Consider the following 57,671-nt stretch of genomic DNA (forward strand, 5'->3'; position numbering starts at 1 on the left):
TTATTGTGGTAGTACTCGGCCAGGTCGCCGGCCGCAGCGGCGGCTTCCATCGCCGCGTGCAGCTCTTCCAGGCGTTGCACGCCAGCCGCATCGATGCGCTTGACCGCATCGTGGGCGCAGCGGCCTTCGAGCATGGCCATCACCGGGAACAGCTGGTTGAGATCTTCCAGCGTCAACCGCGTGACCCGGCTGCCGCGGCCGGCGTCCAGTTGCACCAGGCCCTCGGCGGCGAGCAGCTTGAGGCTCTCGCGCAGCGGAGTGCGGCTGATGCCGAGTTCTTCGGCCAGCGCCGGCTCGTCGATCCACTCGCCCGGCGGCAGCGCGTAGTCGTAGATCTTCTGGCGCAGGCGCTCGGCCACTTCCTCGTACAGCGGTACGCGCTTTTTGGCGGTGCGCGAATCAGGGGCGAGGGTCATGGCGGGCAGGTCGTTGGCGTCAGGGCGGGGGCGCCCATTCTACGGGGGCGCCCCACTCCGCCGCTGTGCGCGCGCCGGCTCACAGCCAGCCCGGCACCACGAACAGCAGCCACGCGGTCAGTGGGCCCAACACCACCACCAGCCCGCTGTAGACCAGGAAGCGGCGGAACAGCGCGTCGCGCTCCTCTTTCGCCGCCGAAGCCACCACCAGCGCGCCGTTGGTGGAGAACGGGCTGACATCGACGATGGTGGAGGACACGGCGAGCGCGCAGATCACCCCGGCCGCACCCAACTGGCCCTGCATCAGGAACGGCACCGCCAGCGGGATAGTGGCGCCCAGCACCGCCGCGGACGAGGCGAACGCGGACACGATGCCGCCGACATAACAGACCAGCAGCGCACCCAGCAACGGCATGCCGATATGCGAGACGCCGGTACCGATGTAGTCCACCGCGCCGGCCTTTTCCAGCACCGCCACGTAGGTGACCACGCCGCTGATCAACAACACCGTGGACCAGCTGATGCCATCCACTGCGCCTTTCTGCGCGCTGGGCGAGATCAATGCCAGGACCACAGCGACGGTGATCGACACCAGCCCGACATTGAGGTTGTAGATCAGCGCCGCGACGCCCAGACCCAGCAAGCCCACCAACGTGATCAAGCGATCGCGGGTGATGGCGACAGCCTCCAGCGCCAGCGGATTGGTCGACAAGGTACCGCCGCCAGCGGCAACCAAGGAGCCATGCCCTTCGATCGCAAATGGACGTTTGGAGGCCTGGTCATCGGCCACTGGCACGTATTGCGCATCGGCCAGCGAGATCTCTTGCCGACGCATCAGCTTGAGCCCGCCGAACGCACAGAAGCAGATGATCGCCATCATCAGGTTGAAACCCAGGCTGGTGAGGAACACCGCCATCTCGGTGACGTCCAGCCCGGCCTTTTCGACCACCTTGTTGGTGATGCCGCCATACACGCTGATCGGCGAAAACCCGCCGCCCTGCGCGCCATGGATCACCAGCAGGCCCATCATCAACGGGTTGATGCGGTACTGCTTGGCAAAGCGCAGCGCCACCGGCCCGATGATGGCCACTGCCGCCGGCCCGAGCGCACCGAATGCAGTCAGCAACCCGGTAATGACGAACATCACCCAGGGAATCGCCACGATGCGCCCGCGCACCGCGCGCACCGCCCAGTGCACCAATAGATCGATGGTGCCGTTCTTCTGCGCGATGGCGAACAGATAGGTGATGCCGACCAACGTCAGGAACAGGTCGCCCGGAAAGCCGGCCAGTACCTCCTTGCCGTCCAGTCCCACCCACACGCCGCCGATGATGAACGCCAGCGCGAAGGCCACCGCACCCATGTTGATGGGCAATGCGGTGGCGACGATGAACATGATCACCAAGCCAAGAATCGTTGCAATTTGCGGGGTCATGCGCCCTCCCAGACACCTGATACGCGTACAGCACGGATGGCCACCCGCCACCCAAGGGTCACGCCCTGTCAGACACCAGGAGCGGCCAACAACACCGATGCGCAGCTGCCAGGCGGTTGCCTGTTCGCTATGCATTGCTGGCCTGTCTTGGCGTTACCTCATGCCGCGCGCTCGCACGCGGCGTTGACCCACTCGACAACACCTTGGGTGCTGTTGAATTCGTCCACCGACCGCGCCTCGCAGTCCGGCAATCCCTCCCGCGCCATGCGCGCCAATGCGCTGCCTGGCCCCAGTTCGAGAAACACGCGTGCGCCGCGCTCTGCGGCCTGCACCAGCACCTCGTACCAGCGCACGGTCTGCGCAATCTGTGCGGCCAGCGTGTCGATCACCAATGCCTGCGTGGTGACCACACGTGCATCGATACCGGCCAGCACGCGCAGCTTTGGCGCAGTGATTCCTGCGGTTTTCAATGCGATGGCGAATGCGTCGGCGGCCGCGCGCAACCACGGCGTATGCGCCGGCACGCTCACCGGCAGCAGCGTGACGCGCGCGCCTTGCGCCTGCGCAGCGTCGCCAAGCGCCTGCAGCGCAGCGTGCGGGCCACCGAGCACGGCGTGGTCGTCGCCGTTGATGATGGCCAGTGCCGCGCCATGGGTCTGGGATAGCGTTTCGAGTGCGCGCAGTGGCAGGCCGACCACCGCCATCAACCCGGCATTGTCCGGGCTGGCCGCATCCATCAGGCGGGCGCGGGTGGCGGCCAGCTGCAGGCAGGTATCGATGTCCATGCTACCGGCCACCGCATGCGCGGCGAGCTCGCCAACGCTGTAGCCGAGTACCAGCAATGGTGTGGGCAGTTGCGTACGCAGCACCTGCCATTGCGCCAGCGTGCCGGCGCACACCAGCGGTTGTGCAATGGCATTGGCATAACGGTTCGGGTCTGCGGCAAGCGTTTGCGCAGATGCGCCAAGCAGCCTGGTCGCGGCAGCGAGTACGCTGGCCGCAGCGGGTGCATCGGCGACACGCGCAAACATTTCCGCGTGTTGGCCGCCTTGACCCGGGCATAGCACGGCGAGCGTCATGCGCTTTCCTGCAGATGCAAAAACCAGGCGCAGGCCAGCAGATCGGCGCTGCCGCCCGGGCTCAGACGACGGGCAACGAATTGCTTACCGATGGCGTTCAAACAATCGCGCCACTGCGGTTGCGCGATGCCGCCGTCGGTGAGGAAGGCACGTGCTTGCGCTTTTGCGTAGGCCAGTCCTTCCTGACCACCACGATGCAGCAGATTCAGATCGTCCACTGCGCTGACCAACTGCATCAGCGTCTGCGCCAATGCCGCTTCCCGCGTGGCGCCGCTGTGCAACGCAGCGCGCAGGCACGGCAGCGCGACTTCACGTAACAGCGGGTAGCCGGCTGCGGCCTGCTCGCGCACACCGCTGACCTGATACTGCGCACGCATACGCTGACCATTGCTGTGCGGATTCAGCGGCGCAGCCTGCAATGGATCGCGCCACGCCTGCACCGCGTTGCAGACCGCTTCACCAGTGGGGCGGCGTCCGTGCGCGACACGCAAGCGCGCCGCCTGTGCAGTCAACAAGCCGAGGCTGAAAATCGCGCCGCGATGGGTGTTGATGCCGCCGGTGGCGCGCAGCATCGCCGCTTCGGCATCGATGCCGAGTTGGCGAAGGCGTGCGAACGGCGCGTTGTCGATGCCGGCTTGCGCGATGGCGACAAAGTAGGCGCGCAACGCGAACAGGCTGCGCAGAAAGGTGGCCGCGTCCATATCGGTGTGGCTACCGGTATCGAACGGGGTGACCAGGCCAGGCTTTGGTGCGCAGGCCAGTTCTGCGTGCAAGGCAAGCACTGCAAGGCGGCCAAGGCGGTGCGCCAGTGGACTTGCCATGCCGCTGGTGAGACGCGATGTCTCTTGTAGCAATGCACTCTTTCGAACACCGCCATGCGCGCGTGCGTCATGCGGCGCGGAGTGCGCCACGGCCGATTCGGCAACACGTTTCGCCCGCACACTCATGCCGCGCTCCACACCGGAAACAGCGCAGCACGCGGCAACAGCCGGCAGCCATGATTGGATTTCACCAGCACCTGCTGCGCGCTGCCGGCATATTCGCGCCAGTTCACGGCGGTGCCGTCGTCGGCCAGCAATAATTCGCCATCGGCACGCAGGCCATGGCGTTGTTCCCAGCGTTGCAGCAAGGCCACCACCGCATGCGCCTGTTCTGGCGAGTCGATGGACCACAACAGGTCCAGATCCGATTGCGCATGCACATACGCAAGCCCGGTGAGTGCCTGCCATGCAACGCTGCCGAACACGCGTGGCTGCACTGCATTGACCTGGGTCTGCGCCAGCAAGGCCTGCAATGCCGGTTGCATGTCGCTGGGCGCGTGTGCGATCACTGCGTCCAACAGCAGCGGTGCGGTGCTGCGTGCGATATCGGCCACATTGGCTGTCAGCGCCAGACGCTGCTTGCCTTCGCTCGGCGGCAACGGCACGCCGAGCCGCAGTGCGCCGGGTGCTTCGCTGCCGTCGCCACGCGCCACCACCGCCGGCAGGCCGGCGGCGAACCACTGCTGCAGGCGCGGATGCGCACCCGGCGTCAACGCCTGCCAGCGCGCCTCGGGATGCAACCACACCAGTGCGTGCCGGCCGGGCATGCTCAGGCCTCGCCTGCTGCCACGGCAGCGGCGACATCGCTTGCCAACGTGCGGCCGCCACGCTGCGCGCCGAGTGCACGACGTTGGTCGCCGTCGCTGGGCGTGGCCAATGCATCGAGCAACGCCTGCGCCAGATCGCCCTCCCACAACGACTCCACCGCGCCCATGCGCACGTAGTTTTCCACACCCGGCGCGAATACCGGCGAGCTCCTGCTCAGCGCCTGCAAGGTGTCCACCGATTGCTTGGTCACACGTGCCATGGCACGCAGATCCATCACGCGGATCTGTGCATCGGGCAAGGCGTGGATATGGTCGGCCATCAAGCCGAACGAGAGGAAGCCGCCGCTGACCGATTCGCCATACACCAGCGTGACCAGGCGCGCGCCGCGGCTTCGTGCAAGATCCAGCGCGCGTGCCAGATGCGCGAAATAGCCGTTGATGCCGAGCAATTCATCGCGGCGTGCGAGCCGTTGCCCGGCGGTGTCGGCCAGCATCACGATCGGCCGTTGCGGATGCGCGCGCGTGCTCGCCAACACCGTCGCCGCCAACGCCAGTGCGTGGTCCACGCCGACTTCCAGCTTGTTGGCGGTGCCGATCACGGTGACCTCGCCCGCAGCGGTCATCGCGCTGCCGGTGAGCACATCGTCGTTGCGTGCGATGGCGTGACCGAGCGGAAACAGCTGATCCAGCAGTTGGCTCAGTTCCATGGAATGCTCCGGTCGGCAGTGGCAGCGAGGAAGGCCTCGGTGTCCAGCAACGGCAAACGCTGCGCATCGACGATGCCTTGGCGCTGCCAGATCTCCAGACCGTCGCGGCAATCGCCGTAAGCGTCGATGCGCTTGGACAACTGCTGCTGCGCAAGTTCCAGCGCCTGCAATGCGGCCTCGCCTTCCGGCTCGGCAAGTGTGTCCAGCGCATGGGCAGCCGCATCGGCGAATGCGGCGATACGGTCGGCCACCAAGGTCTGCGCTTCGCCGAGCAGATAGCGATGCTTGCCGCCGGTGACGCGCCACACCAGCGCGCGATCGCGCGCGTCGAATTCTTCCACGCCGCGCACGGTCTCGATCACGTCCGGGCCGGACAACGACAGGCGGCCTTCTTCGGACATGATCACCGCGCTGCAGCAGCGCGCCACGATGCCCATGCCGCCGAAGGCGCCGTTGCCGCTGCCGATCAAGGCCAGCACCGGCACGCCGGCGGCGCGTGCGCTCAGCGTGGCGCGCATGATTTCGGAAATCGCGATCAGGCCCGCATTGGCTTCGTGCAGGCGCACGCCGCCGGTGTCGAGCAACAGCAACACCGCGTACGGCTGGGTTTTTGCGGCGCGTTCGAGCAGGCCGGTGAGCTTGGCGCCGTGCACTTCGCCCACGCCGCCACCCATGAAGGCGCCTTGCTGCGCGGCGATCAGCACGTTGCGCCCACGCAGCGTACCTTGGCCGACGACGATACCGTCATCGAAGGCGCCGGGGGTGTCGAGCTGGGCCAGATGCGGGCTGATCAGGCGGCGACGTGGGCCGACGAATTCGCGGAAGCTGCCGGCGTCCAGCACGCCGTCGATACGCTCGCGCGCGTCGGCTTCGTAATAACTGCGCTCGGCCATGGGGATGGTGCTCATACGTATCTCCCGACGACATGCGTAGGAGCGCACTTGTGCGCGACCGGGGCGTTACCGAGAAAGCTTGTCGCACTCAGGCGCGCTCCTACGAGATGAGTGGTGGTGCTCATGTGCGGCTCCCGATGGCTTGCGTAGGAGCGCACCTGGGCGCGACTGAAGCGTTACCGGGAATGCCTGTCGCGCCCGGGTGCGCTCCTACGCGATGGCTGTGGTGTGCTGGATCGTGGCGGCTCATGCGTCGGCTCCCTGCAGGACATCCATCGCCTGCTCCAGGCGCAGGCTCACCACCGCCGGCGTGGCGCCGACATCGTTGATGCTGATGCGCACATCGCGCAGCGGATGGCGCGCGGAAAAATCGTCCAGCACCGCCTGCCAGATCGCGCCGAATCCGCGCGCGGCGGTGAGGATCTCGATCTCCATCGCGCCATCGAGCGGCACGCGCTCGACCAGCACTTCCAGGTTGCCGGAGGCGACCACGCCGACCAGCGCATGCTCCAGCCCGGCGCGTGCGCCGTGCTGGCCATCGAAGCGATACCGCAGGGTTTCCATGCTGTGCCCCTACCAATTGCGAAAACGTTTCGGCGGGTCGTACAACCCACCGGACCAGCGCACCAGATCCTTGACCGTGCGCGCGGCGAGCAGGTCGCGCGTGGCATCGCGTGGGCGAATCCCCAGGTCGTCCGGCCGCTTGATGACGCCGCGATCGCGCAGGTTTTCGACCGCGCGCTTGTCGCGGCCCAGACCGACGGCGGTGTAACCGGACACGCCGCGAATCGCCTGCTCGCGCTCTTCCGGCGTGCGGCACCACAGCAGGTTGGCGATGCCTTCTTCGGTCAGCACGTGGCTGACGTCGTCGCCGTAGATCATCACCGGCGGCAGCGGCATGTTGGCGCGCTCGGCCAGTTCCCAGGCATCGAGCCTGTCGACGAAGGCCGGCGCCATGTGTTCGCGGAAGGTTTCCACCATCTGTACCACCAGCTTGCGTCCGCGCGGCATCTCGCCCGGTCGTGCCGCCTCGCGCCCGGCCTTGAGCCAGGCATCGCTGGCATGCCGGCGGCCGCGCGCATCCGAGCCCATATTGGGCGCGCCGCCGAACCCGGCGATGCGGTCGCGCGTGGCGGTGGAGCTATTGCCCTGCAGATCGATCTGCAGGGTGGAGCCGATGAACATGTCGCAGGCGTACAACCCGGCGGTCTGCGACAGCGCGCGGTTGGAGCGCATGCTGCCGTCGGCACCGGTAAAGAAGATATCCGGGCGCGCGGCGATGTACTGCTCCATGCCCAGTTCCGAGCCGAACGAATGCACCGATTCGACGAAGCCCGATTCGATTGCCGGAATCAGCGCCGGATGCGGATTGAGCGCCCAATGCCGGCAGATCTTGCCCTTCAGCCCCAGCGATTCGGCGTAGGTGGGCAACAGCAATTCGATCGCGGCGGTATCGAAGCCGATGCCATGGTTGAGCCGGTTGACACCGTATTCGGCGTAGATGCCCTTGATCGCCATCATCGCCATCAACACCTGGATCTCGGAGATCTGTGCCGGATCGCGGGTGAACAGCGGTTCGATATGGTTAGGCTTGGGCGCCTGCGTGACGAAGTCCACCCAATCGGCGGGAATATCCACGCGCGGCAGCGTGTCGACGATCTCGTTGACCTGCGCAATCACGATGCCGCTCTTGAATGCAGTGGCTTCCACGATCACCGGGGTGTCTTCGGTATTCGGGCCGGTGTAGAGATTGCCGTGGCGGTCGGCGGCCTGCGCGGTGACCAGCGCGATGCGCGGGGTCAGGTCGATGAAGTAGCGGCCAAACAGTTCCAGATAGGTGTGGATGGCGCCGATCTCGATGCGGCCTTCGCCGACCAGCCCGGCCAGGCGCGCGGCCTGCGGCCCTGAGAACGAGAAATCCAGCCGCTTGGCGATGCCGCGCTCGAACACGTCCAGATGCGCGGGCAGCGACAACACCGATTGCACCATGTGCAGGTCGTGCACGCGCGCCGGGTCCACTTCGGTAAGACAGCGCGCCAGAAAATCCGCCTGCTTCTGGTTGTTGCCTTCCAGGCAGACGCGGTCGCCCGGCTCGATCACCGCTTCCAGCAGCGCCACCACATCGCTGGCCGCCACCACACGCCCTTGCGGCGCAAGCGGGGCGGCGCGCTGCAAGCGCTGGCGCCGGCTCTCGGCCTGGGTGTTCCACTGTCGACTCATGCGGCTGCCTCATCGGGCCAGGCCCGTAATGTCGAAGTAATTACATCGTAATTATGGAGACCAGCTGTGTCTAGCCGCGCTGCAGCATGGGCGGCAGGGATAGCCAGGCCGGTCAGCCGGGCGACAGGCAGGTGCTTGCGGGCCAGCACGCTTCGATATATCTTTTCGCCATGCTTCGATATATCGAATGACGATGCGCTCCCGCCACGACGACCTGCCGAGCGAACTCGATCCATCCGCAGCGCCCAGTGCGACGCGTCGCGGCGGCGCCGGGCGCGCACGGCCGCTGGAACATGGCGACCTGCGCTTGCTGCTGCTGGCGCTGATCGAGCAACAGCCGCGCCATGGCTACGAATTGATGCGGCAGATCACTGCGTTGTTCAAAGGCCTGTACACGCCCAGTGCGGGCGCCATCTATCCGGCGCTGGCGCAGCTCGAAGCCGATGGCTGGGTGCAGAACGCGCTGGACGAAGGACGCAAGCGCTACCAGGTCACCGCCGCCGGTCGCACGTATGCGGCACGGCACCGCGACGCACTGGATGCGGCGCTGGCCCGCACCCACCGCCGCGCGCGCGCGCTGATCAAGGCACAGACCCCGGCGCCGATTCGCGAGGCCATCCACCGCATCAAGCACGGCCTGTTTGCGCGGCACGGGCAATGGACGGATGCAGAAACCACACGCATTGCCGCGCTACTCAACGCCGCCGCTGACGGCATGGAGCGCGACGACGGCTGAGCGCGCTCATCGCTGTGGTCCGAAGCCAACCGATGCCGGCTTGATTGCGCCTTGCGGCAGTGACGCGTCATCGCGGTGTTTGCGTTGCGCGGCGTCAGTGGCATGCATGAATTGCTGTCCCTGCGCTGTTCTGCGATTTGATCAGCGTGTCGCTGCAAGACATCGACCTTGCTTGTTTGGCAGATGCACGCGGCTTCGCCCGCACCCGCATCCGCCCTGCGGGGGCACCTTCTCCCGATGGGAGAAGGGTGAGCAACATCCGCTGTTCTTTGCCAGCTCGCTGGCTAGATCGTCGCATCACCGTTTGCAGTCACTCCCCCGCCGCGCATCTGCGCGCCACATCCAGGAATCGCACTATATGGCCACCCATACTCACACCCAAATCCGCCGCGACCCGCGCCTGCGCTCCGTGCAGGTGCTGCGCTGCGAATCGATCACCCCGCAGATGCGCCGCATCGTGTTTGGCGGCAACGAACTGGCCGGCTTTCAAAGCGACGCACCGGACGATCACGTCAAGCTGTTCTTTCCCAATACCGATGGCGCCTTCGTGCTGCCGACGATGACGCCGGAAGGCCCGCGCTATGACGAAGGCGCCCTGCCCTCGCCCGGTCGTGATTACACGCCGCGCGCATTCGACCCGCAAAGCGGCGAGCTGAGCATCGATTTCGTGCTGCACGGCGACGGCGTGGCCACCAGCTGGGCAGCGCGCGCACAGCCCGGCGACACGCTGAAGATCGGCGGCCCGCGCGGCTCGTTTCTGGTGGCCGACGACTACGATCACTACGTGCTGATCGGCGACGAAACCGCACTTCCGGCGATCGGCCGCTGGCTGGAAGCCATGCCTGCCGACATGCACGCCGAGGTCTTTATCGAAATCGCCGATGCCGCAGAACGCCAGGAGTTGCTCAGCGCCGCCGACGTGGACGTGTACTGGCTGGAACGCAACGGCTTCGATGCGGCCAGCAGCACCTTGCTGGAAGACAGCCTGCGCGATTACGAGCCGCACGACGGCGACACGTTCTACTGGATCGGCACCGAATCCATGCGCGCGCGTGCGATGCGCAAGTTTCTCGAAGAACACCATGGCGTGGACAAGGACTCGGTGCGCGCCAAGGGATATTGGAAAGCGAATCCGGCTGCGGAATGAGCCCCGGCCTGCCGAGTTCAGCGATCGAACTAGACGCAGGCCTTCAATGGCTTTGGAAACACGTCATCTCGCCAGGCACGACCAACGGCGGATACGCGCCGTCAGACAGACGTAATCGGTATCGAAATGGGAAATTCCCACTCAAAAAGTACGGCTCAAGTCGCGGCATCCATTGTCCTCTCACGCCCCTTCCAGAACGATCAAGTCAGGCCCCGAAACCACCATCGATCGTATGCATCGCGCCGGTGACGAAACTGGCTTCCGGCCCTGCCAGCCAGGCCACCATGCCGGCCACCTCGTCAGCACGGCCGTGACGTTTGATGGTCATGAAGCTGTGCATCAGGTCCTTCATCGGCCCGCTCTCCGGATTGGCGTCGGTATCGATGGGGCCCGGCTGCACGATGTTGATGGTGATGCCACGCGGGCCGAAGTCGCGCGCCAGCCCGCGTGCCATCCCCTGCAATGCGGATTTGCTCAGCGCATAGGAGGCCATGCCGGGCAGCGGCATGCGATCGCCGTTGACCGAACCGATCACGATGATCCGCCCGCCCTGCGGCATCTGCCGTGCCGCCTCGACCGCGGCGTGATACGGCGCGTGCACATTGATGCGGAACAGGCGATCGATCGCGTCCGGGTCCTGCTCCAGCGCATCGCCAAAGATGGCGATACCGGAATTCACCACCAGCACGTCCAGTGGACCGCTCTCGCGGACCCGGGCGATCACTGCATCGCGATCGGCACTGTCGGTCAAAAACGCCGTGCTGCCGGTTTCGCTGGCCAGGCGCTGCGCCGCGTCGGGCGAGCCGGCGTAGGTAAACGCGACCTGCGCGCCATCTGCCGCAAAGCGCCGCACGATGGCCGCACCAATTCCTCGGCTACCGCCGAGCACCAACACCGACACGTTCTTGAACACTGACATGGCTCATCCCTTCTCAATAATGTAGTGGATGATACATAATCAATCCTGGTCGCTGTCAAGGATTTTGTAACGATGACTACAAATACGTCCCGCGCCCGTGGTCGGCCGCGCGGGTTCGACCCGGAGGCGGCAGTCGTCGATGCACAACAGCTCTTCCACGCGCGGGGCTACGACGCGGTCAGCGTTGCCGACCTGACCAAGGCGCTGGGGATCAACCCGCCCAGCTTCTATGCGGCCTTTGGCAGCAAGGCCGGCCTGTACGCACGCGTGCTGGATCGATACGCCGACACCGGCGCGATCCCGCTGCAGCAGATCCTGGGTGCCGAGCGGCCATTGGCTGAGTCGCTTGCGCAGGTGCTGGAGCAGGCCGCTCGCAACTACGCAGCCGACGCCGCTGCGCCGGGCTGTCTGGTGATCGAGGGCACACGCTGCAACGACCCGGACGCGCGCGAAGCGGCCAGCGGGTTTCATGTGGCTGCACAAGCGGTGATCCGCCACCGCATCGCCGCGCAATACCCGCAGGAAGCGGACCGACTGACGGATTTCGTCGCCACAACCATGGCCGGGCTCTCGGCCAGCGCCCGCCACGGGCACAGCCTGGAGCGTCTGTTATCCACTGCACAGCTGGCGGGCAAGGCGCTGACGCAAGCGCTTGCCGAGTGAATCGTTGACCGGCGCATAGACCTCTCGCCGCTTGCGTCACGCGCGTACGTTTTGGAGTTGACCGTTACCTGCACGCAACTACACGCGCCCAAACAAAAGCCCGCCAATCGGCGGGCTTCTGCGTTCAATGCATCAGTGCGATCGCGCGCACCGATGCATCACCTGCGCAGCGAATTACTTCGCGGCAGCAGCGTCACCGGCCTTGGCCTGCAGCGCTTCGGTGGTGATGCGGATCTTCACTTCGTCGCTGACGTTCGGGGCGTACTGGCCCACGCCGAAGTCGGTGCGCTTGATGGTGGTGGTGGCGTCGAAACCGGCCGCCGGCACCTTCTTCATCGGGTGCTCGCCGGCACCGTTGAGGGTGACGTCCAGCACGACCGGCTTGGTCTGATCCTTGATGGTCAGATCGCCGGTGACGGTCAGCTTGTTGGGGCCGGCCGCTTCGACCTTGGTGCTCTTGAAGGTGGCGGTCGGGAACTTGGCCGCGTCGAAGAAGTCACCGCTCTTGAGGTGTTCGTCGAACTTGGCGGTGAAGCTGTTCAAGCCGGACAGCGGCAGGGTGACCTGCACGGTGGACTTGGTCACGTCGGCCGCGTCGTACACCAGGGTGCCGTCGACATTGCCGAAATGCGCGGTGGGGTTGGAGAAGCCGAAGTGGCTCCACTGCGCCAGCACGTCGGTGTGGCTCGGGTCCAGGGTGTAGGTGCCCGAGGCCACCGTCACGGCCGGCGCGGTCGAGGCGGCCGTCTCGGCGGCAGCGGGTGCCGGGGTAGCAGCGGCATCGGCCGGTGCGGTGGCGGCCGGGGTTTCGGCGGCCGGCGCGGCGGCGTTGTCGGCCGGCTTGGAGCAGGCGGCGATGGCCAGGGTCAGGGCGAGCGGCAACAGCAGTTTGTGGGTGGTCTTCATTGAAACTCCATGTGATGAGAGACGCGTTGGATCAACGCGGATGGGACAGAACGCAGACGGACGAGGACTGCAGGAAAGCGGGGCTTACGCTTATTCGATGCGTGCGGCTTCGTCAAAACTCAGGCGCGGCAGCCGCGGGTACAACGCGGCCGGGTCACCGTAGCCGAGATTGATTAGGAAATTGGATTTGATCGGCGTGCCGGCAAAGAACGCCGCATCCACCTTGGCATTGTCGAAGCCGGACATCGGGCCGGCATCCAGGCCCAGCGCACGTGCGGCCAGGATCAGATAGGCACCCTGCAGCGAGCTGTTACGGAACGCACCGGAGACGCGCATATCGCGCGAACCTTCGAACCAGCTCTTGGCATCGGCATGCGGGAACAGGTAGGGCAGCTTTTCGTGGAATTGCTCGTCATAACCGACGATCACCGTGACCGGCGCGCCCAGCGTCTTGGCGGCATTGGCGTCGGACAGCGCCGGCTTGAGCTTCTGCTTGCCTTCCGGGCTGGTCACGAACACGAAGCGCGCCGGCGAGCCGTTGGCGGCAGTCGGGCCCCACTTCACCAGGTCGTAAAGCTGGCGCAGCTGGTCTTCGCTGACGGGCGTGTCGAGAAAGGCGTTTTGCGTGCGGGCTGTACGGAACAGCTGATCCAGCACGGCAGCGTCGAGCAGGTCGGACATGGAGACTCCGGAAGGCAAAGGAATGGGCGACAGTAGAGTGCGGCACCGGCCCAGGTGTGAAGACCCGCAGTGTAGAGTGACGCGATTGCTGCAACACACGCTCAATCTGAAACAAATCTATGTCGGATTCGAAACGATGGCGCTGACCTGGGCGGTCAGCGATGGCCGCGCCGGCAACGCACGCCAGGCCGAGGCGCTGGCGCGTGCGCTGCAGCCAGAGCCGGTCACCGCGCTGCATCTGCAGGCCCGCGCGCCCTGGCGCTGGGTTGCGCCGCGCCTGCTACCAGGCGCCCGGGCCGCATTCGGACCCGGATTCGCCCGGCAATTGCAGCAGCCACCGGCGCTGGCCATCGGCTGCGGACGCCAGGCCGCGCTGGCCACCCGGCTGTTGCACGCGCGCGGTAGCCGGGTGGTGCAAGTCCTGGACCCGCGCCTGGACCGGCGCCATTGGGATCTGCTGATCGTGCCCGAGCACGATGCGCTGCGTGGCGCGAACGTGATCACCCTGCTCGGCAGCCTGCACCCGGTGGACGATGCCTGGCTGGCCGCCGGCCGCGCCGCGTTCCCCACGCTCGGCACCCTGCCCGGCCCGCGCGTGGCGCTGCTGATCGGCGGCCCCACCGCACACGTGCCGTGGACGACCGCGGCCTTGGCGGCGCTGTGCGCGCAGTTACACGAGCAGCTGCACGCGGTCGGCGGCAGCCTGCTGGCGACCACGTCGCGACGCACTCCGCCGGAGGCAATGGCGACGCTGCGCACGCTGTGCGCAGATCTGCCAGGCCTGCTGTGGTGCGACACGCGCGATGGGCCAAATCCATACGCCGGCCTGCTGGGCTGGGCCGATGCGATCGTGGCCAGCGCCGACTCGGTCAACCTGCTGTCCGAAGCGTGCGCCACGCGCGTACCGGTGGCCGCAGCATTTGCCGATCAGGCACAAGGGCGGGTTGAGACATATGTTCGGGCACTGCAAGCGCACGGCCGTCTATGCGAGGCAAGCGCTGTGTTCGCAGCGCAGCCGCACCTTGAACCATTGCGCGAAACCCAGCGCATTGCCACCCTAATACGTGAGCGCCTGCACGTATGATGGCGCGGCCGTGAGTGACACGGGGCAGACACAAGGACGATGCACCCGCATGCAAATGGAAGACAAACAACGCACCTGGCCTGCAACAACGCTGTTGCTCCTGTGCCTGAGTGCCGCACTGCCCGCCGTTGCCGCGCCGGTGTGCACGCCGCATTACCCGACACCGGCCACGCTGGCGGCGATGTTCGACATGGCCAGGTCCACCCAGCAAGCGCTGGATGCAGTGGAAGGCGCGCAAGTGTTGCTGCTGGCACGTGGCGGCCAGGATCTGAGCCGCTACGGGTTGAAACACAGCCACCTGGCCTTCGCGCTGCGCGAGGACGACGGCACCTGGCGGGTAAAGCACCTGCTCAATCACTGCAAGTCGGACAGCTCCGAGCTGTATCGCGAAGGCCTGAGCAACTTCATCGGCGAAAGCGCACTCAACGCGGATCTGCGCGTCGGCGTGCTGGCGCCTGCATTGCAGCAGCAGCTACACACGCTGTTGCAGGATCCGGCCCCGCTGGCGCACACGCTGCACGAAGCGCGCTACAGCATGATTGCCTATCCGTTTTCCACCGAGTATCAGAACTCCAATCAATGGGTGCTCGAAGTGCTGGCAGCGGCGCTGGCGGCGACCGATGCACCTTCTGCAACACCGGCACCGGTGCAGGATCGGCGCAGCGCGCAAGTCTGGCTCAAGCGCAACGGCTACCAGCCCACGCGTCTGCATCTCGATCTGAGCAAGCGCATCGGCGCACGCTTCTTCGTCGCCAATGCCGCCGTCACCGACCATCCTGCCAGCGAGCGCATCTCCGGCAATTATTCGGTGATCACGGTCGAGTCGGTGTTCGATTTCCTGCAGCAACGCCAGGTGCTGCAGCAGGATCATTCCATTCCACACAGCGTCAGCACGCACGGAGCGTCTCCATGAACATCCCTCTTCGATCTGCCGGCCTTGGCCTGCTGTTGGCCATCGTCTTTGGCCAACCAATGCAGGCCCACGCAGGCTTGACCACGATCACGCGCGGCGATGCCTCGATGATGTCGGCGATCCTGGTGGTGTCTGCACCGGTGTTCGTGTCGATCGCTGTCGGCCACAGTGTGGGCAGGGGCTCGGAAGCGCTCGGCGATGCATCGAACAAAGCCTCCGCCGGGCCATTGCCGCCGATGCGGGTGAAATCGGTCGAGAAAACCACCGATGGCGGCTGCGAAGTGCAGTTGCAGGATCCAGCGCAAGCGGAGAACACCGCCCTGCTGCGCTGGCCGGCACGCCAGGACGACCCGACTGCCGGCTTCCACGTTGGCGACACGGTGACCTTTCAACCGAGCCCGGCCGGCGCAGGCTGGACCGTGCAGTCGCCACAGGGCCAGGCGTTGGCATTCGTGCCCACTGCCGAAGCCGCTGCGCAAAACAGCAGCAAGACCTGGTGATGCTGGAACGCTGCCTACAAAAGCTCTCGGCTGCGATGGGGCGTCGCTGACGCCTCACGTCTCCGGACACGGTGTTACGCGCGGTGCGCGCGCGTATATCGGCCACTGTCTGCCGAACAGCCGCGCCATGGTACTGGTGCAGGCACTGGTGGCCCCGCGCAGCGCACTGGCCCGCATGCGCCAACGCGCGGATAATTCGCGCTGATCGCTCACTGCCGCACCGCCATGTCCACCACCTCACCCACGCTGTTCGCTCCGCTCACCGCACGTGCCTTGACGTGGGCGGTGCTGGCCATGGGCGCGGTGGTGCTGCTGTCCAATATTCTGGTGCAGTACCCGATCAACGATTGGCTGACCTGGGGCGCGTTTTCGTATCCGCTGGCATTTCTGGTGAGCAACCTGATCAATCGCCGCTTCGGCCCACGCGCAGCGCGCAAGGTGGCCTGGTGCGGCTTTGCGCTCGCAGTAGTGTTGTCGATCTGGCTGGCGACGCCGCGGATCGCAATCGCGTCATGTAGCGCGTTTATCGCTGCGCAGTTGCTGGATATCAGCGTGTTCGATCGTCTGCGCAATGGCAATTGGTGGCGCGCGCCGATCGTGGCCACCACCTGCAGCGCCACGCTGGATACGGCGATTTTCTGGAGCATCGCCTTTGCCGGCGTCGGCCTGCCGTGGATCAGCTGGGCGGCCGGCGATCTGGCGGTGAAGTTGGGCATGGGCGTGTTTCTGCTCGGCCCGTTCCGCGCACTGCTGTGGCGGAGTGCTCCGCGACCGAGTGCCTGAGCGTCTCGCCTTGCGCACGGGCTTTGCAGGCCAACACGCGCGCAGCCGATGCAGGCAATTGCAACGCAGCAGCGCATCCGCCATCCCGAAATGCATGCTGCGTCGCATCGCAACGTGTGACGCTGATTGATCGACGCTACAGCGATGCCACATCCTTGCCGGCCGGAAACTCCAAGCCCTGCGTGCGTGCGTTGTTGAAGATACTGCGCCGCGCCTCCTGCATGACAGGCGTCGGCGCGATCAAACGTGGCCGACGGTCCAACGTGCAACTCAGGCCCGCCTCCACCAACGTGGCGTGGGCGTGATGCAGCGGCGCTGCACTCTCGGCCGGTAGCCACTGCACCTGCACCAGCGCGTCGATCAATGCGGGCGTGGCGCAGGCCAGCAACACCGCGGGATGCTCTGCGGCCTGGCCGAGCACGCCGGCCTGCAACACGAATTCCAGATCGACCAACCCGCCTGCGCCTTGCTTGAGATCCAGTCGCCCGGCATCGCTGCGATCCAGTTCACTGCGCATGCGCGCACGCATCTTGCGTACATCCTCGTGCAGCAGTGCGGGGTCGCGCACGCGTGTCAGCGTCTGGCGACGCACCTGCGCGAACGCTTCGCAAAGCGCGGCATCGCCGGCCACCGCACGTGCGCGCACCAGCGCCTGATGCTCCCAGGTCCAGGCACGATCGCGCTGGTACTCGCGATAGCTGGCGAGCGAGGACACCAACGCGCCCTTGCCGCCGTCCGGGCGCAGCCGCACATCGATGTCGTAGAGACGGCCGGCGCCGGTTTCGGCGCCCAGCAGTGTCATCACCTTCTGCGCAAGCCGCGCAAACCAGCGCCCGGCTTCCAGCGCTCGCTTGCCATCGGAGGCTTCCACCTCGCGTGGGTGGTCGTAGAGAAACACCAGATCCAGATCCGAGCCGAAGCCCAGCTCCAGGCCGCCCAGACTGCCATAGCCGATGATGGCGAACGCACCGCCCGGCACCTGCCCATGCGCGGCGACCAATTCACGGCGCGCCAGTTGCAACACCGTCTGCACCACGGCCTCGGCAAGCCAGGCCAGTTGCTGGGTACTGTCCACGGGGTGTTGGCGACCATCGAGCGTGGCCAGTGCAATGCGGAAGCTCAACGCAAGCCGGCGTTCGTTGAGTTCGCGCAAGGCCGCTTCGGTATCGTCGATCTGCAAGGTGTCGACGCATGCGGCATGCAATGCGGCGCGGTCGGGCAACGGACCGCTGATGCGGGTATCGAGCAGTTCGTCCAGCAACAACGGATGCGCCGCCAGGCGCTCGGCCAGCAAGGCGCTGCGCGAGAGCACATCGACCAGGCGTGCGAGCGCGCTGGGTTGTTCGTCCAGCAGCGCCAGATAGCTGGTGCGGCGCAAGGTGGCCTGCAACAGGCCGAGCATGCGGCGCACGGCGGCATCGGGCTGGCTGGCGCGGGTGGCCGCATGCAGCAGCGCCGGCATCACGCGGTCGAGCCGCGCGCCGGCAGTATCGGAGAGCGCACGCACGCCGGAGGACTGCGCAAAATCGGCCAGCACCTGATGCGCGCCGGCTGGATCGTGCAAGCCGATGCCGGCCAACGGCGCGGCATCGCCTTCCGGTAACGCGCGCCAATAATCGGCAAGCGCATCGGGCGCGGTGGCATGGACGCGTGGTGCCAGTAGCTCGGCAAATTCGGCGGCAACGCGCGCGCGTTGCGGGGCCAGTGCCTGTAGCAATGCCGACCAATCCGCATAGCCCAGGCCCAACGCAATGCGTTCGCGATCCAGCGCGGCCTGCGGCAAGGCGTGCGTCTGTGCATCGCGCAGCATCTGCAGACGATTTTCGAGCCGGCGCAGGAAGCGGTACGCCTCGATCAAGGCATCGCCATTGTCGGCATCCATCTGACCTGCGGCGACCAGTGCCCGCAATGCAGGCAGCAGGCGGCGCTCACGCAGGGTCGGTTCGCGCCCGCCGCGAATCAGCTGCAGCGATTGCGCCAGGAACTCGATCTCGCGGATACCGCCCGGCCCGCGCTTGATGTCGTCCAGTCGATCGTGCCGCGCCACTTCGGCGGTGATGGCCGCCTTCATGTCACGCAAGCCATCCAGTGCAGTGAAGTCCAGATAGCGCCGGTAGACGAACGGCCGCAGCGTTTTCAGCCAGGCTTCGCCGGCGGCGATATTGCCGGCCACCGCACGCGCCTTGAGCCAGGCATAACGTTCCCAATCGCGGCCTTCGCGCTGAAAATAGTGGTCCATGCCGGTGAACGACAACGCCACCCGCCCGGCCGTGCCAAACGGGCGCAGACGCAGATCCACGCGATGGCTGAAACCATCGGCAGTGGTTTCGTCGAGCAGCTTGGCCAGCTGCTGGCCCAGACGTGCAAAATATTCCTCGGCGGCCAGCGGGCGCGCGCCATCGGATTGGCCGCCCTGCGGATATGCATAGACCAGGTCCACATCCGAGGAAAAATTCAGCTCGCTACCACCGAGCTTGCCGAGCCCGAACACCACCAGCCGCTGCACGCTGCCGTCTTCGGCAAGCACCTGGCCGTGGCGGTCGCGGAATTGCTGCTCCAATGCCTGCAGCCCGCATTGCAGGCAGGTTTCGGCCAGGCGGGTTGCGCCGGCCAGGGTGTCGTCCACGCTGTCCAGCTCAAGCACATCGCGCCACACCAGCCGTGTGGATTCCGCGCTGCGGTAGCGCCGCAACTGCGCCGGCCAGGCCTGGGGCTGTGCGGGATCGAGCAGCGGCAGTGGCAACGGTGGCGGATCGGGCTGCGCCAGGTGCTGCAGCAACGCCGGCTGGCGCGCCAGCGTATCGAGTGCAAACTCGCTGGCAAGCGCGACTTTTTCGAGCCGCTGGTCGACGTCATCGCCCGGCCAGGACTGGTCGGCAGGCAGAGCATGACGGACGCGCGCTACGGCCCGCTCGATCAGAGCGGTGAGCGCAGGAGACACGGAGACGATGGGCGGCGACATGCATGGATTCTGGCATCCCTGCGCAATGGCGGCACGTGTCTGCGATTGATCCGGCTGTGTTTAGAGCGGCCAACACAACTACAACACATGTGCTCTGTGGCTTCCGTGCAGGGCCCTTGCCCGCCCACCATCGCGGGACACGCCGCAAGTACGTCCCTGTAGGCTCTTACGCGGCATCCATGCCGCGTAAGGTCCCGCGACGGTGAGCGAGCAAGGACCAGTCGAGATGGTCGGTGTGCATGGTTGCAAGCAGTGCGTGATGAGCTTATTCGGATAAGGGCGCGTCCGATCAGCATCTCAAAGCAGGCGGAGCAGTGGGCAGGCTTTCAGCAAAGCAACCGACTCACTCTCTGGTGCGGTGTCCTCGCCGCTTGCGGGACCATGTGGCGGCATGGATGCCGCCACTGAGCCTCCACGGACGGATTCACGGCGTGTCCCGCGAGCGGCGAGGACATCGCGCCCTCGACCAACGCGGCTTTGAAACATCCAGACGACGCTGAAGCTCAAGCTCTCGGTCGTCTTGAGAGGAGTTTGAACGATGTGGATGCGTCAAGTGCAGAGCGGTTGATCTGCGGCTTGGCTGCAGGGCCCTTGCCCGCCCACCATCGCGGGACACGCCGCAAGTACGTCCCTGTAGGCTCTTACGCGGCATCCATGCCGCGTAAGGTCCCGCGACGGTGGGCTGGCAAGGACCAGTCGAGATGGTCGGTGTGCAACGCCGCACCACCTACTGCGCGCGCCAGCCAATCACTACACACGCCACGCAGCCCAGCAGCAACGCCAGCCATGCGCTCCAGCGCGGCGCGTACGCCAGGCCCAGCGCCGCCCACAGCGCGCCCACGCTGAGAAACCCCAACCACAACGTCGTTCCCACCGTGCCGCCCCAACCGAGTACGCACAGCACAAGCGCAGCAAACAACAGACAGGTAGCGATCGAGCGCAGCAACCATCGCTGCGTGATTGGTGCGGTGCTGAGACCGGTCAGCTGCTCGTAGTGGCGATGCATCGCCACGGCCAACGCCAGCATCCCGGCATGGCACAGCGCCGTGCCCAGCAGCGCAGTCATCAGCCCACCCATGGCGTGCTCCGCAGTAGCCAGTTTGCGCCAGCCAGCACTCCCAGGCACATGCCCAGCCACAACCACATGCGCAACGCATTGCGCGCGCGAAACATCCATAACACCACGACGGTGTAGATGACGAAGCTGAGTAACGTCGTGCTCAGTACCGCCACCGCAGGAAAGACGCCGGCGAACCGGGTCAGCAGCTGCGCCAGCACGCTGCAGCCGAGGGAGGTGAGTGCATAGCCACCGACACTGGCGGCCAGCACGCGACCGGCGACCGACCAGCGATCACGCGTCACCGATGCAGTGCTGGAAGCACGATTCACAACGCGTCCATCGCGGCAGTGGCGCCCCGTTTGGCACGCACCGGCGCTGGCCGCATGGCACTGCGATGCGCGCGATACGCCGCGTACGCAAATGCCACAGCAAAGAAGAGCGAGACCAGCTCGACCCCGGCGCGCTGCAGATCGCCGGCAGCCAGATACACGCCAACGTCTTGCCCGGTCGTCAGCGCATTGAGCAGCGGCAACCCAACACACAGCAGCGCGGTGACCGCCAATTGCTCCACCCATGCCCGTGCAGGCGGGCGCAGCAGCGCATGCAGCAGCGTGGCCATCCACACCCACAGGAATGCATGGATTTCGATCTGCACGCGCTCGGCATTCGCAGCAGGTACCAAGCGGTTGGCATAGAAATACGCAATGCTCGCCAATGCGGTTCCCGCAAGCGCGGCGACATTGAGTGCTCCCACCACGCGATAGATGCCGGCAGTGGCCGCACCGAACTCCTGCTCGCTGCGCCGACGCCGCTTGATCGAAAACAGCAGCGTGCCGGTTCCCATCATCAAGGTGCCGGCCAGGCCGCAGAGGAAATACAGCCACTTGCTGGTCCAGCCGCCGAAACCGGCCACGTGCAAGGTCTTGATGACCTCTTGCACATCCTGCGCGCGCACGTCGGTACGTGAGGCGTCTGCATGCTGCTCCAGCACCGCGCCGCTGTTCGCATCGAACACCACGCTATTGGCTGGATTGAGCAGACGCCGCGAGCTGCCGGTGTCGGCCACGGGCGCAATCACGCGCAGCTTGCTGCCGGGTTGATCGGGGCGCTCGATCACCAGCGTTTGCGCAGGCGCGCCGTTGAGTACCGCAGCGCGCTGCACCAACTCCGGCAGATAGGCACGCACGCTGTTCGGCGCAGTGTCGTCTGCACCTGCAACAGCCAACGCCGGCGACAGATCATCGGCATACCGCGTGTACGCGTTCTCATCGCTGCCATATACCGCCTGCAAGGGCGCGGGCATGTAGCTGGTGTAGAAATACGCCAGCCCGGTGTAGACGATCATCAGCAGAAACGGCAGCGTCAGCACCGCGGTGGCGTTGTGCGCGTCCAGCCACGAGCGCTGGCCCTTGCCCGGACGGAAGGTGAAAAAATCCAGGAAGATCCGCTTGTGCACGATCACCCCGGACACCAGCGCGATCAGCCCGCACATCGATACCCAGCCCACCAGCCAATAGCCGGGAATGCCGCCGTGCAAGGTGTAGTGGAAGCTCATGAAATGCCGTCCGCCTTCGGTCTGCCGGCCCCACGGCGACGGCAAGACTTCGCCGCTACCGGGATCCAGTGAAGCCTGGCCCTGGCCATCCGGCGTACGCCAGAACAGCGTCAGCGCCTCACCTGGATGCGCAGGCAAGGTGATCCGCCACAGGCGTGCCTGCGGCGCTAGCTGACGCAGCTGTGCCAATGCACGCGGCACCAGCGCTTGTTCCGGCAACGCCGCATGCGTGCTCGCACTTGGCAAGGCAGGTGCGGCCTGCATCCAGCGGGTGATCGGGTCGCGAAACACGCTGAGCGTGCCGGTCAAGAAGATCGCGCACAACAACCAGCCGCAGGTGAGGCCGCACCAGGTGTGCAGCCACGCCATGCTTTGGCGAAACCCCTCCTTCATGCGGCCATCGCCATGCACCATCTCGCTGCCGATGCCTGCATTACAGCGCGCCGCGCAGGGTCACCATCACATTGCGTGGTTCGCCGTAATAGCGGCCGTTAACGAAGCTGGACAGCGTGTTGTAGTACTGCTTGTCGAACACGTTGTTGAGGTTGACCGCCAGCGACCACTGCCGGTTGACCTGATAGCGCGCCAATGCATTCCACACCGCACGTCCTTCGATCGGCGCGATTGCGGTGCCGATCTGCCGATACGCCGCGCTCTGTGCACTGACACCGCCCCCAACAGTTACATCCTGCAGCACGCCCGGTAACCGATACGTCGTCCACACACGCAGCAAATGCTTGGGCGTATAGCTGTTGAAGGCCTGTCCCTGGCTGGTGACATCCTGCAGATACGTCGTACGGTTGAAGGTGTAACCGGCAAACACGTTCCAGTCGCGTAGCACTTCACCGCTCACTTCGGCGTCGAAGCCGCGGCTGCGCACCTTGCCGCTGTCGATGTAGCAGAAGTCGTTGTTGCGGCAGGTGGGGCTGGTGGTCAAGTCGGCCTGCGCACGGTTCTTCTGCTCGATCTGGAACAGCGCAAAGGCGGTGTTGATGCGCCCATCCAGCCACTCGCCCTTGATGCCCAGCTCGTAGTTGGCACCGGTCATCGGCTTGAGCATGTCGCCGGCTTCGGTCTGCGCGTTCTGCGGCTGAAAGATGTCCGCATAACTGGCATAGGCCGACCAGTTCGGGCTCAACGCATACACCAGGCCGGCATATGGCGTGACCTGCCCGGTCTCGCGGGTGTGCTCGATCGATTGCGACGGCGACAGCCCGGTGGTGGTGGTATTCCACTGGGTGTCGTGCCAGCTCACACGGGTGCCGACGATGGCTCTGAGCGGGTCGCTAAGCTGCCAGCGCAACGCGCCGTACAGGCCGAATTCGCGCGAGGTGCCGTGCCGGGCCTCACGTGCATTGGCGAAGATTTCTTCGTCGCTGATCGCCCGCACATTGCGCTGCAGATCGAACACGTTGAAGGTCTGGAAGTTGTTCTTGGTGCCGTAGACGGTGTCGACCGTGTTCTCGGCGAAATTGCTGCCCAGTACCAGCTCATGCCGGCGGCCCAGCGCGTTGAAATGCCCGATCACATTGGCATCGAAGCCGAACGCATCCGTATCGGAGATGGTGCGTGCCGCCAACAAGGCGCCGATGCCGTTGACCGGATTGATCGCGCGGCTGGAGCTGGCGTATTTCAGATCGTGCAGCTCGCGCACCTGCACCGCACTGAGCTTGAACACCCAATCGTCATTGAAGCGATGATCCAGATCCAGATACAGCCCGCGATTGGACGAGGACTGCCGGTTCCACTGCGCGCCCAGATTGGTCTCGCGCGGCAGGCCGATATCGCGGCCATCGGTGAAGCTGGGCAAGCCGCCGAAGAACGGCCGGCCTTCGACCTGTTCGTAGCTCACGCCCAGGCTGAGCTGGGTCTGCGGCGAGAACGCGTAATCTAGCGTGCCGTAGTAGGTGGGCGTGCGGCGCGTGACGCCATCCACGAACGAGCCCTGGTCCTGATAGTCGATCACTCCGCGCGCGCGCAACGCGCCATCGGCAGTGAGGTTGGCGCTGCCATCGATCAGCGCGCCGTAGCGATCCCACGTGCCACCCTGCACCATCACGCTCACGCCCGGCACATCCAGCGGGCGCTTGCGCACCAGGTTCACCGCACCACCGGGATTGCCCGCGCCCTGCAGCAGGCCGGCCGCACCGCGCAGCACTTCGGCGCGATCATAGATGCCCATGTTGGCGCTGTAATTGCTGGCCCGGCCGTACATGCCGCGATTGAGCGGCACGCCGTCGTACTGCACCGTGGTGATGTCGAACCCGCGCGAATAGATGTACTTGCCGCCCTGCGGGCTCTGCACGATGGTGATGCCGGTGGTGCTGGCCAGCGCGTCGTAGACCGAGGTGATGTTCTGCTCGTCCATCAACTGGCGGGTGACCACGCTGATCGACTGCGGGATGTCCTTGAGCGATTGCTCGCCGCGGCCGATGCTCACCGCACGCGCGGTATAGCTGCCGGTGCCGCTGGTGGCCGCACTGCGGTTGGCCTGCGCGGTCACCTTGACGGTCGGCAGCAGCCACGCATCCACCTCGCTCCTGGTCGCGCTCACCCGTGGCGCGGCGCGCAATACATAGCCGCCGGTCTCCAACGGCACTGCCTGCAAGCCGCTCCCGGCCAACAACGCCGCCAGCGCCGCCGGAGCGGTGTAGCTGCCATCCAGCCCGGCGGTGGTCTTGCCGTCGGTCTGCGCGGCGGTGAAGCTCAGCAACAGGTTGTCCGAACCGGCCAGGTTGCGCAGCGCCGGTGCCAGCGGGCCGGCGGGGATGCGATAGCTCTGCCGCGCGTCCTGCGTGGCAGTTGCGTTCTGGGCCTTTGCATCCTGCATGCCCGCGCACAACGCCAGACTGCACAGCGCGAGCGCGATAGCCGTGCTGATGGGCCGCTGTATTGCCTGCACCGAGGCGATGCGCTGAAACGAAGAAGAAAAACGTTGGCCGCGGCGGGCAGTGATCGACATGCTGTTTCCACAAGATGTTGGTGTCGCACTGACACCGTCATTGTGGAGGTGCCGCAACTGCGGCGATCGGGCAGACCGGCAGCAAACTTTTTTCGTCGACGTGCCGCTTGGCAGCGCCTCAGCCCTGCCCGGCCGCCTGCACCGTCACCCAATACCGGCTGCGCCGGCTCACCCGTACCGGCAGCACGCTGGGCAACATCGCCAGGATGCGCTCGGTGTCGTCCAGCGGAAAGACGCCGGAGACGCGCAGCGCGCCCACCTGCGGGTCGCAGCGCAGCAGCCCGGGACGATACCGGCCCAGTTCGGCGATGAAGGCATCCAGCCGCAATTCGTCGGCGATCAACTGGCCGCGTACCCAGGCCGCCGCCTGCGCATCGACTGGAGCGATGGTGCCGAGCGCCTCGGCGGTAAAACGACACTGCTCTCCCGCATGTACGCGCCCGATGGTCTGCCCGACCGCAAGCGGGCGCACCTCCACCGCGCTTTCCAGCACGCTCACCTGCGTATCGCCCTCGTCCTGACGCACGCAAAAGCGCGTGCCCAGCGCACGGATATCGCCCTGCGCAGTGCGCACCACGAACGGCCGCGCATCGTGGCCGGCGCCCAGCGCATGCGCGGTCGTCACCAGGATTTCGCCGGCCAGCAACTGCAGCAGCCGTTGGTGCGCATCGAAACGCACGTCGATAGCGCTGCGCGTGTTGAGCGTGATGCGGCTGCCGTCTTGCAGCTGCAATTGGCGACGCTCACCGGTGGCGGTGGCGTAATCGGCGGTGACGCGCTGCCAGGATTCGGTGCGCGAGACCAGCACGCCGGTGGCACCGGCCACCCCGCCCCACAGCAACAGATTCAATGCCTTGCGCCGCCCCGGCGATGCCTGGCCGTTGTTGCCGGCATACGGCGACAGACTCCGATACGCCGCCTGCGGCGTCAGCGTCTTCAACCGCCCGGTCACCGATTCGATATGCGCCCACGCGCGCGCATGATCCGGATGCGCATCGCGCCACTGCTGCCATTGCTGCAGCTGCGCCTGGCTGGCGCTGCCGGACATCAGCAGCGTCAGCCACTCGGCTGCCTTATCGGCGACCTGCGCACTGATTGGCTGCCCGCCGGCCAGCAGTGGCCGCTGGGCTCCAAGGGACTGCGTGCTGCGGGACGCGGCATCACCCATCTGCGCGAGTCACGCCGAGAGCGCGAACAGGCAATGCCGGTTGGCACGCGTGAGGTATTGCTTGACCGAGCTGCTGGACACCCCCAGCCGCTGCGCGATCTGCGCGTAGCTCAGCTCCTGCAGATGGGCCAGCAAAAAGGCCTCTCTCACCTTGGGCGGCAGGCCGTCCAGCGCCTGGTCCAGCTGCTGCACCGCTTCCAGCGCCAGCAGTTGCAGCTCCGGCGACGGCGCCACTTCTTCCGGCAGCGCCGCCAGCATTTCCAGGTAACTGGTTTCCAGCAGCTTGCGGCGCTGCCGGTGCGCCATCAACCGGCGCGCGATGGTGGCCAGGAACGGCCTTGGCTCGCGGATCTCGGCGGCCGCACCGGCATTGATCACGCTGATGAAGGTGTCCTGCGCCAGGTCGGCGGCCACGAATGCATCGCCCAGCTTGCGCCGCAGCCAGCCCTGCAGCCAGCCATGGTGGTCGGTGTACAGGCGCTCCACCTGTTGATGAAGCGCGCCTTGCGTGACCGACACGGTGACCTCCTGAACGGCTGAGCCCGGACCGCGAGGCGTCCGGCGATAAATGAGAATTGATCTCATTCTATCGGATGCCAGCGGCGCGTGCAGCCGCGCGCTCTGGGGCCGGCCTGTCTCGCTGGCTTCCGGTTGCGGGTCGATGCTGCCCCATTACGAAGCCCATTGGGAGGCATAGCTGGCCTGCCAGCCGGCTGACTTCAGGCGTTTTTCCCGCCGAGCGCAGTTGGCGGCGACTTGACTCGCCAAACCTCAGGCAATAAAAAAGCCCGCTTGCAGCGAACTGCCAGCGGGCTTTGCTCCCTCCCCCACGTCGGGATGCAGGATCATAGTGCGCGCCCCGAACGCCACTTGCACGCTGCACTGCAAAACAATACTTGGCAGTACAGAACTGGCGCTTTTCCTTCACACCGTCTTGCCGCGCGAAGACCTCAGCGCAGCAGATCGGGCTGGGCCTGATACCACTGCGGTGCGTGCAGCAGATGCCATTCCGGCGTGTCGCCGCGCAAGCCAATCGCTGCGCTCAACATCCCCCAGCGTGCAAGCAGGCTGCCGCTGCGTTGGGTGCCCTGCAAACGCAGCCGTGCATCCACCTGAAAGCGTTCGTTGCGTGCCTGCAGCCGATCGACGATGACAGTCTCGTCCTGCCAATGCACGCGACCGGTCACTTGCGCCTGCCCCGCATCCACCAGCCGCAGCATCCAGTTCGGAATCGAGCGATCACGCGCGTACAGCGACAGCAGGAATGCCAGATCGCGCACCTGGATGCGCACGCGCCCATCCACACCAATCGGCTTGCGCCATTGCATGTGCGTGTCTTCCAGCACGATGCGCGCCCACCAGCCATCGCGACGTTGTCCATCCGGGCCGGTGAATCCGATATTGCGCAATTGGATGGTGCTGGCATCGAGGCGGAAATTTTCTGCACGCAGATCGCCGCGCTGCAGACGCAGATCCGCATCCACATCGCCACGCAGTGCGAGGCCGGCAAACTGCAGCCGCGCCGCACGCGCACCGATACGCAGCCCGCCCTTGCCGATACGCCCACCGGGTTCGATCTGCAGATCGCCACTGAGCACACCGTTGCCGCCATCGAAACGCAGTTGTTGCTGTGGCAGATAGCGGTTGTAGGCACGCAGATCCGGCACACGCGCATTGGCGAACACAAGATGCGCGCGTGTGGCATCGCGCAACGTCGCCAGATTGCGTGCATCGGCACGCGTTTGCAGATCCAGACGCAGATCGCGGCCCTGCACGAACGGGCGCGTGGGCGCATCGCTGTGCGCAATCGAGAACTGCTGCATCTGCAATACAAGGGCAGGCAGCAACTGTCCGTTTGCATCGGCGTCCACACGCAGATCGGCACTGGCTTGCCCATCGATCGCATGCCCCATCACGCCGACATGCGCACGCACATGCGGCACCTGCAGACGACTGCCGGCGCCGAGCTGGCCGCGCTCGATCCGCAGATCGGCATCCACCAGTCCGTCGCCCTCCAGCGTCAGCCAGTCCACATCCGGAAACAGCGCCGGAATCCAGCTCAGCGATGCCAGTTGCCAATGCACCCGCGCATGCCCGGAGGTACGCGGCAACAGGCTGCGCATGGATTGCAGCGGCAATTGCCGGCCTTGCACGCGCAGATCCGCATCCAGCGTCAGCCCGGCATCGGCCGGCTCGGGCATGCGCACTTGCAAGCGCATGTCCTGATCGACCTGCAGTTGCGCTGTCAGTTCGCCAAGCAAGGCAGCCGGCGCGCGCGTGCTGTCGTGCAACGGCGCGCGCCATTGCAGCTGGCTGCCGGGCTGCAGCGCGCCATGCGTCCAGCGCAAGTCGCCATCTGCGCGGCCTTTGCCGGCGCGCGTGGCGACCGTGTGGCGGCCCTGCGCATTGCGTGTGACATCCAGTGCGGCAGTGTCGCCATGCACCGCCACCAGCGCGTCGGTGAGTTGCAGCAGCGCAAGCCCACGCGCTTGCTCGGGCGCATGGCGTGCGATGCTGGCTTCGATGCGCAGCTGGCCGTTGCGCAGCACTTCGCCGTTATCCCAGCGCATCCGCGCATTGTCGAAGGTCGCGCGCGAGGGAAAGAGTTCCATCGGACCGCCGCGCAATTGCTTGAACACGCCTAGCTGCAGTTGGCCATCGCCTTCGATGTGCAGCTGGCGCAGCGTCAAGGCCTGCACTTGATCGGCGACGATGCGGTCGAACTGCAGGGTCCAGGCCGGAGTAGTCGGCAGGGTGCCGGCGGGGGGGACGGCGACATGGGCGACCTTGGCGGATTGCGGCGTGCTGGTGCGCGCGCCAGTCATCTGCGTGGGCGGCTGCGTGCCGGCTGAGACCTTTGCGTTGGTCGTTGATGTGGATGTCTTGTCTTGCGCTGGCGTTGGCGTTGGCGTGCCGACTGCGCCAGTCACCGGGGCAGCGGCAACCTGCGTGCTCGGCGCTGTCGCCAGCGCTTGCGTCGCTGCAGCACCGGTCGTCGGCGTAGCGGCCTGCATCCCACCGCGCACGCCGGATGCATGCAACTCCGGCACCAGCAACTGCCGATGCAACAACGGCAACAACCGCACCTGCCCGCTCATGCGCTGCGCGCTGACGTTCCAGCTGTTACGCGTGGAGCGGCCTTGCAGGTCCACATTCCACAGCACCAGACGCCCCGGCCACCAGGTCACTGCAGGGCCCCAGTGCATGCTGAATTTGTCCGGCTTGCGGTTGAGCGCTGCCGGCCCAAGCGGTGTGTTGAGCAACAGATTGCCGAGCAGCAGATAGCTTGCATACAGCGCAACCAGCGCCAGCACAGGCCAACGCACCGCGCGGGACAACCCACGCCAGCGGGCGCGAACAGGCATCGTCATGACGGCAGGGTCCTGAAGGCCGCGCACGCGGCGTGGCGCAGTGTGCCAACAAGGCCGTGAGTGCGGCGCGCAGCGGCCGATTGCGGCTGGGCACCGGCAGGTTGCCCGTGCGCATTCGATGTGCTACACGCATGGCAGTACGCGCACTGCCTCTGCGACGACGGCGAAGCTGGCCGCATGACGCAAGGCCTGAGACAAGGCACCGCTTACTTCGCCTGCGACACCGCCGGCAACAGCCCCGGCTGCGCGTCGTACCACTCGCGTGCGCCGGCCAGATGCCACTGGCGTTGCTTGCCATCGAGTTCGATCCCGGCGCCCAGCACGCCCCAGCGCAGATACAGATCGCCGCGCCGCTGCTCCTCGTTCAAGGCCAAGCGCGCACGCAGCGACAGGCGTGCGTTCTCCGCATGCAGGTCGTCGATCAGCACCTGTTGCTTGCGCCAACGCACCCGGCCGGTGGCATCGAGCTCGCCCGAATCCAGCAAGCCCAATACCCAGCGCGGGTAATCGGCGCGCTGCGCAAACACCGATAGCAGCGGCGCAACATCGCGCATGCGAATCGCCGCATCGGCATCCACCTGGAACGGCGCACTGGCCTGGATGGTGCCGGCGCCGACCTGCATTTCCCCCCACCAGTTGGCATCCGTGCTGTCGTCGCCTACGCGCATATTGCGCAAGCGCACGCGCGTGCCGCTGAGGTCGAAGAACTTGTTCTTGAAATCGGCGCGCTGCAGCTGCGCCCGCAACTCGGCATCGCCGCGCATCTGCACGCCGGCCAATGCAAGGTGTGCCCCCTGACCGCGCAGATTCGCGTGACCGCTGCCGACCTCGCCGGAGGCGTTGAGCGCCACATCGCCGGTCAGGCTGCCGCTGCCGCCAAGCAGGCGCACGTTGTTGCCCGGCAGATAGCGGTTATAGACGGTGAGATCGGGCACGCGCGCATCGCTGAAACGCAGCTGCGCCTTGAGCGTGTCGCGCAGGCGCGCCAGTTCGGCGTCGCCATGCATGGCCAGCTGCAGAGCGCGGCCGTCCAGCAGGATCTGCTTGGGCGCATCGCGCGGCGCGGCCTTGAACGTGGGAATGCTCACCTCCAGATGCGCCTGCGGCGTGGCGGCATCGTCGATGCGCCCGTGTGCGGTGGCGACACCGGCCAGGCGTGTATCGAACACCTGCGCCACGGCTTCCACACGCGGAATCTCCAGGCTGCTGCCACTGGCGAGCCGGCCTTGCGCCAGACGCAGATCGGCCTCGACCAGGCCACCGCCTTCCAGCTGGAACCACGGCTTGCGCACGAACAACTCGGCAATCCAGTTCAGGGATTCGAACTTCCAACGCCCACGTACCTGCCCGGACAATCGCGGCAACACCTGCGCCGGATTCTGGAAAGGAATGCCGCGGCCGGCGAGGCGCAGGTCGGCCTGCAGCTCGCTGCCGGTGGTTTCATCGCGCGGCAGCCGCGCCTGCACGCGGATATCGCGCGCCACATCCAGTTGCAACGCCAGCATGCCGCGGTCGGTCGCGCCAACGCCCGCCAGCAACGGCAGCCGCCAGACCGCATGGCTGCCCGGCTGCAATGCGCCGCGATCCAGCGTGATGTCGGCCTCCACCCGCGCCGCCGAGGGCCCGCTGCGGATGTCCACGTGCGGCGCGCCGGTGTCGATCTTCAACGCCACCGTGCTGGCCTTCAGCTGCAGGCGCGCGTGGGTGATGCCGAGCTTGCGCAGGCCCGGTGCCTCATCGCGGTAATGGCGTGGAAACTGGAATTGCGCCTCCAACTGCGCGCCATTGAACACCTGCACCCCGTCATAGCTGACCACCGCATCGGTAAAGCTCGCCTCGGAGGCAAACAGCTCCGACGGCCCGCCTTTGAGCTGCTTGAGAAAGCCGACAGTGGCCTGGCCTTGCCCGGCAATCAGCAACTTGCCCAGACGCGCGCTGCGGATGCTGCTGCTGGTGATCGCATCGAAGCGCAGCGTCCAGCCCTGATCGCCACGTGGCGGTGGTGGAATGGGTGTGTCGGAGGTTTCGACTTCCGCGCTGAGGCAAGTGGCATGCAGCCACGGCAAGCGCACCTCGCGCCGGAACAGCGGCAGCAAAGCGACGCGCGCATTGGCGCGATCGGCATGCAACACGTACACGGTGCGGTTGGCCTGCCCGCGCATGCGCACGTTCCAGGCCATCACCTGGCCCGGAAACAGCGTGAGTGCCGGGCCGGTCTGCATGGTGAATTTATGCGGCTGCCGGTTGGTGACGGCATCGAACAGCGGCGTATTGAGAAAAATGTTGCCGGCCAGCAGATACAGCGCATACAGCGCCACCAGCACGACCACTGCGATGCGCCATGGCCGGGGCCAGCGCTGGAAGCGATCGCGAAGTGTGGGCATGGGCGCAGGCAGTGATGAGTCTGCCGTCACTATCGCGGTTGCGCCGGCGGCGAGGCGTGAACATGCGCATGGCCGGTGTCGCGCTCGCTCATTCCACCAAGGTCGCGCCCCGATCGAGGCATGCAGCGGCGATAATTGCGCTTCCCTCGTTTAACGCTGTGCTGCCCATGTCCGACGAACGCATCCTGCACGCGCCGCTGCGCGAACGCCTGGTTTCTGCCGGGGCCGCTGCCGCCTTGATCCAGCCAGGCGAGACCGTGGCGATGAGCGGCTTCACCGGCTCCGGCTACCCCAAGGCGGTGCCGATGGCGCTGGCACAGCGCATCGAAGCGGCGCATCTGCAGGGCCAACCGTTCCAGATCAAGTTGATGACCGGCGCCTCCACCGCACCGGAACTCGATGGCGCGCTGGCCAAGGCCGAGGGCATCGCCATGCGCATGCCGTTCCAGTCCGACCCGGATGCACGCCAACGCATCAATGCCGGCACGCTGGACTATATCGACATCCATCTCAGCCACGTGGCCCAGCACGTGTGGTTCGGTTTCTACGGGCAGATCGATACTGCGGTGGTGGAAGTCTCGGCGATCCGCGCCGATGGCAGCCTGGTGCCGTCGACCTCGATCGGCAACAACAAGACCTGGCTGGACCTGGCCAAGAAAGTGATCATCGAGGTCAACGATTGGCAGCCGGCCGGCCTGGACGGCATGCATGACGTCTATTACGGCACCGCGCTGCCGCCGCATCGCAAACCGATCCCGCTGCTGCATGGCGACGACCGCATCGGCGAGCCCAGCCTGCGCTGCGATCCGGACAAGATCGTGGCGGTGGTGCGCACGCATGGCCCGGACCGCAACAGCCCGTTCGCCGCTGCCGATGCAAGCAGCGAACGCATCGCCGAACACCTGATCGAGTTCCTGCGCCATGAAGTGAGCAAGGGCCGCCTGCCGGCCAGTCTGCTGCCGTTGCAATCGGGCGTGGGCAATATCCCCAATGCGGTGCTGGCGGGGCTTGCACGCAGTGGCTTCCGCGATCTGGAGGCGTTCACTGAAGTGATTCAGGACGGCATGCTCGCGCTGCTACGCGACGGCGTGCTGCGCTATGCCTCGTGCACCGGCTTTGCGCTCAGCCCGGAAGGCAACGAGGAGTTCAAGCGCAATATCGATTTCTATCGGCAACGCATCGTCATGCGCACGCAGGAGATCTCCAACCATCCGGAACTGGTGCGCCGGCTTGGCTGCATCGGCATGAACGGCATGATCGAAGCCGACCTGTACGGCAACGTCAATTCCACCCATGTGATGGGCAGCCGCATCATGAACGGCATCGGTGGCTCCGGCGATTTTGCGCGCAATGGATTCCTGTCCATTTTTTTGAGCCCCAGCATCGCCAAGGCCGGCAGCATCTCGTCAATTGTGCCGATGGTCAGCCATGTCGATCACACCGAACACGACGTCTCTGTGATCGTCACCGAACAAGGTCTGGCCGATCTGCGCGGGCTCACGCCCAAACAACGCGCGCGCCAGGTGCTCGATCACTGCGTGCACCCGCGTTATCGCGATGCACTGGAAGATTATGTAGCGCGTGCCAATCGCGACAGCTACGGCAAGCACACCCCGCATCTGCTGACCGAAGCGCTGTCGTGGCATCAACGCTGGTTGGAGACAGGCGACATGCTGGGGTGATCGCGCGCGTTGCAGCTGCCCGATCATGCCGCGCTCTGTGCACCTGATCGTCGTGCCGGGCAGCGTGCGCAGCATTTGGCGGATGCACGTCGGGGCGCAGCGGGACACCGATCGCGCCGCCCGCAGGCACGCGTGTTCGGGCGCAATAGCGATTGAGCGATAGCGCCATGCTCAACACCTCCGATGGCAGCGCCTTATTGCGCGACTGCACACTTGCATCGGCCGCTATGCGCTTATGCAATGACGAGCGTGCCTAGTGTGTCCATGCAGGTAATGCGCGCTCGAACACTCAGTGCAGCGCGTCATGCGAAATGGTCGCCGTTAACGCAACTCGAACTTCATTGCTGCCGCCGACATGCGGCGACATCGCATCGTCACGGACATAGCGGATAACGTTCCTGCCCGCTCGCATTCGGCGGCAGGACGGCTCTCTCCCCCTCCTGCCGCTGGGCGCGACGGGTCATCACTGGGTGGTGTCCAATCCGTCGGGCCGGCTCCCTGCACCGGCCCGACGTTCTTGTTCTAGAGTTGCCATCAACACTACGTCAGGCTGCTTGAGGCGCTCATTGCAAGGCTGTTCGCTACGTGTTGTGGGCCGCTTGTGGCGACGGGTACGCGCTTTTTTGGATGTGCTGCGTTCTGAATACACCAGATGTCGAATGTGCTGCGCTTTAGATTTGATGCGCTTTGAATATGCCGGGCGTTGAGGATGCTGGACTTTGATGAGTTGCACTCGAGTGGGCTGGGCTTTGAATCTGTTGCCCTTGCGAGTGCGCCGCGTCGTTTGTAAGCATGCAATCTAAAATGGCTGTCTTCCGCCGTACCCTCACCCCAACCCCTCTCCCGGCAGGGGAGGGGCTCTCACCAATCACGCAGCTTCGGCAACCCGCCTCGCACGACGTGCACGCACGGCCGTCGCCAGACGCTCCAGCACCTGCACCGAAGCGTCCCAATCCAGGCAGCCGTCGGTGATGCTCTGGCCGTAGGTCAGTGCGCAGCCCGGCACCAGTTCCTGGCGGCCGCCGACCAGGTGGCTCTCCACCATGACGCCGACGATGCGCGTCTCGCCGCCTTCCAGCTGCCTGGCGATGTCGTCGATGACCTTGGGCTGGTTCTCGGGATTCTTGCCGCTGTTGGCATGGCTGGCGTCGATCATCAGACGCGCCGGCAAGCCGGATTTAGTGAGCACCTGGCTGGCCGCTTCCACATTGGCCGCGTCGAAGTTGGGCTGCTTGCCGCCGCGCAGGATCACATGGCAATCCGGATTGCCGGCCGTCGCTGCCACCGCGGTGTGGCCATCCTTGGTCACGGCCAGGAAATGGTGCGGATGCGAAGCCGCTCCCACCGCGTCCACCGCAATCTTGACGTCGCCACCGGTACCGTTCTTGAAGCCCACCGGGCACGACAAGCCCGAGGCCATTTCGCGATGCACCTGGCTTTCGGTGGTGCGCGCGCCGATCGCGCCCCAGGCCACCAGGTCGGCGATGTACTGCGGCGAGATGATGTCGAGAAATTCCACGCCCGCCGGCAGGCCGAGGTTGTTGATGTCGCGCAGCAGGCCGCGCGCCACCCGCAGACCCTTGTTGATCTGGAAGCTGCCATCCAGGTCCGGATCGTTGATCAGACCCTTCCAGCCGATGGTGGTACGCGGCTTTTCGAAGTACACCCGCATCACGATCTCCAGCGCGTCGCCGAACTGCTCGCGCAGCGGGCGCAGGCGGTGCGCGTAGTCCATCGCCGCAACCGGGTCATGGATCGAGCAGGGCCCGATCACCACCGCCAGGCGGTCGTCGCGGCCATGCAGAATCTCGTGCAGGGCGGCGCGCGAATTGGTCACGGTCTCGGAAGCGCGGTCGTCGCAAGGCAGCAGCGACAGCAGCTGGGAGGGCGGGGCGAGGGCTTCGATCTTGCGGATACGCAGGTCATCGGTCACAGGCGGCATAACAGTGTCTCGGTGGGCGGTGTTGCATCAGGGATGCCAGGCGAGGCGGCAACAAAAAAGCCGCCAGTGTACGCTGGCGGCTTTTCGGGAATGCTGCTGAAGATTTCTTCAGGGTGAGCGCAATCCGTCCTCCGCCAGCGGCATCGGAAAACCGTAGTACCAAAAGTAAAACTGGCTGCGGGGTGCGTTCATTGGGTGCATTGATAACACGCGCGTTTCGACGCTGCCACTGTTTCATCGGCAACGGAACGTTGCAGCGGCGGTCGCGATGCGCCTGCAAGCCGTATGTGTCTCGACGACCACCGCGTCGCACTGACGTTGAGCGCATCGCGCGCCACGCCCAGTGCCGCATGCGCCGTGCGGCAGTGCTGCCACGTCCCACGGTTGTCACGTACGCACGCTGGATGCAACTCAGACACACGGCTTGGTAACCGTCTTGCTGAGCCCGACCGCGATGGATGCTGCGACGTGCCGGCACGATATCGGTGCGGATTGATGTCCGGTCCATTGCGTGTGTACCCATCCTCGGTGGTGACCATGAAGAGCCGGGCACACCGGGGTATTGTTTCACCTACCGACATCAATGATGCTTATTGCATAACCAAAATTTCTTTTATATCAATTGATTAGGTAGTCACTAGTGGCTTACTATCGTTTCACATATCGTTTCAGAATCTGCGCCCCATGCCCTCTCCCGACGCAGTCGAACGGCTGATCAGCGCGCTACGCATCAACGGCCCCATGCGTGGGGCCGATCTGGCGGCGCGCCTGGGCGTGAGCCGCCCTACCCTGTCCCGCCTGGTCGCAAGTGCCGGTCCTGCAGTGCTGCGTTATGGCAAGGCGCGCACTACCGGCTACGCGGCCACCGGTGAGTTGCGGGGCGAGCGTATGTGGCCGCTCTATCGAATCGATCACGATGCCCGCGTTGTACCACTGGGCCACCTGTTGGTGCTGCATAACGACCATTTCTTTGTCGACCTTTTGCAGGACAACCCCGTTCTATTGCATCCGCCGTTGGACACAGGCGTGTTCGCGTCGCTGCCGTGGTTTATCGACGACCAACGGCCCCAGGGATTTCTCGGGCGCAATCTGGCGCACCGTGTCGCCGGGCCGTTGCGCCTACCGGACAACCTGGCGCTGTGGTCGCCCAGGGACAACCTGGTGGCCATGCTGTCGGATGGTCACGACCAGGTTGGCGACCTGCTGATCGGCGAGCGCGCGCTGGCTCTGGCTTTGGAGGCGATCGAACAGCCTGGGTGCATCGCCATGCAGGCGCGCCCCGATGAATATCTCAGCCGCGCCGAAGCTGCATTGCGCGGCGAGGCCGTTGGCTCGTCTGCCGCTGGCGAGCAGCCGAAGTTCACTGCAGTGCTGGGAGAAGATGGCGCGTATCGCCCCGTGATCGTCAAGTTCTCCGACCAGACCGATCAGCCAACAGGCCGGCGTTGGGCGGATCTTTTACACATGGAGTGGTTGGCCAGCCAGATTCTGATTGCCGGCGGCATCCCTGCTGCGGCAACGCAGGTGCTGCAGGCGGGCGGGCGCGTCTTCCTCGAATCGACACGCTTCGATCGGACTGCTGCATTGGGCCGGCGCGGGTTCGTCTCACTGATGTCGCTGTTCGCTGCCTTTTACGGCGACGCGAACACCAGCAGCTGGCGGACCCTTGCTCCACTGCTCAAGCGCGATGGTTGGCTAAGCCCGCAAGACGCCGAGCGCCTGGAAGTGATCAGTTGGTTCGGCACGCTTATCGGCAACACCGACATGCACCTGGGCAATGCGGCATTGGTGCTTGCCGACACCCTGCCCCTGCAACTTGCCCCGGTGTATGACATGCTGCCGATGGCACTGCGGCCGGCATCCAGTGGCGAAGTCGTACAGCGGGATATCGAGATTCCACCGCCTAGCGTTGATCAGTTCGCGCAATGGCGGCGCGCTGCCGGGATGGCCGAGCAGTTCTGGCAGCAAGCCATGGACAACGACAAGCTGAGCGAACAGATGCGCGGCATCGCCACGCGCGCGTTGGCCAGCCTGCGTCGAACGGCGTCACGTCTTGCCTGATGCCGACGCCTACTCGCCGCGGCGGTATATCCCTGTGCCGCTCTCCGCCAATCCCCAGCCACGCTACCGCCTCGGTACGTCGTTGCCATGACTTTGAGCGACTGAAACGGCAGCGCAGCCATTGTTCGGACTCTGCATTTATGACTCGTCCGCCAAGGTCCCGAGCACGTCGTCCTTACCTGATCAGTTGTAATTATTTGAAGAGCACACAGGCTTTTCTCTCGCAGCTTTTTGATAGAGCGAGCAGGCCTTACTTCACGCCCCGACGCAATGAATGACGCTTGCAGATGAGCATGTGTTTCGCCGGAGGCCGAGCTTTCTGTTCCGCCAATGCCGCAATTCCGAAGAGTGGTCTGCGGGCCGCTCCCACGCACAAAATCAAGGCGCCAGCCAATAACGCTTTCCAGACCAACCAGCTTTCGTCACAAAATCAGCCTGCACTGCACCACACGCCACGGCGCTGTGCCGTGGCGTGTGGTGCGGCAGCCACATTCAATCAGAACGTAAACACATATTCCGCTGCCACTTCGCGGCCGATCGGGTTGAACAAGGTGGTGTTGTAGAAGCCGTAGCCGTAGAAGCGCTCCTTGTTCTCGTAGCCCACTTCGTTGAACACGTTGTTGACGTAGAAATTGACCTTGGCATGGTCGGTGAGTTTGTAGCCGGTGCTCAGGTTCCAGTAGATCGCAGGTCCCACGCGGCCGAAGTAACGCTTGCTGGTTTCGCCCAGATGCACGTTGGCGGTGTCGGTGACCACGCACTCATCGGCGGCACTGGGCTGGTAGCCGTCGTCGAAGCGTGCGCAGGTGCCCCAGTTGACCGCACGCATCGAGCCGAGCCGGCGGAAGTACACCGTCCAGTCCCATGCGCCGCCGTTGTCCCAATGCACGCTGCCGCGCACACGGCTGCGCACGCGTTCGTCGCGGCGGTTTTCGTCGCTGTCTGTGCGGTAGATCTGTTCGCGATAGGCGATCAGCGTGTTGTAGTCCAGCGACAACTGAAAGTTCCCCCAACCGGAAGTGGCCAGGCGGTATTTCAGCGAGGCGTCGATGCCGGAGGTTTCCATCTGCGCCAGGTTGATCGGGCCGCGCTCGATGCTGGCGATGGTGCCATCGGCATTGCGCAGCACGCGCGAGCTGATGGTGTCGCAATAACCGGCGCCGCCAGGGTTGTTCCAGGCGCCGCCGCTGATGGTGGTGCCGGTGCGGCAGCCGGCTTCGGCCGAGAGGATCTCGTCGCGGTCCAGATCCTTGATCATTTCCTCCAGCTGGATGCGGTAGTAATCCACGCTCAGTGACAGACCTTGCGCGATGTCCCACACCACCCCGCCGGTGAACGAGCGGCCGGTTTCCGAGCGTAGATCCGGGGTGCCGCGGCGGTTTACATCCACGGTGTAGAAGATGTTGCTGTTCTCGTCATTGCAGCCGCCGGTGAGAGACGCGCCCGAGGAAATACAGCGGTATTGATCGATCACGGTCTGGTTGGTGGAGCTGGGTTCGCCGAGCACGTAATGCATGTCCGGCGCGCGGAAGCTGGTGGCCAGCGTGCTGCGCAACAACAGGCTCTCGACCGGGCGCCATTCCAGGCCCGCGCTCCAGGTGGTATCGCTTTGCGTGCCGACATCGGTTGGAATCGCCGCCGAAGACCGGTAGTTGCCATAGCGATCGTAGCGGCCGGCCACATTCGCGCTCAATGTGGAGAGCAACGGAATCTGGAATTCCAGCCCGGCCGAGCTGCGCATGCGCTCACCACCGCCACTGTCGACCACATCGACCGGGTAGCACTCATTGGCGCACGGGTCCGGCGACAGCTGGTAGCCCTGCTTGGCCACTTCGGCCACGGTGGCAAAGCGGATCGGCCCGGCCCAGCCCTGCACCACGTCGCCGCTCAAGCTGAAACTGGCTTGATTCACCCACGAATAGGCGGAGTTATGCGACTTGGCGACCAGGTCGTCGTACTCGCTCGACGACAGTGGCGCATACAAACGCGCTTCGTTGATCGCATAAATCGATGAACCATCGGCGGCGGTGCCGGTGGGGCTGCCGAGAAAATAATCGGTCGCGCGCGCGGTATCCACGGTGCGAATGTATTCGTCGACTGTGTAGCGCGAGCGACCGACGCTCAGCTCCCAATCGAAGCGATCGGCCCATACACCGCGCAGGCCGGCGCTCAGGTCCCAGGACTGTTCCTTGTTGTAGTTGGCGAGCCGATCCCAGCCGTCGGCTTCGCGACGGGTAAGCTGGCGGATCGCATACAGCGAGCGGCCGGTGTTCGCATCCTGGAACGGGCCCAGGTACGCGTACGGCGGATCGTAGGTCCAGCGCCCGATGCTGCGGTTGGCCGACAGCGTGGCCCACGCCTCGGTGGCCTCGCCGAACTTCCAGGTGCCATAGAGATACGCCGAATAATCTTCGCTGCCGGTGACCAGACCCCAGTCGCCGTAGTCGCGCGCCACGCCACAATAATCGCCGGCGTTGGTGAGCGTGCCGGTGTTCTGGTTGTAGCTCAGCCGCTGCGCATCGATGAACTCGCCGCCGAAGCGCGCGCAGGTGCCTGCAGGCGGCGCCAGGCGCTCGCTGGTGTTGGCATCGACCAGGCTCAAACCGGTGAACGGGTTGAAGCCGTACAGGCGGTTCTGGCCGGTCCAGTTGGAATAGGACATGTCGTCCGAGTCGTCCATCTCAGGGCGATCGCGCCCGCTCAGCGGATCGCGCCGGGTGGCCTGCAGCGCGTAGGTCAGGCTCCAGTTTTCGCCGGTGCGCCCGCCCGCCCACGACACGTCGAAACTGTCGCGCCCGCCTTCGGTGGCCGTGCCGCCGCGCAGCCGCACCTGGTCGCCCTGGTAGTCGCGCTTGAGGATCACGTTGACCACGCCGGCCACCGCGTCCGAGCCGTAGATCGCCGATGCGCCGCCGGTCAAAATCTCGATGCGCTCCACTGCGGCGGAGGGGATGTTGCTGTAATTGGAAAAGTTGCTTTCGCCGCCGTACGGGAGCGGGTAATCGGCCACGCGGTGCCCGTTGACCAGCAGCAAGGTGCGGCCCGGTCCCAGGTCGCGCAGATTGATCGGCGAGGCGTTGGGCGTGTGCGAGCCCCATTGCGTATCGGCTTCCACCGAGCCCTGTTGATTCATGCTGTTGAGCACGTCGTAGACGGTGGCGAAGCCTTCCTGCTGGATCTGTTGCGCGGAGATGGTGACCACCGGCTGCGCGCCTTCGACCTGCGCGCGCTTGATGCGCGAGCCGGTGACGCTGACTGCGTCCAGGGTGGAGGTAACGCGTGGTTGATCCGGCTCGGTCTGCTGGGCAGTGGCCGATTGGGCGGCGACGGACAGGGCGAGCGACAAGGAAATCGACAAGGCAAGGCGATGACTGCGGCAGTTCATAAGATCCCCGGGAGAGGCCGGCATGGCCGGCGTGGCGTTTCACTGCAACGACGCCTGCGAGCGATGCACCGCATCGCCGCCCCCTGTCCGATGGCCCCCCGACCGTTCGGCGCAAGCGCCTGCCCAGCGACGCTAGGGCTGCTATGACATCGGTGTCAACACCCTGACATGAATATGTGATAGCCGCCTCGAAACAACCTATTCGATGCCGTGCTGCAGACGTCTGATCGGATCACGGCGTGCCCATCCATGCGCAACTGGCAGCAACGGAATCGATGCCTTGGAGCGTCGCTTCCTACCGTTGTCACCGCTTGGTCGGGCACTTCCGGTGGCAGCGCGCTACTTCGCACATCCGGTTGAGCCGGGTGCTCGCGCGCGGATCATGAAAGAACACCGAACACCGCGATTGGTGTCCCCCCATCGAACGGAGATATCCGATGCAGATCAGGAAAGCGCAGTCGGCAGGCCAGTCCTCGCCGGACGAGTTGCAGAACGCACGCGAGCGCGATGAAGGTACCGTGGAACTGCAACCTGCCGCATCGCCGACACACTCCCCGGTCAACCCGGCGCTAGCGGCACTTGCCCCGGTCGGCCGGTCAGGCACGTCGTCTGCCAGTTCCACGCCGACTTTGCCCGTGGAGCCATCTTCGCCCGCACCGCAGGCGTCTCACTCGGCACGCACGACTGCTCCATCCACTGCCAAAACGCTTAGCGCGCGCGCGCGCTCCGCGCTAGCAGGCGGCGTCCAGCATGCATCCGCTGCAGTGTCCAAGGCTGCGGTCGATTTCTGGTCGCTGACAGATCTGCGCACCATGCTGCAGATCCATGCGGACGATCCGGCATTTCTGCAGATGGTGCGCCACACCGATCCGGAACAGGTCGCGCCCCACAGCCTAGCCGCGTGCCGCCAGCAGATCACGCAGCTGCGCGGCGCCATCGAAACGGCAACCGGTCTGGAAGCACGCTTCCGTCAGCAATTGCTCGGCGACATCAAAGCCGTGGAAGACGCGCTGCAACCGCTGGAACACGGAACACCTGCGCCCGGGCGGGCGCTGAAGTCGCTGGCCAATCTGGTCAATCTCTGGCCCCTGGTGGTGCCCAGTCCGCTGCTCGCCAACCAGGCCAAGACCTTCGCCTATTCCATTGCCGCAGCAACCAAGGGCGTGATGAGTCTATCGGCATCGGCGCTGCGCCCCACCGCCGACGGGCTTCCGTTCCCGCTGATGGGCGGGCAGCTGGGGCGCGAAGCCAACGAAATGCATTTCTACGCCATCCTGCTCAACGGCATGTTTCTCACCACCGAGCTGCCAAAGAAATTCGGCAACCCGGCCATGCGGCATCAGGCAGAGGCAGTGGAAAACAACCTGGGATTTTCCGCAGCGGCATCGACGGCCTGCACAGCGATGGTGCTGATGCCTTTCCTCTGGAACAGCATCAACAAAATTGGCAATCGAATGCAGCACGGTGTCTCCCACCTGGGCGCGAGTATCGCGGACCGTGCCGGCCTTCAGGCGCAGGCTCAGCGGTTGCGCGCGCGCCTGACGCCCGGACAGATCAGCCAGCAACTGCGCACCCAACTCAACGAGATCTGCGCCGCTCTGGAGCATGGCCGCGACGCTTTTCAACAAGCGCGCCGAGACTTCACCGAACCCAGCACAGGGCACGAACTCACCCGCACGCTCAATGCTCAATGCACGCATCTGCTGGAGACGCTCGATCAATGCAGCAAGCGCCTGAGCACTGCGCTGCAAGTCGACCAGGACCAGCCAGCCACCATCCCGCGCCAACTGAGCAACCAGGATTTCTCTTCCAAGTTGGCATTGGCATTGCTGGGTGCCGGCGTGACCGGGCTGACCGTCTACCTGATCCAGCCGGATCGGATCGGCACGGTGGACCTGCTGGCCGACACGGCCGTGGTGACGACCGTGATGATGCAGTCGGCGTTGAACAAGCACGCGACCCGCCAGGACACGATGGAGCGCTTCAAGGCCATGTGCTCCGGCAGCATGGTCATGGCGCTGGCGCTGGGTGTGGAGAAGCTGTCCAAGACGTTCGCAGACAAGAGCTTGATAGAAGCATCGCCGGCATCGCCCTACTACGCTGGCGCGATCATGTCGCTGATGTCGATGACGATGCCTGGCCCAATGGCGCGTGGCGCGGAACTGGCGATGAACTGGGGCGGGCGTCAGGTCATGCGGGTGTTCGAGGGGCCCGATGGCACCCCGCTCGCAACCCGCATGCCGTCCTCGCCCGAAGAGCTGATCCAGACCGTACAAGACACGGCGAATTATGTGGCAAGTCTGCAGTCGGAACATGCGCAGCAGTACCAGGAGATGGTCGGAGATATCGCGCTGCAAGTGATCGAGGACGCGGGCGCTGCTGCTCAGACCAGGCCCGGCAGCAGCGTGACGATCACCGAAATCTCCGAAGTCGCCGAGATGGACGAGGCCGCCGGAGTCGCGGTGCAGACCGCCTCCCCGGAACCGGAAGCGATTGCGCAACCGCACCCACGCAGCGATAGCGCAACAGCACCTACAGCGCGTTCGCCCTGACATTGCAAGCAACGGCAATGGGCTGCTAGCACCCACCTGCGCAACAGGGGGGCGCACACAGGAGGCTCCGCCTTTCAGCGGGGTCTCTTGTGTGATGCAACAGCCAACGCGAGGGCTTTGCCACGCGCGATTACCCCGACTACCGCACCGGCCCACTCACACCAGATACCGCCGGAACCACTCGATGGTGCGATCCCACGCCAGCGTCGCCGCTGCCTTGTCGTAACGCGGCGTCGAGTCGTTGTGGAAGCCGTGGTTGGTGTCCGGATACACGTAGGCCTGATAGACCTTGTGCTGCGCCTTGAGCGCGGCCTCGTACGCCGGCCAGCCGGCATTGACGCGTTCGTCTTCCGCGGCGTAATGCAGCAGCAGCGGCGCACGGATGCGGGCGACCTCGGCCTCGGTAGGCTGACGGCCATAGAACGGCACCGCCGCCGCCAGCTCGGGATACGCCACCGCTGCCGCATTGGCCACGCCGCCGCCATAGCAGAAGCCGGTGATGCCGACCTTGCCGGTGCTGCGCTCGCGGCTCATCAAAAATTCCACTGCGGCGAAGAAGTCGTTCATCAGCTTGGTCGGGTCGACCTGCGCCTGTAGCGCGCGGCCCTTTTCGTCGTTGCCGGGATACCCGCCCACCGAACTCAGGCCATCCGGTGCCAGCGCGACAAAGCCGGCTTTGGCCACGCGCCGCGCTACGTCTTCGATATACGGATTCAAACCGCGGTTTTCGTGCGCCACCACCACGCCCGCCACCGCGCCGGTGACCTTGGCCGGCCGCACCAGATAACCGCGCACCTGGCCATGGCCATTGGGCGAGGGATAGGTGATGTACTCGGCCACGATGTCCGGGTCGGTGAACTCCACTTGCGTGGCGAGCGCGTAGTCGGGGCTCAGCGATTCCAGGATCGCCGCCGCACTCAACCCGGCCACCGCGAACGCGGCGGCACGATCGAGAAAATCGCGCCGACTGAGTTTGCCGTGCACGTAGCCGTCGTACAGCGCGAGCAGATCGGGGTGGAAATCCTGTGCGGTCAAACGGCGCATCGGCGTTCTCCTGGGGATGGCTGGACTGCGACGCGGGTGCAACCACACGCAGCGCAGAGAGCGGCATCGCCTACGACACAACACCGCATCCAGCCGAGCATGCCGGGGCATCCGCGGCAGTACAAGACGCAGCACAAGGATCAACAGACGCGGGATGGTGCCCATGTGCCAAGCGCTATAGAGACGACGCACTTCCACAGCGCGATAGACACCGCCTGGCACGCCTCACACACAGAAATCATCGACATGCATGCAGAAGTACATAGCGCGGCAGAGTGGTTCGGCAATGCATATCCGGCCATCCGCAAGCGCATGCCGTTGACTGCAATTGGGACACCACTGCGATCTCGGCATCGACCGCATTGCGCTCATACCGGCAGCGATTCGTTCGGGTCGCCGTGCCCTGCGCGGCCTCGCTCCCCAACGTACCGCCCACAAAAAAACCCCGCCTTTCGGCGGGGTCATTTTTTGCTGTAACAGCCAAGTGGCCTGGATCAGAAATCCATACCGCCCATGCCGCCCATGCCGCCACCGCCGCCGGGCATTGCCGGCTCATCCTTCTTCGGGGCATCGGCCACCATGGCTTCGGTGGTGATCATCAGGCCGGCGATCGAGGCTGCGTTCTGCAGTGCCGAACGGGTGACCTTGGTCGGATCCAGGATGCCGAACTCGACCATGTCGCCGAACTCGCCGTTGGCCGCGTTGTAACCGTAGTTGCCGGTGCCTTCCTTGACCTTGTTCAGGATCACGGACGGCTCTTCGCCGGCATTGGCCACGATTTCGCGCAGCGGGGCTTCCATGGCGCGCAGGGCGATCTGGATGCCGTGGGTCTGGTCTTCGTTGGCACCGGTCAGGTTACCGACGGCCACCAGCGCACGCACCAGGGCCACACCGCCGCCCGGGACCACGCCTTCTTCGACGGCTGCACGGGTGGCGTGCAGGGCGTCTTCGACGCGGGCCTTCTTTTCCTTCATTTCGATTTCGGTCGACGCGCCGACCTTGATCACTGCAACGCCGCCGGCCAGCTTGGCCACGCGCTCCTGCAACTTCTCGCGGTCGTAATCGGACGAGGTGTCCTCGATCTGGGTCTTGATCTGGCCAACGCGGGCTTCGATCGTGGCAGAGTCGCCGGCGCCGTCGATGATGGTGGTGTTCTCCTTGGAGACCTGCACCTTCTTCGCACGGCCCAGGTCCTTGATGGTCGCCTTCTCAAGCGCCAGACCCACTTCCTCGGAGATCACGGTGCCGCCGGTCAGCACGGCCATGTCTTCCAGCATCGCCTTGCGACGGTCGCCGAAGCCCGGTGCCTTGACGGCCACGACCTTGACGATGCCACGGATGGTGTTGACCACCAGGGTCGCCAGCGCTTCGCCTTCGACTTCTTCAGCCACGATCAGCAGCGGCTTGCCGGCCTTGGCCACGCCTTCCAGCACGGGCAGCAGGTCGCGCACGTTGGAGATCTTCTTGTCGTGCAGCAGGATGAACGGGTCGTCCAGATCGGCCGACTGGCTCTGCTGGTTGTTGATGAAGTACGGGGACAGGTAGCCGCGATCAAACTGCATGCCCTCGACCACGTCCAGCTCGTTTTCCAGGCCCGAGCCTTCTTCAACGGTGATCACGCCTTCCTTGCCGACCTTCTGCATCGCTTCGGCAATGATGTTGCCGATCGATTCGTCCGAGTTGGCCGAGATGGTGCCGACCTGGGCGATCGCCTTGTCGTCGGTGGTGGGCTTGGAGATGTTCTTCAGCTCGATGACGGCAGCCTTGACGGCCTGGTCGATACCGCGCTTGAGGTCCATCGGGTTCATGCCGGCGGCCACGGCCTTGGCGCCTTCGCGGATCAGGGCCTGGGCCAGCACGGTGGCGGTGGTGGTGCCGTCGCCGGCATTGTCGTTGGTCTTGGAAGCGACTTCCTTGACCATCTGCGCGCCCATGTTCTCGAACTTGTCAGCCAGTTCGATTTCCTTGGCGACGGAGACGCCGTCCTTGGTGATGGTCGGCGCGCCGAAGCTCTTTTCGAGCACGACGTTGCGGCCCTTCGGGCCCAGGGTGGCCTTGACGGCATTGGCGAGAACGTTGACGCCACGGACCATGCGGGTACGTGCGTCTTCACCGAAACGAATGTCTTTAGCAGCCATTTGTATGTAACTCCGGAAATGGGGAATAGGGAATGGGGAATCGGTAGATCAACAGCGTGAATCGGGCCTGGGTGGGATGGCGAAGGGCGCTAGCCGCTTTGCCTATTCCCGATTCCCCACTCCCGATTCCCGGCGCATGGCGCCTGATCAGCCGATGACCGCCAGGATGTCGTCTTCGCGCAGCACCTTGTACTCGACGCCTTCGGACTTGTAGCTGCTGCCGGCGTACTGGCCGTAGATGACCTTGTCGCCGACCTTGACCACCGGCGCGCGCAGGCTGCCGTTGTCCAGGGGCTTGCCGGCGCCGATGGCGACGACTTCACCCTTGGTGGACTTTTCCTTGGCGGAGTCCGGGATCACGATGCCGCCGGCGGAAACTTCGTCGGCTTCGATCGGCTTGACTACAACGCGGTCGTGAAGCGGCTTGATGCTCATAGAGAAAGACCCTCTTAAGTGATTGATTGGCCTGGAAATTATCGGCGATGTTAGCACTCGTATGTGACGACTGCCAGCACAGCGCGCGGAAAAAACCCGACAGAGCGGGTGCGGGCCAGAGATTGTGCTGTGTGGCCAGCTTTCAAGGGCTGGGGGCAAAAATTTTTTCGCCGGGCAGTCCAGTCCGAAGGCGTCAGGGCAGCTGACCAGAGCTGGCGAGCGGTTCGCCCGGTCGCTGCGGGCAGAGCGGGTTCAACCGGACTGCGCAATGGCTGCTGCGCTTGGCGCACTGGGCAGCAAAAGTAGTCGCCGGGTCAGCCGCACTAAAAATGGAACCAGGTTCCACCGATTGTCATGCGCACGTCTTACAGTCGGCAACGCATTCCCCGATCACAAGGAGCTGTCGATGAGGTTGCCGTCCCGTGCTGTGTCCCTGAGCTGCATTCTTCCCCTGGCCTGTGCGTTCGCACTGGCCGTCCCCACCGCCCACGCCGCGGTGTTCATCAACGAACTGCATTACGACGACGCGGGCGCCTCCGGCGACAGCGGCGAAGCCGTGGAAGTGGTGGCCACCGCCGGCGAATCGCTGAGCGGCTACCGCATCTATCTGTACAACGGCAGCACGCCGGGTGCGGCCACGGTCTACGCCAACACGGCGGTGCCGGCTGGCAGCCTGGTCAGCTGCGGCAGCCAGGTGCGCGTGGCCACGGTCAGCTACGCCAGCAACGGCGTGCAGAACGGGCCCAACGACGGTGTGGCGCTGGTCGACCCCAACGGGCAGCTGGTGCAGTTCCTCAGTTACGAAGGCGCCATCACCGCCAGCGGCGGGCCCGCCGCCGGCATCACCAGCCAGAACCTGCCGGTCAGCGAGAGCAACAGCAGCGCGGTCGGCAGTTCGCTGCAACTGACCGGCACCGGCAGCAGCGCGGCCAACTTCAGCTGGGCCGGCTCGTCGGCGCAGACCTTTGGCGCGTGCAACCGCGGCCAGAGCTTCAACGGCAGCGGCGGTGGCGGCGAGACCGGCGCGGCACCGACGATCACCAGCACCACCCCGACCCAGGGCGCGACCGGCTTTCCCGCCGCCGGCGACCTGAGCGTGGGCTTCAGCGAGGCGGTGACGCTGAGCAGCGGCGCCTTCGCACTGAGCTGCGCCAGCTCCGGCACGGTGGCGCTGAGCTACCCGACCAGCGGCACCCGCTTCAGCCTGTCCACCAACACCGCCTTGGTCGGTGGCGAGCGCTGCACCCTGGCGATCACCGCCAGCGCCATCCGCGATGCCAGCGGGCTGAGCCCGGCCGCCAACCAGGCCATCGCCTTCACCGTGGCCACCGCCAGCGGCGGCGGCACCGGTTACTACTCGCGGGTCAACACCGCCAATGCCAGCCAGTTGCGCTGCTCGCTGCACACCGTGATCAAGGGCCACACGGTCTATCCGTACAGCGGCTCGGGCACCAGCACCTGGACCATCCTGGAAATGGCCGACGAGGATCCCAACAACAGCGGCCGGATCCTGGACGCCTACCGCAACCGTAGCTACGCCAAGGGCAGCGACCGTGCCGGCACCGGCAGCGGGCTGACCTACAACCGCGAGCACACCTGGCCCAATTCGCTGGGTTTTGGCAGTGCCAGCGGCGACAAAGGCTTGCCGTATGCGCCCTACACCGATACCCACATGCTGTACCTGACCGACACCGCCTTCAACGCCGACCGCGGCAACAAGCCCTATGCGGCCTGCACCAGCAGCTGCGGCGAGCGGGTCACCGAGGTCAACGACGGCAGTGGCGGCGGCAGCGGGCGCTATCCGGGCAATTCCAACTGGGTGCGCACCCCCGACGGCAACGGCGGCACCTTCGAGGTGTGGGGCAAGCGCAAGGGCGACATGGCGCGTGCGGTGATGTACATGGCGATCCGCTATGAAGGCGGCCTTGATGCGGCCACCGGGCAGTCCGAGCCGGACCTGGAGCTCACCGACGACCGCAGCAAGATCGTGCAGACCTCCGCCTCCCCGGCCTACATGGGGCTGTTGTCCACGCTGCTGGCCTGGCACCAGGCCGACCCGCCGGACGATGCCGAACGTGCGCGCAACCAGGTGGTCTTCAGCTTCCAGGGCAACCGCAATCCGTTCGTGGATCACCCCGAATGGGCGACGGCGAGCCTGTTCACCTCGGCCAAGCCGGCCAGCTGCCAGCTGGCCAATTGATCCAGCCCGGCCCGGCGCTTGAGGCGTCGGGCCGAGGCATATTGATCCATCCTGGCCCGGTGCCCAGTGCGTCGGGCCGGAGCATGTGGTTTACCGGCCAATCGGCTTCGGATGCGGCTCGAATGTCGGCCCAGTGACATTATCCTGGCCGACGTTCCATTCGCGCCCCGGACCACCGCAGCGGTGGCGCTCCTGCGCAGCCGGTCATCGCACCGAACCTTGCCGGTCATCAGCGCCCAACTGCCAAGACGCTGCCCGCATCGATTGCCGAAAGCTGTATTGCGCGAAGTCACCGCCGCGTTCCGGCACGTGCGGTCGATCCCGCGTAAGCGGAGGATTACACTGCGCAGCTACGTGAGCGCCTCTTCCCTCCATGTGTTGTTCAGTACCTGCCCGGATGCCGACAGCGCCGATCGCATTGCGCACGCGCTGCTCAACGAGCGCCTGGCCGCCTGCGTCACCCAGGTGCCCGGCGTGCAGTCGCTGTACCGCTGGAATGGGGCGATCGAGCGCAGTCAGGAAGTGCAGCTTTTGATCAAGACCTGGGAAGACCGCCTGCCTGACGCCATTGCGCGGCTGCAGGCACTGCATCCGTATGAACTGCCGGAGGCGGTCGCGGTCCAAGCCAGCGCCGGGCTGCCGGCATATCTCGATTGGGTCCGGGCCGAAACCCGCAAGGAATCCTGACGTCCATGAAGTCTCTGTCCCGCTGGATCGCCCGCTGCGCATTGCTGGCCGTACCGTTGTTCGCAGCACCGCTGGCGCTGCTGGCGCCATTGCCCGCGCAGGCCGCCGTCACCGAGGCCGACCTGCTGCCGGTGGATCAGGCATTCACGCTGAGCGCCACGGCCGATAGCCGCGACAGCATCGCCCTGAGCTGGAAGATCGCGCCGGGCTATTACCTGTATCGCCACCGCATCAGCGTCAAAGCCGGGCAAGGCTTTGCCGCCGGCGAACTGGCACTGCCGGAAGGGCAGAGCAAGCACGACGAGTTCTTCGGCCAGGTGCAGACCTACCGCAAGCAGCTGCAGGCCAAGCTGGCCGGCAAGGCCGAGCCTGCGCTGCAGACCGCCGTGTTGCAGGTGCAGTACCAGGGCTGCGCCGATGCCGGCGTGTGCTACCCGCCGCAGCGTCGCGAACTGCGCGTGAGCCTGCCCGAGGCCTCGGCGGCATTGGCCTCGCCCGCCGCCGCTGCGCCTGCCGCACAGCGCGAAAACCTGGGGTCGCTGGTGCCGCGCGCCCCGGCCGCCGCCCCGCGCCTGTTCGGCAGCCCCGGCCAGGCAGCCGGCGTGGACGCACTGCCGCTGCCGGCCGAGCAGGCCTTCACCTTCGAAGCCATCGTCGGCGACGGCAACAGCCTGTTGCTGCGCTTCACCCCGGCGCCCGGCTATTACATCTACCGCGACCGCACCTCGCTGGCACTGGAAGGCGCCGGTGGCGTGCGGACCGGGCTGCCGCGCTGGCCGCAGGGCAAGGCGCACCGCGACGAGCATTTCGGCGATGTGGTGGTGTATTTCGACCAGGCCGAAGTCACCCTGCCGCTGCTGCGCGACCACGCAGATCCGGCAAAGGTGACTCTGGTAGCGACCTTCCAGGGCTGCCAGACCGACGGCATCTGCTACCCGCCGATGACCCGCCGCGTCGCGCTGGAGTTGCCGCCCGGCACGGTGTCGCCGCAAAACCAGGCGCAGACCGCGCCGCTGATGATTTCGCCGCTGGCCGCCGGGCAGACGCCCAGCGAACCGGCGCCTGCCGCAAGGCCCGACACCAGTGCAGCCCCGGCTGCCGACGCCTCGGCCGGCAACCCGCAGCGCACCCAGCCGCCGCATACCGAAAAAGGCCTGCTGGCCATGCTGGTGCTGGCCCTGCTCGGCGGGTTGATCTTGAACCTGATGCCATGCGTGCTGCCGATCCTGTCGCTGAAGGTGCTGGGGCTGGCGCACAGCGGCGAGAGCCGCAGCCATGCGCGCAGCCATGCCATCTGGTACTCGCTGGGCGTGCTGGTGTCGTTTGCGGCGATCGGCGGGCTGGTGATCGGCCTGCGTGCGGCCGGGCAAGCGGCCGGCTGGGGCTTCCAGCTGCAGCAGCCGTGGTTTGTCGCCGCGCTGGCGTATCTGATGTTTGCGGTGGGCCTGAGCCTGTCGGGCGTGTTTACGCTGGGCAGCAATCTGGGCGGTATCGGCCAGTCGCTGGCCTCGCGCAATGGCCCACTCGGTGATTTCTTCACCGGCGTGCTGGCCTGCGTGGTGGCAAGCCCCTGCATCGCCCCGTTCATGGGCACCGCCCTGGCGTACGCGTTCACCGCACCGGCGCTGCTGGCGATGCTGGTGTTCCTGGCGCTGGGCCTGGGGCTGGCGCTGCCGTTCCTGCTGATCGGCTTCATTCCCTCGCTGGCGCGGCGCCTGCCCACGCCCGGTGCGTGGATGGAAACGCTCAAGCAGGTGTTGGCGTTCCCGATGTATCTCACCGCGATCTGGTTGTTGTGGGTGTTGGGCAAGCAGCGCGGCGTGGATGCGCTGGCACTGATGCTGGTCGGCGCCACCCTGCTTGCGCTGGGCCTGTTCTGCTTCGAGCGTAGCCGCTGGAAGAGCCATCGCCTCGGCATGGGCCTGGCTGCGGTGATGCTGGTGTTGGCCATCGTGCCGGTGATTGCGGTCACCCGCCTCAGCCTACCGGCGGCCACCGCCGCCGAAGGCGTGGTGACGTTCTCGCCGCAGTTGCTCGACCGCCTGCGCGCCGACAACCGCGTGGTGTTCGTCAACATGACTGCCGACTGGTGCGTGACCTGCAAGGCCAACGAAAAGAACGTGCTGAGCAGCGCCGAGTTCCGCGATGCGCTGCGCCGGGTCGATGCGGTCTACATGAAAGGCGACTGGACCAATGTCGACCCCAAGATCAGCGCCTTTCTCGACCAGCACCAGGCGGTCGGTGTGCCGTTGTACGTGGTCTACGGGCCCGGCACACCACCGGCGGTATTGCCGACCGTGCTGACCAATGCGATCACCGAGGATGCGTTGCTGCGCGCAGCGCGGTGAGCGCGGCGCCACGCACTGTGTAAGCGCTGCGTTTGGTGTGGAGTGCCGGTGCGCGCTGCCGCATGAGGTGATGTGCGCAAGTCGATAAGAGGCTGCGCAAGCGCACAGACCAACGCACGTCTGGCACGCAGGCGCGCTCGATGCCCACGCATCCGGACACGCTCAATTTTGTGAGCTCTGATCGCTGCGCGGCCGCGCGCAATCTTCGGCCGCACAGCGATTGCGGTGCCGACTCAGCGGCCCGCGTAATACGCCGGTTGCGCGATATCGGCCAGTAATCCCAGACCGCTCGGCTGCCACCCCAACTGCTGCCGCGTTGCCTCGCTGGAGGCGGGCACATCTTCGCTGGCGAAGCCCGCGAACCAACCGAAATGCGCGGCATCGCGCGACTCCACCGGCAAGCCCAGCTTGTGCCCGATCGCTTCGGCGATCTCGCGGAATCGCACCCCGCTGTCGGCAACGGCATGGTAGGCGGCCTGACGCGTCGCACCTTCCAGCGCCAGCCGATACAGCCGGGCCGCGTCGGCAACATGCACCGCCGGCCAGCGATTGGCGCCTTCTCCGATGTAGGCCGATACGCCCTTCTCGCGCGCCAGGTCGATCAGCATCGGCACAAAAGCCATGGGTTTCGCCAACGCCGTGAACCGAGGACGGCAAGCGAATGGTGGCCGCACGCACGCCGCGCTCGCCGAGCAGACGTGTGGCCTCTTCCGAACGGCGCGGGTAGGACGGATCCGATGCAGGCAGATCGGCCTCGCTGGCGACCCGACCGAACGCACGCAACGCCGACAAGGTGGAGGTCACCAGCAGCGGCTTGTCGCTGCCTTGCAACGCATCGCCCAGCGTGTCGATCACCAGGCGATCCTGCGCGGCATTTTCGGTATAGCGGGAAAAATCGTGATTGAAGGCCAGATGGATCACGCCATCGGCAGCGCGCGCGGCCGTGCGCAGGCTGTCCAGATCGTCCAGCGTTGCGTGCAACACATCGGCGCCTTTCGCCTTCAACGTCTGCGCTTTTTCGGGCGACCGCGCCAGACCGAGCACGCGATGCCCGTACTGCAGCAACTCATCGACCACCGCTGTGCCCACCCAACCGGTGGCACCTGTGACGAACACTTGCATGTAAATCTCTACCGATTCAGAAGGAATCGCAATGCTATCGACGCCAGAGATACCCTTACAGTCGTGAGATTATCCCGGTATAACCAATAACAGGATCGGACCATGGCCGACGCCACTCTCAGTAGTTACCTGCGCGAGCGGCGCGAACGCCTGGACCCTGCCGCGCTGGGCTATCCCGGCGGCCGGCGGCGCACGCCCGGCCTGCGCCGGGAAGAAGTGGCGCAGAGCGCCAACATCAGCGCCACCTGGTACAGCTGGCTGGAACAGGGCCGCGGCGGCGCGCCCTCGGCAGACGTGTTGAACCGCATCGCCAAGGCCTTGTTGCTCACCGATGCCGAACGCGAGCACCTGTTCCTGCTCGGGCTGGGGCGCCTGCCCGACGTGCGCTATCACCCGCCCGCCGGCGTCACCCCGCGGCTGCAACGCGTGCTCGATGCGATGGAAACCAGCCCGGCCTTCATCCGCACGGTGAGCTGGGACGTGGTCGCCTGGAACGCGGCGGCCGCAGCGGTGCTCACCGACTATGCAGCGTTGCCGCCCGGCGAACGCAATGTGTTGCGGCTGATGTTCCTGAGCCCTGCATCGCGGGTGATGAATCTGGATTGGGAAGGCGTGGCCAGATCGCTGGTCACCGTGTTCCGCGCCGATGCAGCGCGCGCAGGGGCCAACGCCGCCATCGCCCCGCTGGTGGAAGAGTTGCGCAGCCGCAGCGAAGATTTCGCCCGCTTGTGGGAGGCCGGCGAGGTCAACGACCCCAGCGATGGCATCAAGCACGTCCGCCACCCCGTCCTTGGCGAGATCGAGATGGAATATTCCTCCTTCGCAGTGGAGGGCCGCACCGATCTGATCCTGCTGGTATGCAATCCGGTCCACCAGGCCGACGCCGGCAGCATCCGCGCGTTGACCGGCGGAGCTGGGTCGCGCGGGTGAGCGATGGCGCTGAGGAGCGACGCTCCGCGCGCACAACGCCGCTGATCTCCCTGCCCGCTGCTGCCAGCCAACACAGTGCGCGGCAAAACCTAGGAGCACCACTAACGGTCTTGAAGGCGTCGGGCGCCTAAGTCAGAGCGCCTGTGTGCATCCCAATCGAATCAATCAAACCGGATCGTGGATTAGAACCAACCACCTTCAATCGCCCCAATTTGCCGAAACAATTAATTATTTTTTCTCTTTAATATCAGCCGCTTGCGAACACAAGGCGCGCGCCTTACCGTAGGCCTGCCTGACCCAAGCCCTACGCCTCCCATGGCCGCTATTTCGCCGCTACGACAAGACCTTCTCACACGCTACGGCCCTCTCCTTACCTCAGAAGAAGTCGCGCGTGCTCAGGTTTAAGCGCAAAGATGCGCTGATGAAGGCACGCAGAAGGGGTGCGCTACCAATAGCGCTCTTCAGCATTCCGGGTCGAAAGGGTCTGTTCGCCACCTCGGCTGACGTTGCGTCATGGGTGGAGAGTAGTGGCACTCGCAGGCCGAACCTAAGCTGCCTCTAGTTCGCTAACTATCTGGAGCGGAATCCGCACCAGTAGCAAATTGCAAAGCGAGCACCCGCTGCTTCCGGATGAGCTTGCACGTACGCCCTGCGCGCCGCCGAAAACTTGAGGGCGCCGCGCGCGATGAGTGGAGCGATCTGGCGCGTCCGCCGCAGACGCAAGGCCTTCTCGATTAGCGAGGGCCCGGCCGCGGGTCGGTCGATACCGGGAAGCCCCGTAGCGGAGCGTCGATCGGCCCACCGAGCGCTAGCAGACGCTCCATTGCTTGGTCGTCGCCGGTACGGCGCGAACCAGCATCCGATCGGCAAGGGCCCGGACGGGGCGACGCCGCCCGGGCAGTGGCGTTACCTGCTGGTCGGCGAGAAGTTCTGAGCTCCGCGCGTCTTTCGCCACTGGATCCACGCGATCGCGGCGACGTAGAAGACGCTGCACAGGTAACTGCCTTCCGGCCCTTGCGCGCCACCGGTCAGGGTGTCGAGGCCTTGCGGGCGCAGCGCCACCAGCAGCGCCGGCAAGTGCGCATCCATGCCGGTGACGGGCAGTTCGAAGCCGGTCGCGAGCAACCAGTTCCACCCCGCGTGCCAGCCCATCACGCCCCAGATATTGCCGGTCCGCAGCGCCCAGGCGCAGGCAAACAGCGAGAACAGGAACGTGCCGAGCACGACCCGGGGCGGCTGGTGCGGACTGAAATGCAGGAAGCAGAAAACGAGCGACACCAGCAGCACTGCCACCGCGACATTGGTCTTGCGCGCCACCACCGACAGCATCCAGCCGCGGAAGATGACTTCCTCCACGCTCGCCTGGAACATGAAACTCAATAGCAGCAGACCGATGTGCAGCAGACTGACGGGCGACCGCCAGGCCTGCCCCAAGCCCGCCGCCTGCATGCCGCCAGCCATCCAGATCGCGACTACGACCAGCGCGATCGTGCCGAATCCAACGGCCAGTCCGCGCAGGAAGTTTTTCAGCGGCGCCGGACCGGTCAGCCCTATACTCGCCAGCGAGCGCCCTTCGACGAAGCGTACCCAGGCGAGCACGGCCGCCAGCGTCGGCGCGAAGCCGATCCACAGCAGCGCATACAAGCCAGCGAGGCCGATCGGATCGCCGCGCGGCGTCGACCAATGCTGCGACTGCATCCACCCGTCCAGCGCGATCACCGGTACCGCGTTGAACAGGATCATCAGGATTGGCGTCAGCCAGGCCCAGGGCAGCCAGCCCCGGGCCGGATCTGGCGAATACAGGGCAGCGGGGGTCATGCGGGGCTCCAGGTCGACGTGATCGCCGCTGCAAGTTGCCATCCGCGCGGGGGCGTGGCTACCCGTTTGCGACCAAGCCACAGAAGCCGCCGATGAATCACCCGGATCGCCGACGAAATGGCGCTGAGTCGTCGCCCGTGGTGTCCGCTTTGGGTGGCGGTTTCATATGTTCGATGGAACACAGACAGCTGCCCAAGCAGCAGGAGTGTTGCGGATGAAGCGAAGGACAAGGATTCAGTACACCGACAGCCACAAGGCCCTGATGTGGGACCGCTGGCGGCAGGGCGAGTCGTTGCACCAGATGCGAGGCTATTCGATCGGCATCACTCGTCCGTGCTAGGGGTTCTCGCCGAGACTGGCGGGATCCGGCCGGCGGTCCGTCGACGATCCCCGCAGGCGCTTAGCCTGGTTGAGTGCGAAGACGTATCGCGGGCGCTGGTTGCCGGGCATACGATCCGCTCGATCGCATCGATGCTGGGCCGCGCTCCGTCCACGATCAGCCGGAGATCGGGCGCAACGGAGGCATCGACCACTACCGGGCGAGCCATGCCGACCGAGCGGCCTGGGACCGGGCACACCGCCCCAAGGCTCGTAAGCTGGCGCTGCATCCCACGCTGGCGAGACGGGTGGCGGACAAGCTGCAGCAGTGGTCGCCCGAACAGATCGATGGCTGGCTCAAGCGGACTTACCCGGACGATCCGAGCTGCCAGGTCTCACACGAGACGATCTAACGCACGCTCTTCATCCAGTCGCGCGGCGCCCTGAAAAAGGAGCTGCTGGCGCATTTGCGGCGGACACGCGCGATCCGCCGGTCGCGCCACACTCAGAAGACGGCGGACCACGGCCGCATCAGCGACACCGTGTCGATCCGCGAGCGTCTGGCGTCGGTCGAGGACCGGGCCGTTCCCGGACACTGGGAAGGCGACCTGCTCTGCGGCAGCGGGAACAGCCAGATCGCGACGTTGGTCGAGCGCAGCACGCGCTACATGATGCTGGTGACGGTCGATCGCAAGGACACGCAGACCGTCGTTGACGCGCTAAGCCCAGGGGGGCTAGCTCCTCCACCTAGCAATGTCGAGGAGCGGTCACTAGAGGCCCTGTCACCACTAACTATGGTGAACGCGCGTCATAGATGGGGAGAATTCCCACCATCTATGCTGAGCCGCACAAGGCTCCGCGTGCTCGCTTCAGGGCA

At 65.5% G+C, this 57,671-nt stretch carries 41 protein-coding genes and 4 pseudogenes (1 of these 45 cut by a window edge); 15 read left to right on the top strand and 30 right to left on the bottom strand.

Annotated elements, in window-relative coordinates:
• From NYR97_RS04870 to mdcA, 9 genes are all read right to left on the bottom strand, one after another.
• Window positions 1-416: the 5' portion of a GntR family transcriptional regulator gene (locus tag NYR97_RS04870; RefSeq protein WP_316696918.1), read on the bottom strand. Its footprint begins 304 nt before the window's first position; 416 of the gene's 720 nt are visible here — the first part of the coding sequence; the start codon lies at window positions 414-416; its stop codon lies off the left edge, out of view.
• A 79-nt stretch (window positions 417-495) separates the two neighbouring features.
• On the bottom strand, window positions 496-1,851 hold the full coding sequence (locus NYR97_RS04875) for an SLC13 family permease (protein WP_316696919.1): 1,356 nt from the start codon (window positions 1,849-1,851) through the stop codon (window positions 496-498).
• 158 nt (window positions 1,852-2,009) lie between these two features.
• Window positions 2,010-2,930 carry a malonate decarboxylase subunit epsilon gene (gene mdcH / locus NYR97_RS04880; protein WP_316696920.1) on the bottom strand — a complete coding sequence of 307 codons (921 nt, stop codon included), beginning with the start codon at window positions 2,928-2,930 and terminating at the stop codon, window positions 2,010-2,012.
• Window positions 2,927-3,751: a triphosphoribosyl-dephospho-CoA synthase MdcB gene (mdcB, locus tag NYR97_RS04885; RefSeq protein WP_316696921.1), complete on the bottom strand. Its 825-nt coding sequence runs from the start codon at window positions 3,749-3,751 to the stop codon at window positions 2,927-2,929. The genes mdcH and mdcB overlap by 4 nt, the downstream gene beginning before the upstream one ends.
• Before the next feature lie 122 nt (window positions 3,752-3,873).
• On the bottom strand, window positions 3,874-4,518 hold the full coding sequence (mdcG, locus tag NYR97_RS04890; RefSeq protein ID WP_316696923.1) for a malonate decarboxylase holo-[acyl-carrier-protein] synthase: 645 nt from the start codon (window positions 4,516-4,518) through the stop codon (window positions 3,874-3,876).
• Between the two features lie 2 nt (window positions 4,519-4,520).
• Window positions 4,521-5,225: a biotin-independent malonate decarboxylase subunit gamma gene (mdcE, locus tag NYR97_RS04895; protein ID WP_316696925.1), complete on the bottom strand. Its 705-nt coding sequence runs from the start codon at window positions 5,223-5,225 to the stop codon at window positions 4,521-4,523.
• Window positions 5,216-6,118 (bottom strand): biotin-independent malonate decarboxylase subunit beta, encoded by a 903-nt coding sequence (locus tag NYR97_RS04900; RefSeq protein WP_316698034.1) that lies wholly within the window; start codon window positions 6,116-6,118, stop codon window positions 5,216-5,218. The genes mdcE and NYR97_RS04900 overlap by 10 nt, the downstream gene beginning before the upstream one ends.
• Window positions 6,119-6,364: 246 nt before the next feature.
• Window positions 6,365-6,682 carry a malonate decarboxylase acyl carrier protein gene (mdcC, locus tag NYR97_RS04905; RefSeq protein WP_316696927.1) on the bottom strand — a complete coding sequence of 106 codons (318 nt, stop codon included), beginning with the start codon at window positions 6,680-6,682 and terminating at the stop codon, window positions 6,365-6,367.
• Between the two features lie 9 nt (window positions 6,683-6,691).
• On the bottom strand, window positions 6,692-8,338 hold the full coding sequence (gene mdcA / locus NYR97_RS04910) for a malonate decarboxylase subunit alpha (protein WP_316696929.1): 1,647 nt from the start codon (window positions 8,336-8,338) through the stop codon (window positions 6,692-6,694).
• 193 nt (window positions 8,339-8,531) lie between these two features.
• Here mdcA and NYR97_RS04915 point away from each other — a divergent pair, with 193 nt between their 5' ends.
• Both NYR97_RS04915 and NYR97_RS04920 read left to right on the top strand, forming a co-directional pair.
• Window positions 8,532-9,074 carry a PadR family transcriptional regulator gene (locus tag NYR97_RS04915; protein WP_316698036.1) on the top strand — a complete coding sequence of 181 codons (543 nt, stop codon included), beginning with the start codon at window positions 8,532-8,534 and terminating at the stop codon, window positions 9,072-9,074.
• Between the two features lie 358 nt (window positions 9,075-9,432).
• Window positions 9,433-10,221 (top strand): siderophore-interacting protein, encoded by a 789-nt coding sequence (locus NYR97_RS04920; protein WP_316696931.1) that lies wholly within the window; start codon window positions 9,433-9,435, stop codon window positions 10,219-10,221.
• Between the two features lie 205 nt (window positions 10,222-10,426).
• Here NYR97_RS04920 and bdcA read toward each other — a convergent pair whose 3' ends face one another.
• Window positions 10,427-11,140 carry an SDR family oxidoreductase gene (gene bdcA, locus NYR97_RS04925; protein ID WP_316696933.1) on the bottom strand — a complete coding sequence of 238 codons (714 nt, stop codon included), beginning with the start codon at window positions 11,138-11,140 and terminating at the stop codon, window positions 10,427-10,429.
• 72 nt (window positions 11,141-11,212) lie between these two features.
• On the opposite strand from bdcA, the gene NYR97_RS04930 reads away from it, so the two are divergent.
• Window positions 11,213-11,803: a TetR/AcrR family transcriptional regulator gene (locus NYR97_RS04930; RefSeq protein ID WP_316696934.1), complete on the top strand. Its 591-nt coding sequence runs from the start codon at window positions 11,213-11,215 to the stop codon at window positions 11,801-11,803.
• A gap of 174 nt (window positions 11,804-11,977) precedes the next feature.
• Here NYR97_RS04930 and NYR97_RS04935 read toward each other — a convergent pair whose 3' ends face one another.
• The gene (locus NYR97_RS04935) at window positions 11,978-12,709 is read right to left on the bottom strand and encodes a YceI family protein (protein ID WP_316696935.1); all 732 of its coding nucleotides are present in this window, start codon (window positions 12,707-12,709) and stop codon (window positions 11,978-11,980) included.
• A 90-nt stretch (window positions 12,710-12,799) separates the two neighbouring features.
• Window positions 12,800-13,390: a malonic semialdehyde reductase gene (locus NYR97_RS04940; RefSeq protein ID WP_006450265.1), complete on the bottom strand. Its 591-nt coding sequence runs from the start codon at window positions 13,388-13,390 to the stop codon at window positions 12,800-12,802.
• A 136-nt stretch (window positions 13,391-13,526) separates the two neighbouring features.
• Here NYR97_RS04940 and NYR97_RS04945 point away from each other — a divergent pair, with 136 nt between their 5' ends.
• The 4 genes from NYR97_RS04945 (at window position 13,527) to NYR97_RS04960 (ending at window position 16,670) form a co-directional block, all read left to right on the top strand.
• Entirely contained in the window at window positions 13,527-14,474 is a 948-nt protein-coding gene (locus tag NYR97_RS04945; RefSeq protein WP_316698038.1) for a mitochondrial fission ELM1 family protein, read from the top strand.
• Window positions 14,475-14,529: 55 nt separating this feature from the next.
• The gene (locus tag NYR97_RS04950; protein ID WP_425613064.1) at window positions 14,530-15,387 is read left to right on the top strand and encodes a DUF2145 domain-containing protein; all 858 of its coding nucleotides are present in this window, start codon (window positions 14,530-14,532) and stop codon (window positions 15,385-15,387) included.
• A complete protein-coding gene (locus tag NYR97_RS04955; RefSeq protein ID WP_316696937.1) occupies window positions 15,384-15,887 on the top strand; it encodes a hypothetical protein in 504 nt (167 codons plus the stop codon). The genes NYR97_RS04950 and NYR97_RS04955 overlap by 4 nt, the downstream gene beginning before the upstream one ends.
• A 225-nt stretch (window positions 15,888-16,112) precedes the next feature.
• The gene (locus NYR97_RS04960; RefSeq protein ID WP_316696938.1) at window positions 16,113-16,670 is read left to right on the top strand and encodes a VUT family protein; all 558 of its coding nucleotides are present in this window, start codon (window positions 16,113-16,115) and stop codon (window positions 16,668-16,670) included.
• Between the two features lie 136 nt (window positions 16,671-16,806).
• Here the strand turns inward: NYR97_RS04960 and glnE are convergent, their stop codons facing one another.
• The 10 genes and pseudogenes from glnE to NYR97_RS05005 all read right to left on the bottom strand — a co-directional run bounded on the left by glnE (window position 16,807) and on the right by NYR97_RS05005 (window position 32,132).
• The gene (gene glnE / locus NYR97_RS04965) at window positions 16,807-19,632 is read right to left on the bottom strand and encodes a bifunctional [glutamate--ammonia ligase]-adenylyl-L-tyrosine phosphorylase/[glutamate--ammonia-ligase] adenylyltransferase (protein WP_316696939.1); all 2,826 of its coding nucleotides are present in this window, start codon (window positions 19,630-19,632) and stop codon (window positions 16,807-16,809) included.
• A 727-nt stretch (window positions 19,633-20,359) separates the two neighbouring features.
• The gene (locus NYR97_RS04970; RefSeq protein ID WP_316696940.1) at window positions 20,360-20,710 is read right to left on the bottom strand and encodes a DUF3325 domain-containing protein; all 351 of its coding nucleotides are present in this window, start codon (window positions 20,708-20,710) and stop codon (window positions 20,360-20,362) included.
• A complete protein-coding gene (locus NYR97_RS04975) occupies window positions 20,698-21,021 on the bottom strand; it encodes a hypothetical protein (RefSeq protein WP_316696941.1) in 324 nt (107 codons plus the stop codon). The genes NYR97_RS04970 and NYR97_RS04975 overlap by 13 nt, the downstream gene beginning before the upstream one ends.
• Window positions 21,018-22,640 (bottom strand): PepSY-associated TM helix domain-containing protein, encoded by a 1,623-nt coding sequence (locus tag NYR97_RS04980; RefSeq protein ID WP_316696942.1) that lies wholly within the window; start codon window positions 22,638-22,640, stop codon window positions 21,018-21,020. Before NYR97_RS04980 ends, NYR97_RS04975 begins: the two co-directional genes overlap by 4 nt.
• Window positions 22,641-22,680: 40 nt before the next feature.
• The gene (locus tag NYR97_RS04985) at window positions 22,681-25,209 is read right to left on the bottom strand and encodes a TonB-dependent siderophore receptor (RefSeq protein ID WP_316696943.1); all 2,529 of its coding nucleotides are present in this window, start codon (window positions 25,207-25,209) and stop codon (window positions 22,681-22,683) included.
• 118 nt (window positions 25,210-25,327) lie between these two features.
• Window positions 25,328-26,377 carry a FecR domain-containing protein gene (locus NYR97_RS04990; protein ID WP_316696944.1) on the bottom strand — a complete coding sequence of 350 codons (1,050 nt, stop codon included), beginning with the start codon at window positions 26,375-26,377 and terminating at the stop codon, window positions 25,328-25,330.
• Window positions 26,378-26,386: 9 nt separating this feature from the next.
• The gene (locus NYR97_RS04995; RefSeq protein WP_316696945.1) at window positions 26,387-26,896 is read right to left on the bottom strand and encodes a sigma-70 family RNA polymerase sigma factor; all 510 of its coding nucleotides are present in this window, start codon (window positions 26,894-26,896) and stop codon (window positions 26,387-26,389) included.
• A gap of 431 nt (window positions 26,897-27,327) precedes the next feature.
• Window positions 27,328-29,181: pseudogene (locus NYR97_RS05000) on the bottom strand (hypothetical protein); the annotation flags it as partial.
• A gap of 89 nt (window positions 29,182-29,270) precedes the next feature.
• Window positions 29,271-29,748 (bottom strand): annotated as a pseudogene (locus NYR97_RS22390) (hypothetical protein); the annotation flags it as partial.
• 206 nt (window positions 29,749-29,954) lie between these two features.
• On the bottom strand, window positions 29,955-32,132 hold the full coding sequence (locus tag NYR97_RS05005) for a translocation/assembly module TamB domain-containing protein (protein ID WP_316696947.1): 2,178 nt from the start codon (window positions 32,130-32,132) through the stop codon (window positions 29,955-29,957).
• A 167-nt stretch (window positions 32,133-32,299) separates the two neighbouring features.
• On the opposite strand from NYR97_RS05005, the gene scpC reads away from it, so the two are divergent.
• Window positions 32,300-33,814, top strand: a complete 1,515-nt coding sequence (scpC, locus tag NYR97_RS05010; RefSeq protein ID WP_316696948.1) for a succinyl-CoA:acetate CoA-transferase ScpC — start codon at window positions 32,300-32,302, stop codon at window positions 33,812-33,814.
• An 868-nt stretch (window positions 33,815-34,682) separates the two neighbouring features.
• On the opposite strand, the gene NYR97_RS05015 is transcribed toward scpC, so the two are convergent.
• On the bottom strand, window positions 34,683-35,756 hold the full coding sequence (locus NYR97_RS05015) for a 3-deoxy-7-phosphoheptulonate synthase (RefSeq protein ID WP_115037502.1): 1,074 nt from the start codon (window positions 35,754-35,756) through the stop codon (window positions 34,683-34,685).
• Window positions 35,757-36,440: 684 nt separating this feature from the next.
• Between NYR97_RS05015 and yjjJ the strand changes: the two genes are divergently transcribed.
• Window positions 36,441-37,817, top strand: coding sequence for a type II toxin-antitoxin system HipA family toxin YjjJ (gene yjjJ / locus NYR97_RS05020; RefSeq protein ID WP_425613037.1), 1,377 nt, complete (start codon window positions 36,441-36,443; stop codon window positions 37,815-37,817).
• A 496-nt stretch (window positions 37,818-38,313) separates the two neighbouring features.
• Here yjjJ and NYR97_RS05025 read toward each other — a convergent pair whose 3' ends face one another.
• Complete coding sequence (locus tag NYR97_RS05025) at window positions 38,314-41,202, bottom strand: TonB-dependent receptor plug domain-containing protein (protein ID WP_316696949.1); 2,889 nt, start codon at window positions 41,200-41,202, stop codon at window positions 38,314-38,316.
• Between the two features lie 437 nt (window positions 41,203-41,639).
• Between NYR97_RS05025 and xopX the strand changes: the two genes are divergently transcribed.
• The gene (xopX, locus tag NYR97_RS05030; RefSeq protein ID WP_316696950.1) at window positions 41,640-43,754 is read left to right on the top strand and encodes a XopX family type III secretion system effector; all 2,115 of its coding nucleotides are present in this window, start codon (window positions 41,640-41,642) and stop codon (window positions 43,752-43,754) included.
• Window positions 43,755-43,910: 156 nt separating this feature from the next.
• Here xopX and yghX read toward each other — a convergent pair whose 3' ends face one another.
• The 3 genes from yghX to NYR97_RS05045 all read right to left on the bottom strand — a co-directional run bounded on the left by yghX (window position 43,911) and on the right by NYR97_RS05045 (window position 47,371).
• Window positions 43,911-44,798 carry a YghX family hydrolase gene (gene yghX, locus NYR97_RS05035; protein WP_205393573.1) on the bottom strand — a complete coding sequence of 296 codons (888 nt, stop codon included), beginning with the start codon at window positions 44,796-44,798 and terminating at the stop codon, window positions 43,911-43,913.
• A 494-nt stretch (window positions 44,799-45,292) separates the two neighbouring features.
• Window positions 45,293-46,936 (bottom strand): chaperonin GroEL, encoded by a 1,644-nt coding sequence (gene groL / locus NYR97_RS05040; RefSeq protein WP_040940520.1) that lies wholly within the window; start codon window positions 46,934-46,936, stop codon window positions 45,293-45,295.
• A 147-nt stretch (window positions 46,937-47,083) separates the two neighbouring features.
• The gene (locus NYR97_RS05045) at window positions 47,084-47,371 is read right to left on the bottom strand and encodes a co-chaperone GroES (protein WP_003483210.1); all 288 of its coding nucleotides are present in this window, start codon (window positions 47,369-47,371) and stop codon (window positions 47,084-47,086) included.
• Window positions 47,372-47,777: 406 nt separating this feature from the next.
• On the opposite strand from NYR97_RS05045, the gene NYR97_RS05050 reads away from it, so the two are divergent.
• From NYR97_RS05050 to NYR97_RS05060, 3 genes are all read left to right on the top strand, one after another.
• Window positions 47,778-49,571, top strand: coding sequence for an endonuclease (locus tag NYR97_RS05050; protein WP_316696951.1), 1,794 nt, complete (start codon window positions 47,778-47,780; stop codon window positions 49,569-49,571).
• Between the two features lie 354 nt (window positions 49,572-49,925).
• The gene (cutA, locus tag NYR97_RS05055) at window positions 49,926-50,258 is read left to right on the top strand and encodes a divalent-cation tolerance protein CutA (protein ID WP_043909625.1); all 333 of its coding nucleotides are present in this window, start codon (window positions 49,926-49,928) and stop codon (window positions 50,256-50,258) included.
• A 5-nt stretch (window positions 50,259-50,263) separates the two neighbouring features.
• The gene (locus NYR97_RS05060) at window positions 50,264-52,606 is read left to right on the top strand and encodes a protein-disulfide reductase DsbD family protein (protein WP_316696952.1); all 2,343 of its coding nucleotides are present in this window, start codon (window positions 50,264-50,266) and stop codon (window positions 52,604-52,606) included.
• A gap of 233 nt (window positions 52,607-52,839) precedes the next feature.
• Here NYR97_RS05060 and NYR97_RS05065 read toward each other — a convergent pair whose 3' ends face one another.
• Window positions 52,840-53,229: a Rossmann-fold NAD(P)-binding domain-containing protein gene (locus tag NYR97_RS05065; RefSeq protein WP_316696954.1), complete on the bottom strand. Its 390-nt coding sequence runs from the start codon at window positions 53,227-53,229 to the stop codon at window positions 52,840-52,842.
• A 217-nt stretch (window positions 53,230-53,446) separates the two neighbouring features.
• A pseudogene (locus tag NYR97_RS22395) lies at window positions 53,447-53,728 on the bottom strand (NAD-dependent epimerase/dehydratase family protein); the annotation flags it as partial.
• A 102-nt stretch (window positions 53,729-53,830) separates the two neighbouring features.
• On the opposite strand from NYR97_RS22395, the gene NYR97_RS05075 reads away from it, so the two are divergent.
• A complete protein-coding gene (locus NYR97_RS05075) occupies window positions 53,831-54,658 on the top strand; it encodes a helix-turn-helix transcriptional regulator (RefSeq protein WP_316696956.1) in 828 nt (275 codons plus the stop codon).
• A 906-nt stretch (window positions 54,659-55,564) separates the two neighbouring features.
• Here the strand turns inward: NYR97_RS05075 and NYR97_RS05080 are convergent.
• Window positions 55,565-56,476 carry a CPBP family intramembrane glutamic endopeptidase gene (locus NYR97_RS05080; protein WP_316696957.1) on the bottom strand — a complete coding sequence of 304 codons (912 nt, stop codon included), beginning with the start codon at window positions 56,474-56,476 and terminating at the stop codon, window positions 55,565-55,567.
• Window positions 56,477-56,690: 214 nt separating this feature from the next.
• Here NYR97_RS05080 and NYR97_RS05085 point away from each other — a divergent pair.
• A pseudogene (locus tag NYR97_RS05085) lies at window positions 56,691-57,516 on the top strand (IS30 family transposase); the annotation flags it as partial.
• Window positions 57,517-57,671: the final 155 nt, after the last annotated feature.

The sequence above is a fragment of the Xanthomonas hydrangeae genome (assembly GCF_032697525.1).
Taxonomy (GTDB): Bacteria; Pseudomonadota; Gammaproteobacteria; order Xanthomonadales; family Xanthomonadaceae; genus Xanthomonas; species Xanthomonas hydrangeae.

Excerpts from the sequence above, each read along its gene's own strand:
- mdcH (WP_316696920.1), bottom strand. The coding sequence starts at position 2,930 with ATGACGCTCGCCGTGCTATGCCCGGGTCAAGGCGGCCAACACGCGGAA.
- mdcE (WP_316696925.1), bottom strand. The coding sequence starts at position 5,225 with ATGGAACTGAGCCAACTGCTGGATCAGCTGTTTCCGCTCGGTCACGCC.
- mdcG (WP_316696923.1), bottom strand. The coding sequence starts at position 4,518 with ATGCCCGGCCGGCACGCACTGGTGTGGTTGCATCCCGAGGCGCGCTGG.
- xopX (WP_316696950.1), top strand. The coding sequence starts at position 41,640 with ATGCAGATCAGGAAAGCGCAGTCGGCAGGCCAGTCCTCGCCGGACGAG.
- NYR97_RS05050 (WP_316696951.1), top strand. The coding sequence starts at position 47,778 with ATGAGGTTGCCGTCCCGTGCTGTGTCCCTGAGCTGCATTCTTCCCCTG.
- NYR97_RS04940 (WP_006450265.1), bottom strand. The coding sequence starts at position 13,390 with ATGTCCGACCTGCTCGACGCTGCCGTGCTGGATCAGCTGTTCCGTACA.
- mdcB (WP_316696921.1), bottom strand. The coding sequence starts at position 3,751 with ATGGCAAGTCCACTGGCGCACCGCCTTGGCCGCCTTGCAGTGCTTGCC.
- NYR97_RS04875 (WP_316696919.1), bottom strand. The coding sequence starts at position 1,851 with ATGACCCCGCAAATTGCAACGATTCTTGGCTTGGTGATCATGTTCATC.
- NYR97_RS05015 (WP_115037502.1), bottom strand. The coding sequence starts at position 35,756 with ATGCCGCCTGTGACCGATGACCTGCGTATCCGCAAGATCGAAGCCCTC.
- NYR97_RS05080 (WP_316696957.1), bottom strand. The coding sequence starts at position 56,476 with ATGACCCCCGCTGCCCTGTATTCGCCAGATCCGGCCCGGGGCTGGCTG.
- NYR97_RS04955 (WP_316696937.1), top strand. The coding sequence starts at position 15,384 with ATGAACATCCCTCTTCGATCTGCCGGCCTTGGCCTGCTGTTGGCCATC.
- NYR97_RS05005 (WP_316696947.1), bottom strand. The coding sequence starts at position 32,132 with ATGCCCACACTTCGCGATCGCTTCCAGCGCTGGCCCCGGCCATGGCGC.
- NYR97_RS05025 (WP_316696949.1), bottom strand. The coding sequence starts at position 41,202 with ATGAACTGCCGCAGTCATCGCCTTGCCTTGTCGATTTCCTTGTCGCTC.
- NYR97_RS04915 (WP_316698036.1), top strand. The coding sequence starts at position 8,532 with ATGCGCTCCCGCCACGACGACCTGCCGAGCGAACTCGATCCATCCGCA.
- NYR97_RS04980 (WP_316696942.1), bottom strand. The coding sequence starts at position 22,640 with ATGAAGGAGGGGTTTCGCCAAAGCATGGCGTGGCTGCACACCTGGTGC.
- yghX (WP_205393573.1), bottom strand. The coding sequence starts at position 44,798 with ATGCGCCGTTTGACCGCACAGGATTTCCACCCCGATCTGCTCGCGCTG.
- mdcC (WP_316696927.1), bottom strand. The coding sequence starts at position 6,682 with ATGGAAACCCTGCGGTATCGCTTCGATGGCCAGCACGGCGCACGCGCC.
- bdcA (WP_316696933.1), bottom strand. The coding sequence starts at position 11,140 with ATGTCAGTGTTCAAGAACGTGTCGGTGTTGGTGCTCGGCGGTAGCCGA.
- NYR97_RS04935 (WP_316696935.1), bottom strand. The coding sequence starts at position 12,709 with ATGAAGACCACCCACAAACTGCTGTTGCCGCTCGCCCTGACCCTGGCC.
- NYR97_RS05060 (WP_316696952.1), top strand. The coding sequence starts at position 50,264 with ATGAAGTCTCTGTCCCGCTGGATCGCCCGCTGCGCATTGCTGGCCGTA.
- scpC (WP_316696948.1), top strand. The coding sequence starts at position 32,300 with ATGTCCGACGAACGCATCCTGCACGCGCCGCTGCGCGAACGCCTGGTT.
- mdcA (WP_316696929.1), bottom strand. The coding sequence starts at position 8,338 with ATGAGTCGACAGTGGAACACCCAGGCCGAGAGCCGGCGCCAGCGCTTG.
- NYR97_RS05045 (WP_003483210.1), bottom strand. The coding sequence starts at position 47,371 with ATGAGCATCAAGCCGCTTCACGACCGCGTTGTAGTCAAGCCGATCGAA.
- yjjJ (WP_425613037.1), top strand. The coding sequence starts at position 36,441 with ATGCCCTCTCCCGACGCAGTCGAACGGCTGATCAGCGCGCTACGCATC.
- groL (WP_040940520.1), bottom strand. The coding sequence starts at position 46,936 with ATGGCTGCTAAAGACATTCGTTTCGGTGAAGACGCACGTACCCGCATG.
- NYR97_RS04950 (WP_425613064.1), top strand. The coding sequence starts at position 14,530 with ATGGAAGACAAACAACGCACCTGGCCTGCAACAACGCTGTTGCTCCTG.
- NYR97_RS04990 (WP_316696944.1), bottom strand. The coding sequence starts at position 26,377 with ATGGGTGATGCCGCGTCCCGCAGCACGCAGTCCCTTGGAGCCCAGCGG.
- glnE (WP_316696939.1), bottom strand. The coding sequence starts at position 19,632 with ATGTCGCCGCCCATCGTCTCCGTGTCTCCTGCGCTCACCGCTCTGATC.
- NYR97_RS04930 (WP_316696934.1), top strand. The coding sequence starts at position 11,213 with ATGACTACAAATACGTCCCGCGCCCGTGGTCGGCCGCGCGGGTTCGAC.
- NYR97_RS05075 (WP_316696956.1), top strand. The coding sequence starts at position 53,831 with ATGGCCGACGCCACTCTCAGTAGTTACCTGCGCGAGCGGCGCGAACGC.
- NYR97_RS04960 (WP_316696938.1), top strand. The coding sequence starts at position 16,113 with ATGTCCACCACCTCACCCACGCTGTTCGCTCCGCTCACCGCACGTGCC.
- NYR97_RS04970 (WP_316696940.1), bottom strand. The coding sequence starts at position 20,710 with ATGGGTGGGCTGATGACTGCGCTGCTGGGCACGGCGCTGTGCCATGCC.
- NYR97_RS04900 (WP_316698034.1), bottom strand. The coding sequence starts at position 6,118 with ATGGCCGAGCGCAGTTATTACGAAGCCGACGCGCGCGAGCGTATCGAC.
- NYR97_RS04985 (WP_316696943.1), bottom strand. The coding sequence starts at position 25,209 with ATGTCGATCACTGCCCGCCGCGGCCAACGTTTTTCTTCTTCGTTTCAG.
- NYR97_RS05065 (WP_316696954.1), bottom strand. The coding sequence starts at position 53,229 with ATGGCTTTTGTGCCGATGCTGATCGACCTGGCGCGCGAGAAGGGCGTA.
- NYR97_RS04920 (WP_316696931.1), top strand. The coding sequence starts at position 9,433 with ATGGCCACCCATACTCACACCCAAATCCGCCGCGACCCGCGCCTGCGC.
- NYR97_RS04945 (WP_316698038.1), top strand. The coding sequence starts at position 13,527 with ATGGCGCTGACCTGGGCGGTCAGCGATGGCCGCGCCGGCAACGCACGC.